Consider the following 56,204-nt stretch of genomic DNA (forward strand, 5'->3'; position numbering starts at 1 on the left):
CGCGGGCCCATGCGCCCCAAGGAAGGCCCGTATCGCCGTGTGGGCCGCGTTTTCGATTGGAGGCAGCCCCTTCCAGCCCGGAACGAACCGCTCAGGGGACGCGAACGTGACGCGCTGGCCTTGCGAGGGGCCGTAGCAGAGCACGCCCCACCAGGCGAGCGGCTTGAGCAGCGTCCCCCAGCCCGACCCCAGGACCTCGGCCAGATGCTCCGAGCCCGTCCTCTCCACGATCGCCGCGTTCAGCTCCTCGCGGGTGAGCGCCGCTCCCCCGGCCAGCGCCTCGCCGGCGGCCTCGGCGATCGCCTCCAGGTCGGCGGGGGTCGCGCCGAAGGTCTTGGTCCACGAAGGCTTCTCCCAGTGGCGGGCCGTGGCGCACAACGCGAGATAGGCCCCGGCCTCGTCGGCGGGCAGGAGGTGGAGCGTCCCCCGCATCGCCCAGGTCTTGATGAGCGACCGTTCGTCCCGGAGCGCCGTCCGCACCTCCCCGGGCGCGGGCGCCGCCTGCCGGACCGCGACCGCCAGCTCCGCGGACGACGCGACCTGGGCCTGCACGCCGGCCAGCCGCCGCGCGACCTCCGCCGCTGGAAGATCTCCGGCCGGTTCGAGCAGCTGCCGCCGCATCCGCCAGGCCAGGACCTGACTCCAAGTGACCGATGCCATGAACTGATTAGACCGCATCCCTCCGACAAAGCCGCGGCGTGTTCAGACGAGGCGGTGGGTCACTTCGGCGAACGCCGCGCGGACGTCGTCGGTGGTCAGGATGGTGAGGTCGGCGGCGGTCGCGGCCGGGCCGAGCTGGGCGGCGCGCAGGGCGCGCGAGGCGCAGGCCTTCTCGTACAGGGAACGCGCGAAGCGGCCGTTGCCCAGTTCGTCGATGCGTCCCGTGCCGCAGGCCCGCTGGAAGACCAGGGCGAGGTCGTCCAGGGCCTGTTCTTCCCAGCGGTCGCCTTCCTGCTCGGCGATCAGCTGGGCGATCTGGAGGAGCTCGTCCGGGCCGTACGAGGGGAAGTCCACCCGCACGTCGAAGCGCGAGCCCAGACCGGGGTTGGAGGCCAGGAACCGTTCCATGTCCTGGTCGTAACCCGCCAGGACGACGACGAGCCGGTCGCGGTCGTCCTCTGCCCGTTTGAGGAGGGTCTGGACGGCTTCGGCGCCGAACGCGTCGCCGCCGCTGTAGCCGGGATTGCTCAGCGCGTACGCCTCGTCCACGAACAGCACGCCGCCGAGCGCCGAATCGATGATCTTGTTGGTCTTGAGGGCGGTGGCGCCGAGGTGCTCGCCGACGAGATCGGCGCGCTGGGCCTCGACCACCGAGGGCCGCGCCAGGAGGCCGAGCGCGGCGAAGATCCGGCCGAGGACGCGGGCGACGGTCGTCTTGCCGGTGCCGGGCGGGCCGGTGAAGACGAAGTGGCGGGTCGGCGAGCGGGTGACCAGGCCCTGTTCGGCGCGCATCTGGGCGACCTGGAGCTGGGCGGCGATCTCCCGCACCTGGCGTTTGACCGCGGACAGCCCGATCATCGCGTCGAGGGAGCCGAGGGCCTCGTCGAGCGTCGGCGTCTCGGCGTACCCGCGGTACCGCTCGGTGAGCTCGGCGAACGCGGTCTCGACGTCCTCGGCGCGCAGCGTGACGAGGTCGTCGGCGGTCGGCCGGCCGGCGGCCTCGACGACGCGGACGTCGCGCGCGCGGGCGGCCGCCTCGGTGAGCGAGCGCACGAACCGCCCGTTGCCGAGCTCGTCGACGATGCCGCGCCGTTCGATCTCTTCGAAGCGGGCGCTCAGGCGGCGCCTGGCCTCGTCGTCGAGCCGGTCGTCGCGCAGGTCGGTGTGGTAGTCGGCGATGCAGAGGAGCTCGGCCGTGCGGTACGAGGGGAAGTGGACGCGCGTGCCGAAACGCGAGGCCAGCCCAGGGTTGGAGTCGAGGAACTCCGCCATCTGCGCCTCGTACCCGGCGAGGATGATGACCAGATTGTCGCGATCGTCCTCGGCGCGCTTGAGGAGCGTCTGCACGGCCTCGTTGCCGAAGCGGTCCGGCTGGCCCTCGCCGGAGTTCACCAGCGCGTACGCCTCGTCCACGAACAGCACGCCGCCGAGCGCGGAGTCGACGAGCTGGTTGGTCTTGATCGCCGTGGCGCCGAGGAACTCGCCGACGAGGTCGGCCCGGTGCGCCTCCACGAGGCTGGGTGTCGGCAGCAGCCCGAACGCGTAGAAGATCTTGGCGAGGACGCGCGCCACGGTGGTCTTGCCGGTGCCCGACGGCCCGACGAAGACGAAGTGCCGCATGGGCTTCTCGGTCGGCACCCCGGCGGCGGCCCGCAGATGCGCGGCCTCGATGGACGCGGCGATGGAACGGACCTGGCGTTTCACCGGCTCCAGCCCGATCATCTCGGTCAGCTCGGCGAGCGCCTCGGCGACCGAGATCTCCGGCTGGTCCTCCGGGCTTCCGTCCCGCATGCCGTCGTCCCGCCCCGCCTCACCGCCGCCGATCACCTGAGCCTGCGCCGCCGCGCGCGCCTCGTACGCCGCCTGCGTGGCGGCGGGCACCCCTGCGTCGTTCGGCGTTCCGTCATCCCCGCCCGAAGCCGATCCACTCCCTGAGCCCTTTCCAGACGCGTTCCCCGAGCCGCTTCCGGCCCCGCCGCCAACGCCGGATCCGCCCTTCCCTGCGCCGCCGCCACCCGAGCGCGGACCGCTGCCTGACTTCGGCCCCTTGCGTGACCCTGGGCCGGTCCCCGGCCACGACGCGCCTCCGGAACCTGACCCCGCCCCAGGTCCATTGCTTGGCCCGTTGCTCGATCCGTTGCCCGCGCCATCTCCTGACCCGTTGCCCGAACCTGCCGCTGCCCCGGGCCCGTTACCTGAGCCAGGGCCTGTGCGCCGGTCGGAACGAGATTTACCGGACGTCGCGGTGCCGTCGCCTCTCTGATTGGACTGCTCCTGGACCCAGCCCGTCTCGTACGCCTCGGCAGGTACCGAACGCCGCGCCTGATCCCATCGATAGACCAGCAAGGCGAGCGCCACCAGCCAGCCAGGCAAGACCTTCAGCTCGGCCAGTGGATGCGCTGTCGCAGCCGTGGCCACCCCGGCGGCGGCAAGGGCGAGCAGCGCCGTACGCCAGGGTGCGTACCCGCGCAGCCGCAACGCCACGAACGCGACAGGCAACGCAAGGAGCGCCAAGAGCAGGGACGGGCTCAGGTAGGGCCGCTGATCCTCGTGCCCCGGGTACATATGGCCGAGCGGAACCGACACCACGAGCCAGCCCACGATCACCGAAACCATGGCCATGCCCGCGGGCGACCGCAGCGTCAGGTGCACCACGATCAGCAGGATGAGGGTGAACGCGGCGGCGCTGAGCACCGGCCCGTTCACCACCACGGCCCCCGCCACCACCAGGCCGAGCAGCAGCAGCCCGCCCAGGAAACGCAGCCCGGCCTGGACCTGGAAATAACGCCATCGCAGGCGCTCGAATAGATCCCGCGCCGCGGTGCCCGCCGGGCGGGAGCGGGATCTCCCGAACAGTGCCATCACAGGCGAGTAAAGCGCAGGACAGGCTCGAACGGGACTCCTGGCGCCCGGTTCGTTGACACCTGCCGAGACAGAACCATGAAGGTTTCTTCCGCTTCACCATCGCCACGGACCCGGCGGACAGGACATTTGTACTGCGCAACAGTGGATTGGCGGCCCTGCCGACCGCACCCCACGCGCTCGTAGCGTCGACCGTGTGAGAAACAAGATCGACGAACCCTCATGACCGCTCGGCGCGCGCAGATGGCGGACATGGTCTGCCACATGGGCCTGTCAGTGCTGGGCGGGCCGTGCTGGCGACGTGGGCGACGGCGTTCGCGGTCTTGGCCGTCTTCGCGTACCACCGCGCAGACCGGGCCGCGTGAACTTCGCAGAAGGACCGGCATACTCTGACGTGCGTGAACGAGGTGAGCGCCAGGTGAGTGGCCAGGCCGCGGGCAGACGGCGACGGCGTCCGGACATCGACCTTGAGAAAATCGATCGAGGCGGCCCGAGCCCTGGGTCGTTGTGCATCTGGCAGCTTTTCCTGGCGTGGCCCATCAAGGATGTTCTGAGCGATGGAAACGGGCCACCGCTATGGCTGGCGTTGCCTGCGATCGTGGCGACCAGCGCGCTGTATGTGGCGGTCGTGTTCACCTCGTTCAGCGCACGTGTTTCCCTGCGCGCACCGTTCCTGCTGCTCGGCGCGCTCATGGCCGTCGTTGCGGCGTCCACGTTCGGGTTCGGGGACGACTGGTATCCGCTCTTCCCGATGCTGGGACTCGCCTCCGGAGCGCTGGCAGGTCATGTGCGAGCCCGGGAGAACGGGCCGGACCTGCCCCTCCTCGCAATCATCGGCACACCGACGGTGCTGTCGATCCTCGTCCCCTGGCTGGCCGGTGAGAGCGGACAGAGCATGCTCGGCTACGCGTACGGAACGGCGACCGCCGGGCTGGTGACCGCGATCGTGCTGCGCCTCTTCGTCGTCATCGGCATGCTGCGCGAGGCCCGCGAGGAGCTCGCGCACGCCGCCGTCGTCGAGGAGCGCCTCCGCTTCTCGCGTGACCTGCACGACCTCCTCGGGCACACCCTGTCGATCATGGTGGTGAAGGCGCAGGCCGTCCGGCGGATCGTCGAGCGCGATCCGAAGGTGGCGGCCGAGCAGGCCGCCGACATCGAGACCGTGGGCCGCCAAGCGCTCGGCGAGGTGCGCCAGGCGGTCTCCGGCTACCGGGGACGCGGTCTGACCGCCGAACTGGACGCCGCGTGCGCCGCCCTGGCCGACGCCGGGATCGAGCCGGCCGTCCGTCGCGACGGCGCGGCGCCGCCGCCCGAGCCCGACGCGTTGCTGGGCTGGGCGGTACGGGAGGGGATCACGAACGTGATCCGGCACAGCGGCGCCCGGCGCTGCGAGATCGTCCTCCGCACCGGCGGCGATCTCGCCGTGCTGGAGATCCACGACGACGGCCCCGGCGTGGACGGCGGTCAAACGCCCGCCACTCATCACGGGACGACGGTGGATGTCGGTGGCAATGCCGGCATGCCCGCTTGCGGCGGCTTTGGAGCCACGATCGGTCCCGGGCTCTCGATGGGGCCGGGCGGTCATGGGCTGAAGGGCCTCAGGGAACGCCTGGCCGCCGCGAACGGCACTGTGGAGGCCAGCCTGGCGCCTGGCGGCGGCTACACGCTGAGGGTCTCCGTACCGCTCACCGGGGCGCCGTGAAGGACAATGGCGATGTGATCAGAGTTCTGCTCGCCGAGGACCAGGGCATGATGCGCGGCGCGCTCGCCCTCCTGCTCGACCTCGAAGAGGACGTCGAGGTCGTCGCCCAGGTCGCGGACGGAGGCTCCGCGCTCGCGGCGGCGCTCGAGGCCCGGCCCGACGTCGCCCTGCTCGACATCGAGATGCCCGGCCGCAGCGGCCTGGACGTCGCCGCCGACCTGCGCCGCGAGCTGCCGTCCTGCAAGGTCCTGATCGTCACGACGTTCGGGCGTCCCGGCTACCTGCGCCGCGCGATGGAGGCCGGAGCGAGCGGCTTCCTGGTCAAGGACGGGCCGATCGAGGACCTCGTCGACGCGATCCGCCGCGTTCTCGCCGGCGAGCAGGTCGTGGACCCCGCCCTCGCCACCGCCGCCCTGTCGGTGGGCCCCAACCCGCTCACGGACCGCGAACGCGACGTGCTGACGGCCGCGGCCGACGGCTCCACGGTCGCCGACATCGCCACCCGCCTGCACCTGTCGGAGAGCACGGTCCGCAACTACCTCTCCTCTGCCATCGGCAAGACCGGCGCCCGCAATCGCATCGAGGCCGTAGGCACAGCCCGCCACAACGGCTGGCTCTAGAGCCGCGCGATTTCGTCCGGTCAGCCTGGAGTCGTGTTCTTGGCCCTTGCCTTGTCTTCCAGGGCGTAGGCAATGCCTTGGTCGACGTCGAACCGTTGGCCTTGGCGGAAGATGGTTTCGTAGGCGGCGGCACCGAGCATGTCCTGAACCTTGGGCTCGGCTTCGGTACGGATGGCGGTCAGCTCCCGGTAGCGAATGCCGTGCCGTCCTGCGATGTGGTGGGCGAGCCCGAAAAGACGCGCCGCACGCTGGAGCTGGCCGGTCGCGGCTGCCGTACCGGCCAAGGTGTCGATCGACAGGACCACACCGACCATGTCCCCCAGCCTCACCTTCGTGCGCAGAGCCGCTCGCGCGTGCTTCGCCGCGGCGCGAGTGTCGCCGATAGCCAACTCGGCCTGCGCCTGCAAATAGTCGACATGGGACCGCACATATTGCTCGCCGTTGTCGGCACAGATGGATCGCACCCGCTCGTAACCGGCCACGGCCGCGTCGAGCGCTCCGGCTCGCAGCGAAATGGTCGCCAAGGCGCACAACGTCGGAGGCACCCGGACGACCGGGTCGCCACAGCTCTGATATCGCTTCATCGCCTGCAGCAGGTGGGGTATGCCTTGCGGTGGATCGCCATAAAGCAGGTGATGATTTCCGAAGAAGAGATTGGCGTCGGCAAGGGACACCAGGTCACCGGTCTGTTCTGCGACTTCCTTGGAGGCGGTGCCCGCGGCCTTGGCCCCGGCCCCGTCACCCAGGAACATCGCGCACCAGGCCCGTACGTTCAGCGCCCCGGCGCGGTGAACATGGTCGGCAGGAGCGGCGGCGAGGGCACGGTCCAGGTAGTAGCCGCCTTCCTTCGGAGCGCACACGATCCAGTAGTGGTGAAGGTGACGAGCCAACTCCAGCGCGTTGTGCCGTTCGCCGGGTTCGGTGAGGGCGAATTCCAGGGCGACGCGCAGATTGGGCACCTTTTGCTTGATCCGATGCACCCAGGCGATCTGCTCCGGGCCGTTCCAGCTCTCGTGGAAACGCCGTGCCACGTCACCGTAATGGCCAAGGTGGCGACGCTGGATCTGCTTCTCCTCACCGAGTTCGCGAAGCCAGCCCAGGCCGTAGTCACGGACGGTGTCCAGCAACCGGAACTGCGAGCCGTGCGAAGTGGGCCGGACCAACACGATCGACTTGTCGACAAGCGCGGAAAGCAGCGCGTTCACGCGCTCGGACGACAGCCGGTCGTCCGCGCACACGGCCACGACCGCCTCCAGGTCGAACCAGGCGGGGAACACCGACAGCCTTGCCCACAACAACCGCTCGTACGGGCTGCACAGCTCATGGCTCCACCCGATCGCGGTCCGCAACGTCACGTGCCGATGCCCCTCGCCGGATTCGGCGATGTCGGGCAGCCTGCCATGGTCTGCCAGCAGGGCGTCCATCTGTTCCACCGACAGCAGCCGAGTCTGGCCCGCGGCCAGCTCGATCGCCAGCGGAAGCCCGTCCAAGCGGGCGCACAGCCTGGTCACCGCGGCACGGTTGTCATCGGTGAGCCTGAAGTCCGGATCACTGGCCGAGGCGCGATCCGCGAACAACGCCACCGCGTCCGGCACCGGCGCCGGCGTCGGCAACTCGGCGGCCGATGACTCAGCGGCCGACGGATCGGCGGCCGACGGATCGGCGGCCGACGGATCGGGAACCGGCAGCGGCGGCACGACGAACACCTGCTCACCGGACACTTCGAGCCGCTGCCGGCTGGTCACCAGGATCTGCACTCCTGGACCCGCGTTCAGGAGCACCTCGACGAGCAGCGCGCTCGCGTCGACCATGTGCTCGCAGGAGTCCAGGATCAGCAGCAGTTCCTTGTGCGCCACGAATTCGGCCAGCACATCCACCTGCCGGCGCATGCTCTGATCCACCACCGCCAGCGACTCGACCACCGTGTGCGGAACCACGACGGCATCACGGACCCCTGACAACTCCGCCAGCCAGACGCCGTCGTCGTACTCTCCCCTGCACAACGCCGCGACCTGCAGCGCCAACCGGGTCTTCCCCACTCCGCCCACACCGGTCAGCGTCACCAGCCTGGATCGCCCAAGCAACTGCTGGACCTGCGCCACCTCGTCCCGCCGCCCGACGAAAGTATTCGTGTCGCCAGGTAGATTGCCCGGCTGCGGGCGCCCCATCGGCACGTTCACGAATCTCCCCCACAGTGCATGAGCACATAAGGCGTCTCATATCACTCTAGGAAATCGATTGATCACTTACCGGCAAACTATCGAGGTCGTCGATCCGCGGCCGGCGCCGTAGCGCTCTGGACGTGCAAGTGTCCGCTGACATCATGGGCGACATGCGAATCCTACGTACGCCTGAGGAACGATTCGGCGCCCTGCCCGACTTCCCGTACGAGCCGTGCTACGCCGACGTCCCCACCCAGGACGGCGGAACGCTGCGGATGGCGTATGTCGAGGCCGGTCCCGCGGACGGGCCCGTGGTGCTGTGTCTGCACGGCGAACCGAGTTGGTCGTTCCTCTACCGGCGCATGATGCCGGTGCTGGCGGACGCGGGCCTGCGCGCGATCGCTCCCGACCTGGTCGGTTTCGGACGTTCCGACAAGCCCGCCGATATCGGCGACCACACGTACGCCCGGCACATCGAATGGACCCGCTGCCTCGCGTTCGACGTGCTCGACCTGCACGACGTCACCCTCGTCGGGCAGGACTGGGGCGGTTTGATCGGGCTGCGGCTGGCCGTGGCCCATCCTGAACGCTTCGCCCGTATCGTCGCGGCCAACACCGGCTTGCCGACGGGCGATTTTCCGATGCCGGAGACGTGGTTGCGGTTCCGCGAGTCCGTCCGTACGGCACCGGAGTTCGACGTGGCCCGGGGGATCCAGTCCGGCTGCCGTACGACACTCACGGACGACGTTCGCGCCGCGTACGACGCGCCCTTCCCGGACGAGTCGTACAAGGCGGGTCCCCGCGCCATGCCCGGTCTCGTCCCGGCCGGCCCAGACGATCCCGAGGCCCAGCCCAATCGCGATGCCTGGGACGTTCTACGCAAGTGGGAGAAGCCATTCCTGGTGGCCTTCAGCGACCAGGATCCCATCACGGGCCCCATGGCCCCGCTCTTCAGCCAGCTCGTCCCTGGCGCCGCGTCGTTGCCCCAAGCAGGCGTCAGCCATCCTACGATCGAGGGAGCGGGACACTTCCTGCAGGAGGACGATGGGGAACGTCTCGCCCACGAGATCGTCGCCTTCGTCCAAGCAACGTCGTAGCAGCGCAGACACCGCCACCGGAGCTCCCTCTTGACCAACCCGACCCCGGCCTCCGACCACTCCCCGGCGGCCGACCGGCCCGAGACCGCTGCCCTCCGGAGGTCGGGCGGCTCCCGCATCGCGCCTCAGGCGAATGCCGGCGATGGTGGGCCGCTGCCGGGTCTCGAAGGAGCAGGCGAAGGGTCAGCGCGGCTGCCACTGCCCCGCGTGGCCGGGTACGAGATCGAGAATCAGCTACGAGCAGGCGGCGCTCTGCGGATCGCCGGGGTGGACGAGGTCGGACGCGGCGCCTGGGCGGGCCCCGTCGTAGTGTGCGCGGCGGTCACCGATCTCAGCCCGCCGCCAGAACTACCTGGACGCGGCAAGCGCATCATCAAGCTCACCGACTCGAAACTTCTCACGCAGGCACACCGGGAAGCGTTCGCCGACGTGCTGCCCCAGTGGCTCACCTCGTACGCCATCGGTTCGTCCTCACCGGAAGAGATCGACGAGGCAGGAATGACGGAGGCCCTGCGCCGCGCCGCTCTGCGCGCCCTGGCGGCTCTTCCGGAGCCGCCCGACATGGTCATCCTCGACGGCAACAACGACTTCTTGAAACGGCCCTGGCGCGTGCGATGCGAGGTCAAGGCCGACCAGCGGTCGGTGACGGTCGCGGCAGCGTCCGTCCTGGCCAAGGTGCATCGCGATCGCCTGATGGCCGATCTGGATCCGGAGTTCCCTGCGTACGGTTTCGGCGCGTCCGCCGGTTACCCGTCGCCCGTTCACCAGAAGGCGCTCCAGGAGCACGGGCCCACGCCGCATCACCGGATGTCGTGGTCATACCTGGACGACCTTCCGCAATGGCGTCACCTTAAGAAGCACCGCGACCCGCTCGCAGGGGAAGGACAGCTCAGCCTGATCTGACGTCATCGCGTCCCTTCGGCGGAGTTGTTCCATCCAGCCGGGGTAAGCCGCTCGATGACGGGAGGACGATGCCATGGACGCTGTCGTACGAAAGCTGATGCGAGAGGCGGGCACGACCTATGCGGAGGAGGCCGGAGTCCCTCTGAAGGAGCAACCGGCCGCGCTCTTCAAGCTGCTGGTGCTGGCCAACCTGATGAGCACCCGCATCTCGTCGGACATCGCGATGGCGGCAGCCAAGGAGTTGTTCGAGGCGGGCGGCGGCACACCGCGCGGCATGAGCAGGCTGAGCTGGCAGGACCGCGTGGACGCACTGGGCCGGGGACACTACGTCCGCTACGACGAGAGCACCGCGACACGGCTCGGCGACATGGCGGAGATGATCCAGGACAAGTACCAGGGCGACCTGCGGCGGCTCGCGATCGAGTCGGGGCGGGACAGGGAACGCGCCGGCAAGCTGCTGCGCGAGTTCCCCGGGATCGGCCCGACGGGCGTCGACATCTTCTGCCGCGAGGCACAGGCCATGTGGCCTTGGCTGCGCCCCTACTTCGACAGTCAGGCGCTCAAGGGCGCCGAACGCCTGGGCCTGTCCACCGACCCTGAACGCCTGGCCGGCGAAGCTCCTGACAAGGAGCTGGCTCGCTTCGCAGCCGCTCTCGTACGGGTGAGCAGAGACAAGAAACTCGCCGAAGCCATCAAGCCCTAGGCACAGCCAATGGACAGCGCAGGGCACGCCGCCTCCAGTAGTGGAGACGCGTTGTGCCCCGCGCTGTCGTGGCGAACGTGCCTGGTGGAGCACCGCGAGAAGAAACCCGTTGTGCTCCCAACCGATTCCTTGACGTAGTAAGGATCAGTCCTTGCCTCGGGAGGCGACCCATTCGAGGTTCCAGGTGTACGCCTGGTCGACCGACATCTTGCCCCAGCGCGGGCGACCGGGCGGAGGCAGGACGAACCGGCCCTCGCGGCGTACGACGAGTTCACCGTTCATGTTCTCGATGAGGGCGAGGACGGCGTCCCGCGAAGCGTCGTGGCAGTCGTCCATGCGCATCTCGATCGGCGGTGAGCCCACCGGATAGAGCGTGGCGATCGCGTCCAGGCCCCGGAAGTCGTCGGCGCCGTCGTAGATCTCCGCGAACACCAGAATGCGCTTGAACTGCGCGGCGAAGTCGAGGTTGATCGTGAGGTTCTCGCCGGTCTCGACCGAGCCCGTACGGTCGTCCTTGTCGAGCAGGATGTACGGCGGACGGTCGAGCGCCCCGAAGTCGCCGACGGCGTGGATGATGCCCTTGCGGCCGTCCATCAGCTCCCAGAGACAGCACAGGTCGAGGTCGAGGTCATAGCCACGGCGGCGCTTGCCGAACCGCCCGGTCGCGACGCCCTCGCGCGCGGTCCAGTTGAGGTTGACCCGCATGTTCCCCGACGTGGCGCCGTGCTTGGTCAGCGACACCGACGGGGAGCTCTTCGTCAGCGAAATCTTCCCGCCGCCAGCCGGAGGCTGGGCCTGCTGCCCGTATCCCGCTGCGGGCGGCTGCCCATACTGCGGCGCTGGCGGAGCCTGCCCGTATTGCGGCGGAGGCGGCGGAGCCTGCCCATACTGCGGCGCTGGTGGCGGGGTCTGCCCGTATTGCGGCGGGGGCGGAGGCGTCTGGCCGTACTGCGGCGGGGGTGGAGGAGTCTGCCCATACTGTGGCTGCGGAGGCGACGGCGGGGTTTGCCCATACTGCGGTTGCGGCGGCGCAGGAGGAGGCGGCGGCACGGGCGGGGCAGCGCTCTGGCTCGGCTCGTCTACAGAGATGCCGAAGTCAGTGGCCAGCCCAGCGAGCCCCGAGTCGTACCCCTGCCCGATAGCGCGGAACTTCCAGGCCCCTTGGCGCCGGTAGAGCTCCCCTAGGACGAAGGCCGTCTCGGTAGTGGCCCCAGGGTTGTCGAAGCGCGCGACCTCGGTGCCGGCGGACGCGTCCAGCACGCGCACGTACAGCCCCTGGAACTGGCCGAACGTACCTCCATCAGCCGAGGCCGCGACCACGATCTTCTCGATGCCCGTCTCGACCGCCGCCAGGTCTACCGCGAGGACGTCCCGTACGGTCGGCCCCCGCTGCTTGCCTTCGTGCCGAACCGCACCAGAACCGTGCACCGGCTGGTTGTAGAAGACGAAATCGTCGTCCGAACGAACCTTCCCCGTTCCGGCGAGCAATAGCGCGGAAGCGTCGGCATCGGGCACGCCAGGGCCGCCCTGCCATCCCAGCTCGACCCGGACCGAGGCCACGGGCACCGCCGTGTTGGCGCCCTTCTGCATCGACATCTACGCACTCCCTCTCATCCGACGTTCACCAACCTATGACCAGGAACGGCTTGCGGGCGACAACACCCGCCGCATCCGCTCCGGCCTCTGGCCAGGGAGGTTCGCGAACTCGCCCTGGCAGGGGTCATACTCACGAGCGGCCCCACCGATACGGAAGGAGCGACGTCAATGCGCCCTCAATCGCTGTTCTACGACGTCGTGGCCCTGCTCGCACGGATCGCCGTAGGGGTCGTCTTCATCGCCCACGGCTGGGAGAAGCTCGAGGCAGGCATTACCGCGACCGGCCAGAGCTTCGACGACCTGGGCGTCCCCCTCCCCACGGCCTCCGCCGCATACGCGGCGTTCGTCGAACTGCTGGGCGGCGCCGCCCTCATCGCCGGCGCCGGCCTCCCTGTCGCGGGCGCGCTTCTCTTCGTCGACATGGCAGGCGCGTTCGTCTTCGTCCACGCCGACCAGGGCCTGATGGTCGTGGAGGGCGACAAGGTGGGGTACGGATACGAACTCGTCCTGGTCCTGGGCTTGGCGAGCCTTCTCTTCGCCGCGGGCGCCGGCGGTCGCCTCTCCGTCGACTCTCTGCTGTTCAAGCGAGGCGCCTGGCCTCAGGAGGGTTCAGACCCGGATTCGGAAGTCACCGAAGCCCTCAAGCACTTCGTAGAGGTCGGCGAATCCCAGGGCACGCCTCCTCCCCCTCCAGACAAACCACGCACGGCCGCCGCCATCATCGAGGGCACGGAAGACGACACCCTGGTAGCGGGCCGCCGCGGCCTCCGCCGTCGCCGCTCCTCCGAAACCCAACCGATCGAACGCCCCGAAGAAGGCCCTCCAACCACCTGACAGCAGACAAGCCGGTCCCAGCGCCAACCAGGCGCAGTTGGTCGGCATCGCGCCGGTGCAAGCAGCCGCCAGGGCTGAGCACCAACCTCCCCGCAGCCGCCAGAAACGAGCTCCACCGGCGTGCGCCGGTGTGATCACTCGAACCGTCCATCGGCGTCGCGTCCATGCCCCTTCGCGACGACGCCGAACTGTCAGACGCGCGGACTACCTTGGTCGCAGTACGAAGTCATCCAACTCCGGCACGTATCCGATCGAGGAGCTCCCGTGACCAAGAACCGCAATCCCCGCCACCGCAGGACACCGTCCGCAGTCCAGCGACCAGGGCCGGAGGTCACCGTCGCCCTGCTCTGCAGCGAAGCTGACTACAAGGCCATGCGCCAGGCACACCCGACGTCCGAGTTCGGCGATTACAGCAAATACCGCGAACGCACCCACTTAGTCCTTCGCGAACTGCGACGCCACGGAGGCCAGATCTGGGTCCGCCCCTTCGATCCCGAGGACTACCGCTCGTTCTGCGCAGCCGAAAGCCTCCAGACCGACCGGCTCCAGAGCCGAGCTCAGTACTCCGCGGACCCCCGTCTCCTCCCGCCGCGGCTCTACGCGGGCGAGCCGCTAGATGTGCTGCTCCGCAAACTGAGCCACCAACGCGATGACGAACGCACCGCGGCCGCCGCCCTGGAGCTCCTCGCGATCGCCACCGAGCCTCACGACCCGGCCCAGCAGGCGATCACATTCGCGAGCACGATCGTCCACGCTCTCCTACGTGACCTTGGCCCTGGAGCCCATCTGCTCACCTGCGTCATGGACGCAGGTCCGGACCAACTCTCGATCCAGGCCAAGGTCGAAAGAACAGCCCACCGAGTCTTGTCGCACAGCCCTCAGCTGGACATCTTCACCACGATCCTCGCCGCCGCGTACGCCCTGGGCGGGTCGGCGGCAGTCACCATCCGCTCCCACGACCACAACAGCGAGACCGTCCGCAGCTGGCAGCTGAACGGAGACCGTCTGGAGCCCCTGCCCGCGACAGAGATCCGCAACGCACACCCACCACCTCCCTAAAGCCACACCACTCCACCCACCGACCCGAAAGCCCTTAACGCCTCAAACCAGGAGGCCACTCCCCTTCTGTGGAAGGGCTATGTCACCGTCTGAATGCGCGCTGTCGCGGTCGCCACCGCGACCGTCTTGCCATCGGGCCCGAGGAGCTCACCAGCAAGAAAGCAGACGTCCTTGCCGCGTTTGACGATCCTGCCGTGCCCCAGAAGTCGTCCCGGACGAGCGGGACGCAGGAACTGGACATGCAGATCAAGAGTCGGCGCGAACTGGTTCTCCGGCAATGTCGCGACCAGCGCCGGCCCCAGCGTGTCGTCGAGCATCGCCGCCAGGAAGCCACCCTGAATCACGCCGACCGGGTTCACGAACTGCTCGCCTGCCTGAAAGGCCACCTGAATGGTGCCCTCGTCCGGATCGATCTCAACGAGTTCCCATCCCAGCGTCACCGCCGCCGGCGGTGGCGGAACCCGCCCTGCCTGCACATCCCAAAACAATCCCGGCCGTTGCTTGTCGATCTCCATGTACGCATTGAACACGCTGCCAGTGACACCCTCAGAAAGCCCGCCTAACGCCCCGGCGCCGCCTCGGCCAGTGTGGGTGGTGTCAGGGGACGCGGGTTGTCCAGGATGGGTTGGTGAACTTCTCGGCGGCCAGTTTCTCGGCCGCGCGAAGTTCGGTCTCTGTCAGGTGGTCGTCGGTAAGGCCGTATCGGGTGCGGAAGTGAGCGATCATTCGGTCGATGATCTGCTCGCGGGGCAGGCCGGTCTGGCTGCGGAGGGGGTCGACGCGCTTCTTGGCGCTCGCGATGCCCTTGTCGGAGATCTTCTCGCGTCCGATGCGGAGCACCTGGGTCATCTTGCCGGCGTCGATGTCGTACGCCATGGTCACGTGGTGCAGGACCGCTCCTGCCGCCAGGCGTTTCTGGGCGGCTCCGGCGATCTTTCCGTTGGCGGAGGCGATGTCGTTCAGCGGCTGGTACCAGGCCTTGATCCCGAGGTCGCCGAGCGCGCCCAGCACCCAGTCGTCCAGGAAGGCGTAGCTCTCGGCGAAGGACATTCCGGCCACGAGCGTCTCCGGCGCGTAGAGCGAGTAGGTGATCGTGTTTCCGGGCTCGACGAACATCGCCCCGCCACCGCTGATCCGGCGGACGACCGTGACCCCGTGGCGCTCGGCCTGCTCGGCGTCCACCTCGTTCCGCAACGACTGGAAACTACCGATGATCACCGAAGGCGACGCCCATTCCCACACGCGCAGCGTGGGCGGGCGGCGGCCGGCACCGACCTCCTCGGCCAGGACCTGGTCCAGCGCCATGTGCAGGGCCGGAGCCTGCGGTTCGGTATGGATCAGCCGCCAGTCGTGATCGCGCCAGTCGGACGCGTGCGCCAGCGCGCGGCGGACCGCGATGCCGATGGCCTCCGACGAGACGCCGAGCATGACGGTGCCGTGAGGCAAGCCTGCTTGCACTCGGCTGGCGAAGTCGCGGGCCTCCAGCCCGGCGGACATCCCCTCCAGGGCGGAATTGATGCTGTCCAGGGCCTCGTCCGGCTCCAGAAAGAAGTCCCCGCTGACCCTTACGTGCCGAAGGCGGCCGTCCTCGACCTCCAGGTCGACGGCCACGAGCTTCCCACCGGGCACCTTGTACTCACCGTGTGTCACGTACAAGGTCAACGGCCAGGCCCTCGTCCAGATTCCGCCTGGCCAAAGGCTTCGAGAAGACTGGCTACTCGGCCTCAAAGATCACTGGCACCGTTGCCGGGCTCGATCTCAGGTGGTGGGGAGTCGGGGTGGATCGCCGGGGAGGGTGCTCGGGTGATCGGTGCGCAGGCCGTCCAGGACGATCTGGAGGTTGCGTTCCCACTGCAGGGCGCCGGCGCGCAGCCCCAGGGTGTGGTCGCCGGTCGAGGTCGAGACCAGCAGGAACGCCACGTCCTGCCAGGTCACATCGGTGCGCATGGCGTCGGCGGCTTGGGCGCGCTCGGCCAGGAGGCGGATGCGGTCGCGAAGGACGGTGCGCTCGTGGTCGATGATGCCGCCGAGCGCCTCGTTGATGTCGCAGAGCTCGTTCCGCAGCCGGATGTACGAACCCGCGAAGCGGCAGAAGCCCGTCCAGGGGTCGGGGTCGGCGAGACCCTGGTCCGCCGCCGCCACGATCTCGTCGAGCACCTCGCCGAGCACGGCCTGCAGGAGCACCTCGAGGGAGCCGACGCGGCGATAGAACGTGCCGACGCCCACTCCCGCCCGCCGCGCGATCTCGTGGGCGGTGATCTCGCCGCCCTCGGCCGCGGCCTCGCGCGCGGCGACGACCAGGCGTTCGACATTGCGGCGGGCGTCGGCGCGTGGGCGGTGACCGGAACCGTCGTCGAGCAGCCGGTCCACCGCGGTCACTGTGCTCATGGTTCCCAGCCTAACAATAAGCGGACGCGAGCCGTCCGATTTAAGTGGACAGGCTACGTCCGCTTGCCCTAGTGTCACTCGAAGCGGACGGCGTCAGTCCGTTTAGAGTGAGGGGACGTGAGGTTGGGCCATGCCAGTCAACGAGGGACGTCCTGCCATGAAGATCACCGCGCTGGCCGCGGGGTTCGTGATGGCGGGACTGGACGCGACGGTGATGCAGGTCGCGGGCGCCACCATCCAGGAACGACTGAACGCGTCGTTGACCCAGCTCACCTGGGCCGTCGACGGATACGTGCTGACGTTCGCCGCCCTGCTCATGCTCGCCGGGGGCCTGGCGGACCGGGTCGGCGCCCGCACCGTCTACCTGTGGGGCATGGCGATCTTCGTTGCCGCCTCGCTGGCGAGCGCCCTCGCCCCCACGATCGAACTGCTGATCGCGGCGCGGCTCCTGCAGGGCGCGGGCGCGGCGTTGTTCATGCCGAGTTCGCTGGCCTTGCTTGTCCACGCGTTCCCGGACCCACGTGAGCGAACCAGGGTGCTCGGTCTCTGGTCGGCGATCGTGTCGTCGTCCGTGGCGCTCGGGCCGACGGTCGGCGGCATCATGGTCAGCGCGCTCGGATGGCAGAGCATCTTCCTGATCAATCTGCCCGTCGGACTCCTCGGAATGACCCTGACCAGGCGTTTCGTCGCCCGCGCCGACGCCGGCCAGAAGGCGTCGCTGGCCGTTCCGGGGCACGCCACGTTGATCGTCGCGCTGGCCGCGTTGAGCTTCGCGCTCATCGAGGGTCCGCAGCGCGGCTGGACCTCGGCCGCCGTCCTGGCGGCGGCCGCCACCACGGTGATCGCCACCGCGCTGCTGCTGGTGCGTGAACGTCGCGCCCGGACGACCGTCATGCCGTGGACGCTGTTCCGGGGACCGCGCTTCGCAGGGGCCAACGCCGTGGGCTTCCTCTTCAACGCGGCGTTCTACGGCGTGCTCTTTCTGGTCGGCCTGTACTTCCAGCACGCCCGCGGTGCGTCGCCTCTTCGCGCCGGGCTGGAAATCCTGCCGCTGACCGTGTTCCTGCCATTGAGCAACATCACGTTCGCGCGCATCTCCGCACGCTTCGCCAACGGCCCGCTGCTGAGCATCTCGCTCCTGGTCGCCGCCGCGGCCTCGCTCGCGATGGCCGCGATCTCCCCGGCCACCCCGTACTGGCAGGTCGCGCTGGCCCTGGCCGTCACCGGCATCGCCGGTGGGATCATCTCGCCCGCGATGACCGCCGCCATGGTGGACGCCGCCGGCCCGGAGAACGGGAACGTGGCGGGCGCCGTCCTCAACGCCAATCGCCAGGTCGGCACGCTGGTGGGGATCGCGGTCATCGGAGCCATGCTCGCCGCCGCCCCCGACTGGACGACCGGCACCGCCGAGGCGTTCCTGGCCATCGGCATCGCCTACCTCGTCGCGACCGTGGCCGCCTGGCGCCTCATCGCCAAGCCCGAACGCCGCGCCGCCCTCGTACCGGCAGGCCCGGCCACAGCTCAGCCCACCCCAGCCCTATCCCGCCACTGACCACGCCCCCGACCCTGTTGTCACCACTGATCACCTCGCTCCCAGCGCCGGGCGCCGGTCCTGCTCCTGGGTCAGCTTCGACTCATCACCAGTGAAGTCGGGCGCGGCGCCGGGATGTCGATCTGGAACTCCCGGACGCGCGTGTGCCAGCAAGGCGGAGCAGGTGGAATGCGTGCGGGTGCTAGCGTTTCGGAAAACGAAACGCGGGGGTTCGATGACGACGCCTACGCCCGGGCGGCCGGTCCGGGGATCCAGCACCGGACGTCCCTTGATGGCCGCGCTTGATCTGTTCGGTCGGCGTTGGACGTTGCGGATCGTCTGGGAACTGCAGGACGGGGCGCAGGGATTCCGGCCGCTCCAGCAGCGATGCGACAACATGTCGTCGAGCGTGCTGCGACAGCGTCTGGTCGAACTCACCCAAGCGGGCCTCGTCGAGCAGACGCCTGAAGGGCAGTACGCGCTCACAGCCCTTGGCCACGAGGCCCACGAGGCACTGCGTCCGCTCGCCGGCTGGTCTGAACGCTGGGCGTCGACGTTGTCCGAGGAGAGCTGAGGCCACCCGGCCGCGACCATCCCCTTGCGCTTCTGATTTCGAAGCGGGATAGTGATTCGGAAACAGAAGCACCCGAAGGGTTGATCCATGCCGCGCGTCGAACCGCTCACTCCCCCGTACACACCCGAGATCGGCGAAGCACTGCGCAAGTGGATGCCGCCCGGCGTCACGCACGAGCCGCTCCAGCTCTTCCGCGTGCTCCACCAGAACTCCGAACTGGCCTCGCGAATGCGCGTCCTGGGTGCCGGACTGCTGGCCCACGGCAAGCTGTCCGCACAAGACCGCGAGATCGTCATCGCACGATCCTGCGCACGGAGCGGCTGCGAGTACGAATGGGGCGTCCACGCCACGACCTTCGCGGAAGCGGTCGGCCTCACGAAGGAGCAGATCGACGCCACTGTGACCGGGGACCCCACCCCTTGGACGGCCAGACAACGCACCCTGATCCAAGCGGTCGACGAGCTGCACGACTCGGCGAACCTCTCGCAGAACGTCTGGGACGAACTCGCTGAGCACTACGACCAAGCCCAAATGCTGGAGTTCGTTGTGCTGACGGGCTGGTATCGCACCATCGGCCAACTGGCCAACTCTCTCCAGCTCGACCACGAGCCCTGGGCCGCCACGTTTCCCTCCGTCTGAACAGACATCGATGCGGTCTTCGTCGGTCGCCAACGGACACGGCCGCCGTCAACGTGCGGTAGGCCTTCTAAGGAACGCGGCGGTTCGGTCGTCGGCGGGGAAGAAGGCCTCTATGACGATCTCTTCGAGAGTGATGTCGAAGGCCGTTCCGAACATGGTGATCGTGCTGAACAGGCTGAGTTCGACACCGTGGTGACGAATCCGGATGGGCAGGGCGACGTCGGCCGGATCAGGCGCGGGCAGTTCGCCGTCCGTGCCGTACGAGACCAGCTCCTCGTGCAGCTCGCTCAGCGCCGGGTCGCCGGTCTGCGCGACCTGGCGAGCGAGGCGCGGCATCAAGAACGCGCGCACCTGGGCCAGATTGCTCACCCGCGACGCGAGGCCCTTCGGATGCAAGCCGAGCCGCATCATGTTGACCGGCGGCTCCAGCAACTCCGGATCAACGTCCGCCATGAACACGTCGATCGCCGAGTTGGCCAGGAGCAGGTTCCAGCGGCGATCCAGCGCGACGGCGGGGAACGGCTCGTGCCCGCGCAACACTCGTTGCACTGCCTCCAGGGCCTTGGCGAGATCCGGGTCGTCCAACGGACGCTGCCGATACACAGGAGCGTGACCTGCCGCGACGAGGAGCCGGTTGCGCTCGCGCAGCGGAACGCCGAGATGTTCGGCCAAATGCAGCACCATCGGGCGGCTGGGAATCGTCCGCCCGGTTTCCACGAAGCTGACATGCCGCGGCGACACGTCCGCCTGTATGGCCAGGTCAAGCTGGCTGAGCTTGCGCCGGTGCCGCCACTCTCGCAACAACTCCCCGACAGGACGATCCGTCATGCAGCGGTTCTACCGGACGCACGCCGGCCGACACCACTACACGGCATGTAATCGACAGCGGTCATGGGGCGTTGCGAGGGTCGCGGCATGAACGAGACCACGCAAGCCGTACGTAACAAGCAGCTCGTCGAGCGCACTTATGAGGAGTTCGTCAACGGGAACATCGAGTACCTCCGGACCGTCCTCAAGGAGGACTTCATCGAGCACAGCCCCGGAAATCCTTCGGGACGCGACGCGTTCATCGAGTTCATCGCCAAGTCACCGGTCGCCGACGCCCGGTTCGACCTCAAACGGGTCATCGCCGACGAGCAGTACGCGGTGGTGCACTATCTGATGACGCCTCCCGGGGACGAACGCGGCGTCGCCGTCGTCGACCTGTGGCGGGTCGAGGACGGGTTGATCGCCGAGCACTGGGACGTCCAGCAGCCGGTCCCTGGGCCCAAGGACGTTCCCCACGGAATGCTCTGACGCGCCGACGATTCCGCCTCGCTTCCCGCCGGGACGTGGCGGCCAGGAAGAAACCCTGGGCTGGCGTCTTCTTCTCAGCCGCGGCCAACGACCGAGGGGATCATGTCGCGTCCAGTGCGACATGATCCCCTCGGCGGTGACCACATTTCGATCTGACCTGGCTTTCAGGCCGTCACGAAGCTAGATCAGCTGCAGCCGCTGGTGGAGCCGCAGCCTTCGCAGACGTAGCAGCTGCCCGCCGGGCGCATCTTCGTGCCGCAGGTGAGGCAGAGGGGCGCGTCGGCGGTGCGGCCCTGGCGGCTCTCGATGACCTCCATCGACGAGTGCGCCTTGGCCGCCGGGGCCGGGGCCGGCTTGGCGGCGGTCACCGGCTTGGTGATCTCGGCGGACTGGGCCAGCGTCTCGTGCTCGAGTTCGGCGTCGGTGTGAAGGGACGCCGGGTCCTCGCCGTTGGCCTGCATGGCACGCTCACCGGCGGTGAAGATGCCGAGCTCGGCGCGCTCCTCGTACGGCAGGTGGTCGAGCGCGAGGCGGCGGAAGATGTAGTCCATCACCGAGGTCGCCATGCGGATGTCCGGGTCGTCCGTCATGCCCGCGGGCTCGAAGCGCAGGTTGGTGAACTTCTCCACCCAGGTCTCCAGCGGCACCCCGTACTGGAGGCTGATGGAGATGGCCATGGAGAACGCGTCCATGACTCCGGCGAGGGTGGAACCCTGCTTGCCGAGCTTGAGGAACACCTCGCCGAGACCGTCGTCCGGGTAGGACGAGGCGGTCATGTAACCCTCGGCACCGGCGACCGAGAAGCGGGTCACGGTCGCGGGGCGCTGCTTGGGCAGGCGCTTGCGGACGGGGCGTGCCGCGGCCGGGGCCTCGGCGACGGGCTCTTCCTTGGTCTTGCTGCCCGCGGCGGAGAGAGGCTGGCCGACCTTGCAGTTGTCGCGGTAGATCGCCAGGGCCTTCAGGCCGAGCTTCCAGCCCTCGTAGTAGACCTTCTCGATGTCCTCGATGGTGGCCTGCTCGGGCATGTTGACGGTCTTGGAGATCGCGCCGGACAGGAACGGCTGGACGGCGGCCATCATGCGCACGTGGCCCATCGGGCTGATCGCGCGCTCGCCCATGGCGCAGTCGAACACCTCGTAGTGCTCGGGGCGCAGCCCGGGCGCGTCGACGACGTGGCCGTGCTCGGAGATGTACTCGACGATGGCCTCGATCTGCTCCTGCTGGTAGCCGAGCTTCTCGAGCGCCCGCGGCACGGTGAGGTTGACGATCTGCATGGAGCCGCCGCCGACGAGCTTCTTGAACTTCATCAGCGCGAGGTCCGGCTCGATGCCGGTGGTGTCGCAGTCCATCATCAGGCCGATGGTGCCGGTCGGCGCGAGCAGGGACGCCTGGGCGTTGCGGTAGCCGTACTTCTCGCCGGCCTTGAGGCACTCCTGCCACTGCTTGGTCGCGGCGGCGTGGATGGCCTTGTCGATCTCGTCGAGCGTGCGGACCTCGTCGTTGGCGGCGGCGTGCTTGCGCATGACGCGCTTGTGCGCCTCGGCGTTGCGCGCGTACCCCTCGTACGGGCCGACCACGCCGGCGAGCTCGGCGGAGCGGCGGTAGGCGACGCCCGTCATCAGCGAGGTGATCGTGGCGGCGAGCGAGCGGCCGCCCTCGGAGTCGTACGCGTGGCCGGTCGCCATGAGCAGCGCGCCGAGGTTGGCGTAGCCGATGCCCAGCTGGCGGTAGTCGCGCGTCGTCTGGCCGATCTTCTCGGTCGGGAAGTCGGCGAACGTGATGGACGCGTCCATCGCGGTGATGATCAGCTCGGTCAGCTTGACGAACCGCTCGACGTCGAACGTGCCGTCCGCGCCGAGGAACTTCAGCAGGTTGATGCTGGCGAGGTTGCAGGACGAGTTGTCGAGCGACATGTACTCCGAGCAGGGGTTGGACGCGGTGATGCGGCCCGACTCGGGGTTGGTGTGCCAGTCGTTGATCGTGTCGTCGTACTGGATGCCCGGGTCGGCGCACTCCCACGCCGCCTTGGCCATCAGCCGGAAGAGATCCTTGGCGCGGACCGTCTCGATGACCTCGCCGGTCAGCCGCCCGCGCAGCGCGAAGTCGCCGTCGGCCTCCATCGCCCGCATGAACTCGTCCGACACCCGGACCGAGTTGTTGGCGTTCTGGTACTGGACGCTGACGATGTCCTTGCCGCCGAGGTCCATGTCGAACCCGGCGTCGCGCAGCGCCCGGATCTTGTCCTCTTCACGCGCCTTGGTCTGGATGAACTCGGCCACGTCCGGGTGGTCGACGTCCAGGACGACCATCTTGGCCGCGCGCCGGGTGGCGCCGCCCGACTTGATCGTTCCGGCCGACGCGTCCGCGCCGCGCATGAACGAGACCGGGCCGCTGGCGGTGCCGCCGGACGACAGCAGTTCCTTGCTGGAACGGATGCGGGACAGGTTGACCCCGGAGCCGGAGCCGCCCTTGAAGATCGTTCCCTCTTCCTTGTACCACTCCAGGATCGACTCCATGGAGTCGTCGACGGAGAGGATGAAACACGCGGACACCTGCTGGGGGGACTTGGTGCCGACGTTGAACCACACCGGGGAGTTGAAGCTGAAAAGCTGGTGGACCAGCGCGTACTTCAGTTCGTGATCGAAGATCTCCGCGTCCTGGTCGGAGGCGAAATAGCCGTTCTGGAGCCCGGTGTCGACGTACATCTTCACGACGCGGTCGACCAGTTGCTTGAGGCTCCATTCCCGTTCCGGTGTGCCCACGGCGCCACGGAAGTACTTGGACGTCACGATGTTGGCCGCGTTCAGCGACCAGAAATCGGGGAACTCGACCCCGCGCTGCTCGAAATTGACCGAGCCGTCGCGCCAGTTGGTCATGACCACGTCACGACGTTCCCAGCGGATCTCGTCGTACGGATGCACGCCGGGCTTGGTGAAGATGCGGTCTACCTTCAACCCCTTGCGGCCCCCCTTGCCGCGCCGAGCCGAGCCGCTCACCGTCTCCGTCATGACTCCCCCTCTCGGGCCTCCCGCTGGGCCCTATCCAGGAACAACACCGCCCTGACGGCCGCTCATCCCGGCCGCGGGCGCTTTCAACCGTCTGCTGTATCGGCCTCTACCGAGGCTGGTCGGGTTCCCCCGAGGAACCCGTTCTGCGCAGTGCATCGATCTCTTTGGCGAAGTCGTCCAGCGACTCGAAGCCCCGGTAGACCGAGGCGAATCGCAAGTAGGCGACCTCGTCCAATTCGCCGAGGGGCCCCAGGATCGCCAGGCCGATCTCGTGCGAGGGGATTTCCGCAACCCCGGTCGCCCTGATCGCCTCTTCGACCCGCTGCCCCAGCTTGGCGAGCGCATCCTCGTCGACCGGGCGGCCCTGGCAGGCCCTGCGCACCCCGGCGATGATCTTTTCTCTCGAGAACGGCTCGGTGACCCCGCTTCGCTTGGCCACCATCTGAAGCACGTTCTCCTGTGTCGTGAATCGTTTGCCGCATTCGGGGCATGACCGCCGCCGCCGAATTGCGGCGCCGTCATCCGTCGAACGGCTGTCGATCACTCGGCTGTCGGGGTTACGGCAGAACGGGCAGTGCACGCGTTCCCTCCTCCCCTGACAGTTCAAAATCAACCACCACAAGACACAACTTGTGGTTAATGACATCCGTGTAACTACTAGATGTTGTGGTCAACCGTAGGGCGCCCGGAGGGCCTTCGCAACCTCAACGGGGGCCTCTCGCGTCGACCCTGGTCACATCGAGCCTCCCGCGTTCCGCCCCGGCGTGTCGCACTCTGACCTGCGCCATCGAACATCCGTAGCACCGGCCGCGCCCCACCCGCCGCCAACCGCGAGATCACCGCCCGCACGCCCCGCAGCCCCCAGAAACCAGGCCCTCCCGCCGCCAGGTCACGATAAGGTCACGATCACCTGTCTCGCTCGCCACCCGAGCACCCCTTCAGCCGCCCCGGTCAGACCGGAACGGTCCATCCCCAGCCACCCGACGCGATCACGACCGTCCGACGTGAGCCGACGCCTTTGCCGCAGCCGCGGGCATCAATCCGACGATGAACCAGGCCGCCTTCTGCAACGAGGACACCGGCCCGCGCGATTTCGACTCCGCCTGGGCGGCATATCAGAAACGCCTGAAGCGCTATCCGGTCACCGGTCAGGCGAGCAACTTCGTCAACGCAGCCCCGTTAGCGAGTGGGGAGGCGGAGGTGCTGGCCTGGCTGGACGACCGGGCCGGGCAGGCCGTTGAGGTCGATGATGCGGTCGACGGTGCGGCGGGGGTCGGACTCGGGGGTGTGGCGGGAGGCGATGTCCCAGAGCGTGTCGCCGGGCTCGACGACGACGGTCCGCAGGCGGGCGGAGGCGGGCGCGGCCTCGTCGTCGCCGGCTCGGGCGCCGTGGCCCGCGGTGAGCCAGAACGCCACGAGCAGCGTGCTCGCGGCGAACGTGGTCAGCACGACGCGGCCCCTGCGGGTCAGCCTGACGCCCGGCCGGAGCTCGGAATCGCCCGGACGGGGCCCCGGGCCGCCCGTCCTCGCGTACGCCACCATCACGACCCCCCAGCCGTTGATCTTCGAAAGCATTTTCGATCGAACGCGTGTACGATGTTCTATCGCAGGCACCGGCAAAACGCGAGGACTTTCTTCGAACAATTGTTTGATCATCCCGCTCTGACGCGATAACGTTCCATGACGAGGAGTGACGGATCGAAGCGCCGGGAGGCGACCAGCGATGAGCAAGGTCCGGGAGTTGCCCGATGGGCCGATGGACGAGAGCGGCCTCACCCAGCGGCAACGCATGGTGCTCGAGGTGATCCGCGACTCGGTCCAGCGCCGCGGTTACCCTCCGTCGATGCGGGAGATCGGCGAAGCGGTGGGGCTCACGAGCACCTCCAGCGTGTCGCACCAGCTCCGCGCGCTGCAGCGCAAGGGGTTCCTCCGGCGCGACCCCAACCGCCCGCGGGCGGTCGAGGTGCGCGTGCCGGGCGCCACGCCGGTGCTGACCGAGGCCGACTCCTACGAGGCGGTGGGCGGCCAGGAGACCTCGTCCCGTCCCGCACCCGCCTACGTCCCGCTGGTCGGACGGATCGCCGCGGGTGGCCCGATCCTGGCCGAGGAGGCCGTCGAGGACGTGTTCACCCTGCCCAAGCAGCTGGTCGGTGAGGGCACGCACTTCCTGCTGAAGGTCTCCGGTGACTCGATGATCGAGGTCGCGATCGCCGACGGTGACTGGGTGGTCGTGCGGCAGCAGCCCGTGGCCGAGCAGGGCGACATCGTCGCCGCCATGATCGACGGCGAGGCGACGGTCAAGACGTTCAAGCGCAAGGACGGCCACATCTGGCTCATGCCGGCCAACCCCGCGTACGAGCCGATCCCCGGCGACGAGGCGTCGGTCCTCGGCCGCGTGGTGGCGGTCCTGCGCAAGATGTGAGTCACCCGAAGGCGTTGACCCCGTCGGCGGTGTGCGGTCCGGTGGACCGCCACTGCCGCTCGTCCAGCAGCCGGGTCCGCTCGGCGACGCGGCGGAGCCCGGCGATGGCGTGGTCGTTCATGAGCGCGCCGCCCTAGCCGACGAAGGCCATGCCTTGGAGGGATACCGTGCTTCGCGGATGATGCGCGGCCGGCGATCCGTCCTTCCGGCGGGCGACGACGGACCACCGACTGCTCGCGCCCTGCCGGTCGACACGTTCGAGAGTGCCTCCGAGAGCGGCATTCCCGATGGCGATTCCGGGCAGTTCCCCCGGCGCCGGGCGCGCGTCCGGCCCCACGGGCACGACGATCCCGCGCGGCATGGCCGCCGCCGGGCTCGCCGACCCGGCGGCGGTCAGGGATTCTGACGGTCTGCGCGAGTGTGATGGGCGCTTTGGTCAGGCCCCGGGGACGATGTTGACGATCTTGGGGGCGCGGACGATGACGCGGCGGGGTGGCGTGCCGCCCAGGACGTCCTGGATCTTCGGCGCGGCCAGGGCCAGCGCCTCCAGGTCGGCCTCGGAGATGTCCGGGGAGATCTCCAGGCGGTCCTTGACCTTGCCCGCGACCTGGACCACGCAGGTGACCGTCTCCTGCACCAGCAGGGCCGGGTCGGCGGTGGGCCAGCCGGCCTTGGCGGCGGGCGCGGGACGGCCCAGCAGCGCCCACGACTCCTCCGCGGTGTACGGGGCGAACAGCGACAGCAGGATCGCGATCGTCTCGGCGGCCTCGCGCACGGCCGGGTCGGCGGCGCCGGGGCCCGAGTCGATGGCCTTGCGGGTCGCGTTGACCAGTTCCATGATCCGGGAGATCGCCACGTTGAAGCGGTGCGACTCGACCAGGGTCGTGGCCTCGGAGATCGTGTGGTGGGTGACGCGCCGCAGGGCCTCGTCGCCGGTCGTGGTGTCGGCGCCGGGGGCGGAGGCGACCTCGGAGGCGATGCGGTGGACGCGCGACAGGAACTTCGACATGGCGCGGGGCGACACGTCCGCCCAGTCGATGTCGTCCTCCGGCGGCCCGGAGAACAGCATCGCCAGCCGTACGACGTCGACGCCGTACTCACCGATCTGCTCGCCCAGGTCGACCAGGTTGCCGGTGGACTTCGACATCGCCTTGGCGTTCAGGATCACCTGGCCCTGGTTCAGCAGGCGCGTGAACGGCTCGGTGAAGTCGATCATGCCCATGTCGTACAGCACCTTGGTGAAGAAGCGGCTGTACAGCAGGTGCAGGATGGCGTGCTCGACGCCGCCCGTGTACTGGTCGACCGGCATCCACTTGCGGACCTGCTCGACGTCGAACGGGCCCTCGGTGTAGCCCGGCGAGCAGTACCGGAAGTAGTACCAGGACGAGTCGACGAAGGTGTCCATGGTGTCGGTGTCGCGCTTGGCGGCGCCGCCGCACTTGGGGCACTCGACGTTCACCCAGTCGGCGGCCGCGGCCAGCGGCGACGTGCCCTTGGGCGCCAGGTCGGCGCCGCGCAGGTTGTCGGGCAGGCGCACGGGCAGTTGCTCGTCCGGCACCGGCACCTCGCCACAGGCCTCGCAGTGCACGATCGGGATCGGGCAGCCCCAGAAGCGCTGCCGCGAGACCAGCCAGTCGCGCAGGCGGAAGTTGACCGAGGCCTTGCCCGTGCCGCGCTCGGCCAGGACCTCGATGATCCGCGCGATGCCCTCGGCCTTGGCCAGGCCGTCGATCGCCGGGGAGTTGACGAGGCGGCCGTCGCCGGCGGTGGCCACGCCGGTCTCGACCGGGTCGGGCTCGCCGGTGTCGACGACGACGCGCACGTCCAGCCCGAACTTCAGCGCGAAGTCGAGGTCGCGCTGGTCGTGCGCGGGCACCGCCATGATCGCGCCGTGGCCGTATTCGGCCAGCACGTAGTCGGAGGCCCAGACCGGGATGCGCTCGCCGTTGACCGGGTTGATCGCGTACCGGCCCAGGAAGACGCCGGTCTTGTCGCGCTCGGTGGACAGCCGCTCGATCTCGCTCTCGCGGGAGACCTCCTCGCGGTAGGCCTCGAACGCGGTGCGCTGCTCGGGCGCGACGATCTCCTCGGCCAGGTCGGCGTCGGCGGCCACGACCATGAACGTCGCGCCGTACAGGGTGTCGGGCCGGGTGGTGTAGACGGTGACCGGCTCGTCCCGGCCCTCGATCACGAAGTCGACGTCGGCGCCGGTGGAACGGCCGATCCAGTTGCGCTGCATCAGCAGCACGCGCTCGGGCCACTTGCCCTCCAGCTGCTTCATGTCCGCCAGCAGCCGGTCGGCGTATTCGGTGATCTTGAAGTACCACTGGGTCAGCACGCGCTTCTCGACCAGTGCGCCACACCGTTCGCAGTGGCCGCCCACGACCTGCTCGTTCGCCAGGACGGTCTGGTCGTTCGGGCACCAGTTGACCTGACCGCCCTTGCGGTACGCCAGGCCGCGCTCGTAGAAGCGCAGGAACAGCCACTGCGTCCACTTGTAGTACTCGGGATCGGACGTGTGCAGCCGCCGCGACCAGTCGAACGAGGGCGCGTAGCGCTTGAACGACGACGCCTGGGTGTCGATGTTGGCGTACGTCCACTCCGCCGGATGCGAGTCGCGCTTGATCGCCGCGTTCTCGGCGGGCAGGCCGAACGAGTCCCAGCCGATCGGGTGCAGGACGTTGTAGCCCCGCTGGAACCAGTAGCGGGCCGGCACGTCACCGATGGCGAACGCCTCGGCGTGGCCCATGTGCAGGTCACCGGAGGGGTAGGGGAACATGTCCAACGCGTACTGCCGCTCCCGGCCGTCGTCGTCCTCGACGGCCTTGAACGGGTCGAGCTCCGCCCACCGGGCCTGCCACTTGTCCTGAACCGCCCGGGGGTCGTACTGCTCGTCGCTGCTCACGGTCGCTACTCCGGTCCTTATGTACGGGATTCGTCCGGCTGCCCTGCCCATTGCCGTCCGGCTCGTGTTCGTGCCGACAGGCGCTGCACATGAAGAGACCCCTCGCGCAGGAGGGGTCGCCGCGTCAACGTCGGTGCGTCAACGCGGCGGGCTAAGGAGCAGCCTGGGTCGCATACCTCAAGACTAGCGCAGCAGCAAGGCCCGGGGCCTCCGCATTGATCCTCCGGCAGCGCACGGCGCTCGTTCGTGACCGTGCACAAGATCACGCGGACCGGGCGGGGACTGATCACAAAGACGCACGTCATCGCGGGCGGAAGGGAGGGCGCATTGTCAGATTCGTGAGCCGATATGAGGCGAATCGCTCGTAGACTCGCCGGTAATAACCGCCTGGCGACAATGCCCCGTGCGCGAGGAGTGCCATGCTCAATCTCTCCGTTCTGCTGGAAGACGCGGCCAGGGAGACGCCCGATCGCGAAGCCCTGGTCTTCGGAGATCTGCGGCTCTCCTACTCGTTCGTGGACCAGGTCGCCAACCAGGTCGCCAACCTCCTCGTCTCGCGGGGCGTCAAGCCGGGCGACAAGGTCGCGCTCTCGAGCCCGAACCTGCCCTACTTCCCGATGATCTACTTCGGGGCGCTCAAGGCCGGCGCGGTCGTCGTCCCGCTGAACGTGCTGCTCAAGCCGCGCGAGATCGCCTACCACCTCGGCGACTCGGACGCCAAGGCGTTCTTCTGCTTCGAGGGCACGCCGGAGCTGCCGCTGGGCGAGGCCGGGCACGCCGGCTTCGAGCGGGCCGACGAGTGCGAGCACTTCTTCCTGCTGCCCGCCAGCCTGGCCACCACCGAGTCGCCGATCGAGGGCGCCGAGCTGTTCTGGGCCGCGCTGAACGGCCAGCCGTCGACGTTCGAGTCGGTGCAGACCGCCCCGACCGACACCGCCGTGATCATCTACACCAGCGGGACGACGGGCCAGCCGAAGGGCGCCGAGCTGTCGCACAGCAACCTGCTGACCAACGCGATGATCGACGACACGCTGTTCAAGAAGTCGCTGCACGACACGTCGCTGGTGACGCTGCCGCTGTTCCACATCTTCGGCCAGACCTGCGTGATGAACGTGGGCATGTACCGGCGGGCCACCCAGGTCCTCCTCCCTCGCTTCGACGCCAAGCAGGCGATCGAGCTGATGGTCAAGGAGAAGGTCAACATCTTCGCGGGCGTGCCGACCATGTACTGGGGGCTCCTCACCGACGACACCTCGGCTGACGACATCGCGGTCATCCGCGACAACCTGCGCGTGGCCGTCTCCGGCGGCGCCGCGCTGCCGCTCGAGGTGCTCAAGGGCATCAAGGAGAAGTTCGGAGCGGACATCCTGGAGGGCTACGGCCTGTCCGAGACGTCCCCGGTCGCCTCGTTCAACCGGCCCGACCGGCCCACCAAGCCCGGCTCGGTCGGCCTTCCCATCTGGGGCGTCGAGATGAAGCTCATCGACGACGACTGGAAGGAGATCGAGGGCGAGGGCCCCGGCGAGATCGCCGTCCGCGGCCACAACATCATGAAGGGCTACTACAAGCGGCCCGAGGCGACCGCGGAGGCCGTCCACGACGGCTGGTTCCGCACGGGTGACGTGGCCCGGCGGGACGAGGACGGCTACTACTTCATCATCGACCGCTCCAAGGACATGATCATCCGGGGTGGTTTCAACGTCTACCCGCGGGAGCTCGAAGAGGTCCTGATGACCCACCCGGAGGTCTCCCTCGCCGCCGTCGTCGGCATCCCGCACGAGTCGCACGGCGAAGAGGTCAAGGCGTACATCATTCGCACGCCGGGCGCCACGGTCACCGAGGACGAGCTGATCGCCTGGGGCAAGGAGAACTTCGCCAACTACAAGTACCCGCGCATCGTCGAGTTCCGCGACGAGCTCCCGATGACCGCGACCGGCAAGATCCTCAAGCGCGAGCTCCGCTAGGGCTCACCCGGAAGCCGCGGCGGCGCCACCCGGCCCGCCGCGGCTTCCAGTATGGTGAGCGGATTCCCGCGTGGTGAGCCGCTTCCCGCGAGCTGAGGCGGCAGGTCAGGGCGTTGACAGGGACTGGACGCCCACGACGCGCAGCAGCTTGAGCGCCTCGTACGAGGCGGTGCCGGGAGCGGCGGTGTAGAACACCACCTTCTGGTCCTTCTCCGGGACGAGCAGCACGTCGCAGTGCAGGTCCACCGGACCGACGACCGGGTGGACGATCCGCTTGGTGGTGCTCCGCCGCACCTCCACCCGGCGCTCCTCCCACAGCCTCCGGAAGAGCCCGCTCCTGGCGCTCAGCTCGGCGACCAGTTCCTTGATCCCCGGGTCTTCCGGATACCGGCCCGCCGCGGCCCGCAGATCGGCGACGCTGTCACGGGCGAACCCGAGATACTCCTCGTCCCGTTCCAGGATCTCGTCGGTGTCGGGATTGAAGAACCACCGGATCATGTTGCGTTCCCTGGGCTCCATCGCCGAGAAGTCGGCGATCAGCGCCGCGGCCATCGCGTTCCAGGCGAGGATCTCGTACTCGGCGCTCAGCACGAACGCCGGAGTGTCGTCCAGCCGGTCCAGCAGATGCAGGATGCCCGCGGGCACCTCGTGCGGCGGGCCGGCCGGCGGCCCCATCGGCTCGCCGGCGACGTTGTAGAGGTAGGCGCGCTCGTCATCGGTCAGCCGGAGCGCCCGTGCCAGAGCCGCGAGGATCTGCCGGGACGGCCGCGGCCCCCGGCCCTGTTCCAGCCGGATGTAGTAGTCGACCGACATCCCCGCCAGCCGAGCGACCTCCTCGCGCCGCAGCCCCGGCGTCCGGCGCCGCGTCCCGGCCTCCAGCCCCACGTCCCGCGGCTGGATCCCGTTGCGCCTCGACCGCAGGAACTCGGCCAGCTCGTTCCTGTCCACGTTCACCAGCATCCCCCATCAGGGCGTATGCCGACCACGCGCAGGGTGGTACCGCCGATCCCAGCCTCGGGCGGTCTCTCCTCCCGCGCCGCCCGCCGTCCCAGCCTGGACGGCATGACGAACTCCATCGCCCTCATCACCGGCGCCAACAAGGGCATCGGCTTCGAGACCGCCCGCGCCCTGGGCGCCGCCGGGATCACCGTCCTCCTTGGTTCCCGTTCCCCCGAACGAGGCGAGAAGGCCGCGGCCGAGCTCGCCGCCGACGGCGGCATCGACGCCCGCTTCGTCCACTTGGACGTGACCGACGATGCCTCCGTCCAGGACGCGGCGTCCCAGCTGGACCGGCTCGACATCCTCATCAACAACGCCGGAATCGCACCTGCCGAAGCCTCCGTCCTCCCTAGCGCGACCCCCGTTTCGGCCCTCCGCAACACCTACGAGACCAACGTCTTCGGCGTGGTGGCGGTGACCAACGCGATGCTGCCGCTCCTCCGCCGTTCACCCGCGGGCCGCATCGTCAACGTCTCCAGCGAACTCGGCTCCATGACGCTTCTCACCGACCCAGAGAGCCCGTTCTTCCCGTTCAATCTGCTGGCCTACAACTCGTCGAAGACCGCGCTCAACGCCGTCACCATCGCCTACGCCAAGGAGCTGGCCGACACCCCGATCAAGGTGAACGCGGCGAATCCCGGCTACTGCGCCACCGACCTCAACGCCCACACGGGCCCCCGTTCCGCCGCCCAGGGAGCCGCCGAGATCGTCCGCCTCGCCACCCTCGCGCCGGACGGCCCGACCGGTACCTTCACCGGCGACGCGGACGGCCGGTCAGGCGCGCCGCTCCCCTGGTGAGACCCGGCCAGGCGGCCCGCTCCTCTGCCGCGGCTCAGTCCTCGGGCTGCCGGCCTGCCTCGCTGAGCAGCCGGTCGCCGAGTTCGGTCCGCGAATAGAGCACCTGCCGTCCCGCCCGGCGCGAGGTGAGGAGCCCGGCCGCGCGCAGGGCCTGGAGGTGCACGCTGAGCGTCGGTGCGGAGAACGCCATCTGGGTGGCGGCCTGGCTGGTCGACATCGGCAGGTCGAGCTGGGCGAGGAGGGCAGCCCGGGTGGGCCCGAGGACTCCGGCGAGCGCGGCGCCGGGCTGCCTGGGCTGCTCTTCCCAGAGCCGGCCGAGACCGCGAGGGGAGTAGGAGACGCTGGGCGACTCCGGTTGCGCGGTGCGCACGATGACGTCCGGCCAGGCGAAGGCGCACGGCACGAGGAGCAGGCCGCGCCCGCCGCAGTCGGCGTGCCCTTCGTAGTACTTGACGATCTTCAGCGTCTGGTCGGCGAAGGTGACCGACGGGTGCAGGTTGTTCATCATCCGGTCGACGCCGCCGTCGGCGAGGGCGTCGAGCCGGTAGGCGATGTCGTCGTTGAGCAACGCGTCGATGCGCGGCCAGTCCGGGGCGATCGTGACGCCGTGGTACGCCTCGAGTGCCTCGACGATGGGGTCGATTCCCGCGTCGGGCCGGTCTACCAGCGCTTGGAGCAGAGCCAGCCGGCCTTCGCGTCCAGGCACGGCGGCTACCGGACTGGGCCGCCTACTTCCAGCACGAGCTGACCGAACGCCCGTGGCAGGAAGTCCTCACCGAATGGTGGCCGCGCCTCCTGCCTGGGATCGTGGGCGGCTCGACCCACGGCGTGATCCGGGTCGGCCACGCGGTGCGAACCCTGCGCGGCACCCCGTCACGCCAGGCCCTCGACGAGCTGGCCCACGGGCTGGCGTTCTGGGCGGCGCGCTACCGCGAGCTCGCCGGGGCGACCGCCCCGGCGGGCTCCCTCTCACCCCACCAAGCCCTACCAGCCGTGACCCGGCTCAAAGAGCAGAGCGGCTTCATCGCCCACCGGCTCGACAGGCTCGAACGCAGCCCCGACTGGCCCGCGAGCCTCCACGCACTGCAATCCCCCGCATCTACCGAGGAGATCCCGGCCCAACTGGAGTCGCTCATCAACAGCGCCGCCAAGGCGTACCTAGGGCTCGGCCACGGCTCACCAGTCCTTCTAGTCCACACGGCCACCGCACCCAACGCCGTGCGCCATGTGCTTCCAGTCCTGCCACCCGAACAATGGTGGCCAAGTTTCACAGCGGCCTGGGCAGCGGTAGCAGCGATCATCGCGACGTACGCCCCGGCCCGCCCGGCCCCCCGCACCGAGATCGTCCAGCGCCACCCCACCCTCACCCGCGACGACGCCCTCCAACGCGCAGCCGAGCACGGCGACGAACACGTCCTGAAATTCACCGACACCGCCGTCGAGTCCTACGACAGAACCGGCGACCCCGACCTCCTCACCGCAACCCTCCACACCGCATCCCTAATACCCCGCCCCTAACCCCAAAGGGGCACCAAAGCAGCCTCGGCCTACTCCGTCATTTCGGCGCAGCCAGGGAGGGCTGTTTTGGGGGTTAGGAGAGCCAGGTTAGGATTTGGCGGTTTACTTCTTTGGGGTTTTCTAGTTGGAGGAAGTGGCCTGCGTTGGGGATTAGGTCGGCGCGGGAATTTGGGGGGAGATGGGTCAGGACGGTGTTCGGGTCGGCCATTTCGGGGCTCAGGCAGCCGTCTTGGACGCCGTGCAGGTAGAGGGTCGGGCGTTCGCCAGTTTTGACGGCGGATTCCTGTTCGGCGGCGTACTTCTCAAGGAGGCGGGACGGGTCGAGCATCGCTCTGTAGTAGCCGATGGCGGCGGCTATGTTGGCGGGGGTGGAGAGGCATTCCATGACGTTGTCTACGTCGGCGGTCGGGTGGTAGCCGGGTGACCAGTCTCGCCAGAGGGCCTCGACGAATGCGCGGTCGAGGGCCATTTCCGCCAAGGGGGTTTGGAAGAGGAATATGTAGAAGGAGCGCTTCAGCTGGTCGTAGCTGAAGAATCCGCTCATCATCGCGTTCATCGGCGGGACCGAGAGGGTGACCGCTTTGCGCCAGCGGTCGGGGGCGTGGGCGGTGGCGCCGTAGGTGGCGAACGCGCCCCAGTCGTGGCCGATGATCACGGCGTCGGAGTCGCCGCCGAGGGCCTCGTGGAGGGCGTTGGCGTCGGCGGCCAGGGCGCCGCTCTGGTAGGCGCCGTCGGGCGGGACGGTGGTGGGGGCGTAGCCGCGCATGAACGGGGCGACGGCTCGATAGCCTGCGGCGGCCAGTTCGGGCATGAGGTGCCGCCAGGTGTGCGCGGAGTCGGGGAAGCCGTGCAGGCACAGGGCCAGCGGGCCGTCCCCGGTCGACAGGTAGCCGAACTCCAGCCCGTTCGCCTTGATCGTTTCCACTGCCGGATCCTCCTCGTGTGGCCGCTCGGCGTGACGTTACCCCGGGCGACGGACGGGGTGATGTGGAGTTTCGGACTTTCCGCTTCGGATCTCGGTGGTTGTGCACGTGTTTACAGCTGATTCCGTAGTCATCTAGCATCAGGACAACTGGATCGCTCGTGACAGGGAAGTGTGCAATGACGACGCAGGAGCCCCTACAGAGAGCAGCCCGCGACCACCTCTGGATGCACTTCGCCCGCCACTCGTCCTACGAGGGCGGCGAGATTCCCATGATCGTCCGCGGCGACGGCGCGTACATCTACGACACGCAGGGCCGCCGCTACCTCGACGGGCTCGCCGGCCTCTTCGTGGTCCAGGCCGGGCACGGCCGTGAGGAGCTCGCGCAGGCCGCCGCCAAGCAGGCCGCCGAGCTGGCGTTCTTCCCGCTCTGGTCGTACGCCCACCCCAAGGCCGCCGAGCTCGCCGAACGGCTGGCGGGCCTGGCTCCCGGCGACCTCAACCGCGTGTTCTTCACCACGGGCGGCGGCGAGGCGGTCGAGAGCGCCTGGAAGCTCGCCAAGCACTTCTTCAAGCTCACCGGCAAGCCCACCAAGCACAAGGTGCTCAGCCGGTCGGTGGCCTACCACGGCACGCCGCACGGAGCGCTGTCGCTGACGGGCCTGCCGGGCATCAAGGCTCCCTACGAGCCGCTGGTGCCCAGCGCGTTCCGTGTGCCCAACACGAACATCTACCGCGCAAACGAGCATCGCGACGATCCCGAAGCGTTCGGACGGTGGGCCGCCGACCGGGTCGAGGAGGCCATTCTCTTCGAGGGGCCTGAAACGGTCGCCGCGGTCTTCCTGGAGCCGGTGCAGAATTCGGGAGGCTGTTTCCCGCCGCCGCCCGGCTATTTCCAGCGGGTGCGCGAGATCTGCGACCGGCACGACGTGCTGCTGGTCTCCGATGAGGTGATCTGCGCGTACGGGCGGCTCGGGGCGATGTTCGGCTCGGAGAAGTTCGGCTACCAGCCCGACATCATCACCTTCGCCAAGGGGGTGACCTCGGGCTACTCGCCGCTGGGCGGGATGCTCGTGAGCGACCGGCTGTTCGAGCCGTTCAAGCGCGACAAGGCGATGTTCGCGCACGGCTACACGTTCGGCGGACATCCCGTCTCGGCGGCCGTCGCGCTCGCCAATCTGGATTTGTTCGAACGCGAGGACCTGCTCGGGCACGTGCGGCGGAACGAGGGAGCCTTCCGGGCGACCCTGGAGAAGCTGCATGATCTGCCGATCGTCGGCGACGTGCGCGGCGACGGGTTCTTCTACGGGATCGAGATGGTCAAGGACAAGGCGACGCGGGAGACGTTCGACGACGACGAGAGCGAGCGCCTGCTGCGCGGGTTCCTCGACAAGGCGCTGTACGAGGCGGGGCTCTACTGCCGCGCCGACGACCGCGGCGACCCCGTCGTCCAGCTCGCGCCGCCGCTGATCTGCGACCAGTCGCACTTCGACGAGATCGAGCAGATCCTGCGGTCGGTCCTGAGCGAGGCCTGGTCCCGCATCTGACCCTTGCCTCGCGGGTTCGGGTCAGCGGGCGTGCGCGCAGGCCCCCAACGCCGCGCACGCGCAACTCGGCGTCGACCACGGCCTCGTCGTCGGTGCCCATCCGGCACGTGCCGGCCGGATGGTAGAGCGTCTCAAAGGTGGCGCGGATGTGACGGGCCAGGGCCTCGTCGTCGTCCGCGCCGCCCCGGTACGGCGCCATCGGCTCGCCCGCGTACGCCGTCAGCGGCTCGGTGGCCAGCAGCCGCTCGGCGAGGCGGATGCCGTGGATCATCACCCGCAGATCGCCTTCCCCGGTGAGGTAGCCGGGGTCGATGGCCGGCTCGGCGAGGGGGTCGGCCGCCGCCGGCGTGATCCGGCCCGCCCGCCTCCAGCAGCGCCACCCGGACCGAGGTGTCCTCAGAGAGCCTGGCGGCGAGGGCGCATCCGGTCGACCCGGCCCCGACGACGTGGTCGAATTCCATGCCGGGCTCCTGGAGGGAGGCGTCCCGCCGGTTCGTTCCCAGCTTCGGCATACCATCGCAACTCGCGCGCGTAAACGGTGTACATAGGTAGTCGTCAGGCCGGGTGAGGGGGTGGAGGGAGCCGTGTACCTGTCGACGGCGCGCGCTGCGGACGCCGCCGAGGGGGTCGAGCGCGATCGGGTGCGGGACTCGGCGGCCGTGCGGGCCGTTCCGGCGAACGTCCTCGCGCTCGGCGCGGTCAGCCTGCTCACCGACGTGTCGGCGGAGATGGTCACCGCCGTCCTGCCGCTCTACGTGGTCGTCCAGCTCGGGCTGAGCCCGCTCGCGTTCGGCCTGCTGGACGGGGTGTACGGCGGTGTCACGGCACTGGTGCGGCTCGTCGGCGGGCACGCGGCCGACCGGGGGCGCCGCCACAAGCTCGTCGCGGGCCTCGGGTACGGGCTGTCGGCCGCCGCCAAGCCGGTGCTGCTGCTGGCGTCGACCGTTCCGGCGATCGCGGCCGTGCTCGCGGTGGACCGTGCGGGCAAGGGCCTGCGGACCGCGCCCCGGGACGCGCTGATCTCCCTGTCCACCAGCCCCGGCGATCAGGGCCGCGCGTTCGGGGTCCACCGCGCCATGGACACCGCCGGGGCGCTCCTAGGGCCCCTGGTCGCGTTCGGGCTGCTCTGGGCGACCGTGGACGCGTACGACGCGGTGTTCGTGGTCAGCGGCTGTATAGCCGTGGCGGGCGTGCTCGTGCTGCTCCTCTTCGTCCAGCGCCCCCCGGACGGCGGGACGGCGTCGCACGCGCGGCCGGACGGCGGGGCGGCGGCGCAGGCGTGGGCGGACGGTGGGGCGGCGGCGCGCGTGCGGCCGTCGGTGCGGGGGGCGCTCGGGCTCCTTCGGATCGGCGCCATGCGGCGGATCTGCGGGTGTGCCGCGCTGCTCGGGCTCGTGACGATCAGCGACGCGTTCATCTTCCTGCTCATCCAGAAGAAGCTCGACCTGGCGCCGCAGTGGTTCCCGCTGCTGCCGCTCGGCACGGCGGCGGGCTTCCTCGCGCTCGCCATGCCGCTCGGCCTCCTCGCGGACCGGATCGGGCGGTGGCCGGTGTTCGTGGGCGGGCACGCCGCGCTGCTCGGCGCCTACGTACTGCTGCTCGTCCCGTCCGGGGGGACGGCGATGATCGTCGGCGTGCTGGCCCTGCACGGGATCTTCTACGCGGCGACCGACGGGGTGCTGATGGCGGCTGCCGGGCCGCACCTGCCCGCCGGCCTGCGGGCCAGCGGTCTCGCGCTCGTCCAGACCGGGCAGGCCGTGACCCGCTTCGTCGCGTCGCTGGCGTTCGGGGCCGCCTGGACGATGTGGGGCGTGCCTCCGGCGATCATGGTGGCGTCCGTCGCGCTGGCCCTCTCCGCCACCGTCGCCCTCGTCCTGCGCCCCGGATCCGTTCTCGCCGAGGAGCCGTCCGCTTGAGCGCCGCCGCCCGCCTGCGCGTCCTGGTCGCCGCGTGCGCCGCCCTCGCCGCCGTCGCGGTCACCTACACGCTGTACGCGGCGGGCCGTACGGACGCGCGTGACAAGGTCCGTCCCGGCGGACCGGCCGTGGTGAAGGGCACGTTCGACCTGACCGGGCACCAGCGGATCCTCTTCCGCAACATGGCCTGGGGGCCGCAGCGCGACCATCTCTCCTCCGTGCCGCTGAACGGCACCGGCGGCACGCGCACGGCCGCACCGCTCACCTGCGTCAAGTTCCACGCCGCGGGCGGCACGGGCGTCTGCGTGCAGGCCAAGCGCGGGCCGGTGACCACGTTCTCCGTGCTGATCCTCGACTCCCGCCTGCGCGAGCTTCGCCGGTACGCGGCGGGCGGCGGGCCGAGCCGGACGCGGGTCTCGCCCAGCGGCCGCATGGTGGCGTGGACGGTGTTCGTGAGCGGCGACTCGTACGCCGGGGTGAACTTCTCCACGCGGACGGCGATCGTGGACACCCGTACGTGGACGCTGCACCCCAACATGGAGAAGTTCACGGTCATTAAGGACGGCAGGCCCTACCGGTCCGTGGACGTCAATTTCTGGGGGGTCACCTTCGCGAGCGACGATCTCTTTTACGCGACGATGGCCACGAAGGGGAAGACGTATCTCGTCCGCGGAAACGTTTCCACCCGCACCGTGCGGACGCTCAAGGAGAACGCCGAATGCCCCTCGGTGTCCCCCGACGGCACGCGTGTCGCGTTCAAGCACCGCGTCAAAGGCGATATGTCGTCCCTCCCCTGGCGGCTGCACGTCCTGGACCTGCGCACGATGAAGGAGACCGCGACCGCCGAGAAGCGGCCGCTGGACGACCAGGTCGGCTGGCTGGACGACAAGACGCTCCTGTACGCGATCCCGGCCGAGTACGAGTCGGACCAGTACCGCGTGCCCGCCGACGGGACGGGAGCACCGGCCCTCGTCATGAAGGCCGCCCAGGTTCCCGCCGTTCTGCCCTAAGTTGTGCTCTATCGGCGGAGGAGGCCACATGACCAGCGGGCAGGACCCGAAGATCGACACCACCCGACCGCACTCGGCGCGGATGTGGAACTACTGGGTCGGCGGCAAGGACAACTATCCGATCGACCGCGAGGTCGGCGACAAGGTGATGGAGATCTTCCCCAACATCATCGAGGTCGCCCGGCACTCCCGGGCCTTCCTCGGCCGCGCCACGCGGTACCTCACGCAGGAGGCGGGGATCCGCCAGTTCCTCGACATCGGGACGGGCCTCCCCACGCACGACAACACCCACGAGGTGGCGCAGCGGGTCGCGCCCGAGAGCCGCATCGTGTACGTCGACAACGATCCGCTGGTGCTCGTCCACGCCCGCGCGTTGCTGACCAGCACCCCGGGCGGCGCGACCGACTACATCGACGCCGACGTGAACGATCCGCAGAAGATCCTCGACGGCGCGGCGCGGATCCTGGACTTCGACCGCCCGATCGCGCTGATGATGCTGGGGATCATGGGCAACGTGATCGACGACGACGAGGCGTACGCGATCGTCCGGCACTTCCTCGACGCCCTGCCCCCGGGCAGCTACATGGCGCTCAACGACGGCACGAGCGTGGTGCACGGCTCGCAGCGCGACGAGGCGATCAAGGCCGCCAAGGAGCGCGGCATGCCCCCGTACGTCTCGCGCACCCCCGAGCAGATCGGCCGCTTCTTCGACGGGCTGGAGATGGTGGAGCCCGGCGTGGTGACGGTGTCGCGGTGGCGGCCCGAGGCGACCCCGTTCGGGGAACCGCCCGAGGTCGACGCGTTCTGCGGCCTCGGGCGGAAACCCTGAGTCTGCGGGAACCTTGAGTCTCGGACCCGTCAGGGCTCGATGAACTGCATGTCGAGGGAGATCTTGACGACCTCGCCGAGCAGGCCGGGCGCGAACGTCAGGCCGAACTCGCTCCGGCGGATCTCGCCGGTGGCCTCGAACCCGGCGTGCCGGCGGCCGTCCACGACGTTGTCCACGACGCCGCCGAACTCGACCGCGAGCGTCACGGGCCGGGTGACGTCGCCGATGGTCAGGTCGCCGGTCATCGTCCAGTCGTCGCCCTGACCGCCGATCTCGGTCGACCGGAACGCCATCGTCGGCCGGTTCTCGACGTCGAGCATGTCCGGGGAGCTGACGTGCGCGTCCCGGTCGGCGTTGCCGGTGTCGATCGAGGCGAGCGAGATCGTGGCGGTGACGGCGCACTCCGCCACGGTCTCGCCGACGACGAGCCCGGCCTCGAACTCGGTGAAGGCCCCGCGCACCTTGGAGATCCCGAGGTGCCGGATCGAGAACCCGACCGCCGAGTGGAACGGGTCCAGCGGCCACTCCCCGGCCACAAGGGGAAGTTCGGTCGTCGTCGTGTTGGTCATGTTGGAAGTCATGTCTCCAACCTGCCGAGGTCGGCGAGATCTAGGGAGACCGTGTCGAGACTGGCCCCGGCAGGGCCACGCTGAGCCCAGGCCCCGGGTCTGCGCCGGGGCCTGGCTTTTGGGTCAGCCGGTCTGCCCGCTACGGCCTCGGGACGCTGTCGGTGAAGGCCGACTTGTTGATCACCGTGTACTCCATCACCGTGCCCTGCTTCGCCTTCAGGTGGGGCTCGGCGGACGCCGGTCCGCGCGGCTTGCCGCCGGGCGGGTCGAACGACTGGTCATGGTCGACGCTCCAGCGCTCTCCGATCAGCTGGTAGGTCGTGGGCTCGAAGACGAGTTCGTACCTGATCCCGCGCCAGCTCTGCCCGATCGCGATTCCCTTGCGCGCTCCAAGGGTGACCTGGCCGCGGGTAAGGGTCACGCCTGGCAGAGTCTTCGTGGCCTGGAAAATGGCGGCCATGGCCGCCGGAGAGGCCCGATGGTGGCCGAGGGTCTCTCCGACCGTGTGGAAGACCTGCACGTCGGGCGGGTTACCGCCCTGGCTGTGCTGGTAGAGCCAGGCACGCATCGCCTTGGCGTCGGTCGGGAGATCCTTGCGGAACGCGGGATCGTTGCGGCAGTCGCCCGGCACCTTGTCCGGGTCGACCTCGAAGAGCTTCTTGGGCTCCTTGGTCACCTTCGGCATCGCGGCTTCGCAGATCCAACGAGTCACCTTGTCGTCGCCCGAGGCGATGAAGAGCCCGGGCCTCTTGCCGCTGACCGACTGCCAGGACCTCGTGTGGAAGGTGAACTCCACCCGCACCGGACCGCTGCCGTTCGCGGGAAGCCGGTGCCGCCGCTGGGTGGCGTCGGTGTAGACGTACTGGTCGGGACGGGGGCCCGCACCTGGCTTGGCAGCCGCACCCGCCGCGCGATCGAGAATCTCTGCCGCGCTGGCAGGCGCCACCGGCGGATTGCCCCCGATCTCGGCGGTCGGGGTGAGGATGAGCGCGGCGGCCAGGCCGCCGGACAGACCGGCGGTGACGAGACCGCCGACCGCCCAGCGGAGGACGGGCCGGTGGCGGCGGGTGGCGGCCAGTTCGGACATGAGGTGGACGCGCCGGGCGGCCTGGTGGCCGGCGGGCAGGTCCTGCCGGTCCGGCGGCATCGGGGGTCGCTGGTCGATCATGAGGTTTCCTCCGTGAAGAGCGCGGTGTGCCGATCGCCCCTTGTATGTCCGTCCGCCCGATGAGGTTCCGTGGTCCGCCGGAGTCGCTTACGCGCCCTGGCCAGGCGCGATCGCACGGTCCCGACCGGGACGCCCAGCGCGGCGGCGGCCTCGGCGTACCCGAGCCCCTCCCAGACGCAGAGCGCGAGGATCTCCTGGTCGCCCCGGGACAGCTTCTTGATCGAGTCGAGGACCGCGCGCATCTCGCTCTCGGCCTCCAGCCGCGCGGCGGCCGCCGCCGCGTCGTTGGGGGCGGCGGGGAAGGCGCGGACGCGGTCCAGCGCGGCGCGGTGGCGGCGCAGGCTGCGGCGATGGTTGTGCAGGACGTTGGTGGCGACGCCGTACAGCCAGGGCAGGAGGGAGTCGGAGCTCAGCCGTACCTGGCCGCGCCGCCGCCACGTCTCCAGGAAGACGACGGAGGTGAGGTCCTCGGCCGTCGACCAGTCCGCCGTTCGCCGGAAGCAGTAGTTGTAGACGGTGCGCGAATGCCGGTCGAAGAGCTCGCCGAAGGCCTGCTCGTCGCCGTCCCGCGCACGCTCCCACAACTCCGCGTCCGTTGGGGGTTCGAGGGTCATGGCCTGCTTGTGTCCGTTCCAGCCGATCGGTTCCCTGGTTCATCCGATCATTTCCGGCGCCGATTTGTGGGCGCCGGGGAGGGCCGACACACTGGTCAGCCTGTGTGTGCGCGGAAGGGCTGGGTGTGGGCGCGAATCATTCGCACGACGGGACGGTGCCGGAGTCGCCGCGATCGGTACGGATCGCGGTGCTGGCCGTCATCGTGCCGGTGGCGGTCGCGACGCTGGCCGCGGTGCTGTTCCTGTGGCCGGACCAGCCGGAGATCGCGGGTTCCGAGGCGCCGAAGGAGATCGCCGGGACGGTCGCCGCGGTCGAGCTCAAGCCGTGCCCGCAGCCCGAGCCCGGGACGTACGGCACCGGGACGGACGGGCGGCGCGCGGCGGCGCCCGACCCGCGGCGCTGCGGCGACGCCAAGGTGAAGCTGACCGCCGGCGACAAGGCGGGCCAGGTCGTCGTCGCGCCGCTGCCCAGCGACCCGGGCTCGCAGCGCTACTCGGCCGGTGACGACGTCCAGGTGGTGCACATGGCCGACGCTCCCGACGGCATCGCCTACCAGCTGTCCGACCACCAGCGGGCGGGTCCGCTGTGGCTGATCGGGGCGGCGTTCGCGCTGGCGGTCATCGCGTTCGGCCGGTGGCGCGGGCTGACCGCCCTCGCCGGGCTGGCGATCACGTTCGTGCTGCTGCTCCAGTTCCTGATTCCGGCGATCCTGGAGGGGCGGCCGCCGCTGCTGGCCGCCATCGTCTGCGCGGCCGCGATCATGCTGGCGGTGCTGTACCTGACGCACGGCTTCTCGATGCCCACCTCGATCGCGGTGATCGGGACCATCGCCAGCCTCAGCCTGACCGGGCTGCTCGCCACCGTCGCGATCAACCTGACGCATCTGGGCGGCCTCACCGACGAGGACGCCCTCAACCTCGACATGGCGTACCAGATCAACGGCCAGGGCCTGCTGCTCGCCAGCATCATCATCGGCTCGCTCGGCGTGCTGGACGACGTCACCGTCACCCAGGCCGTCACCGTGAACGAGCTCGCCCACGCCAACCCCGCCTACCGGTTCGGCCAGCTCTACCGCGCCGCCGCCCGGATCGGCAGGGCCCACATCGCCTCAGTGATCAACACCATCATCCTGGCGTACGCGGGCGCCTCCCTGCCCCTGCTCATCCTGCTCAGCGTCGCCCAGCAGCCCCTCGGCGACACCCTCACCGCGCCCGCCGTCGCCCAGGAGATCGTCCGCAGCGTCGCGGGCACGCTCGGCCTGATCGCGGCGGTTCCGATCACGACCGCCCTGGCCGCCCTGGCCCGCACCCGCGCCCATGCGGACGCCGACAAATCCGCCCCCGCCGACACCGACGCCCACACGCACGCGGACGAGCACGGCCATGGCCACGCCGACGAGCCTGGTCCTGCGGGCAAGCCTGACCATACGCGCAAGCTCGACCACACGGGCGAGCCAGGCCAGGCGGACGAGCCTGGCCACGGCGACGTCCCTGCCACTGACGCGGACCCGGACGCCGTCAGCGCGGACGCGCGCTAGTCGCAGCCCTCGAACTGCGGGACCGCGATGATCGGCGGGTTGAGGCCCGTCCCGCCGAACCACTTGCCCACCAGTTGCGCCGCGGTGCCGTCCTGGTACATCTCGGTGATGGCCTTGTTCACGGCCTCGCAGCCGTCCGGGTCGCCCTTGCGCAGCCCGATGCCGGTGCGCTGCTCGGCGTACCGGGCGCTGACGAGCCGCACGCCCTTGCCCTCCCGCTTGACCAGGCCGGCGAGGATCACGTCGTTGGTGGTGAGGGCGTCGACCGCGCGGTCGCGGAGCAGGGCCATGCAGCGGTCGTAGTCGGTGGCGGAGGTGATCTGGACGGAGACGCCGCGCATCGCGGCCACCTTCTGGGCGGCGTCGGTGCCGCTCACCGCACAGATCTTCCGGCCGTTGAGATCGCGCACGTCCTTGATCGCGGTGTCGTCCGAGCGCACGAGGATGTCCTGGTACGAGACGTAGTACGGCCCGGCGAACGCCACGTCGTTCTTGCGGTCCGGGGTGACGGAGAACGCGGCCACCATCAGGTCGACCTCCCCCGAGACCAGCTTGGGGATGCGGTCGGCCGCCAGGGCCTGGACGAACGTGACGTTTCTCCCCAGCTTCCCGCCGATGTACCGTGCCACGTCCACGTCGAAGCCCTCGAACGTGCCGTCGGGCCGCTTCAGGCCCAGGCCCGGCAGGTCCGGCCGGACGCCCACCGCCCACGTCCGCTTGCCGAGGATCGACTCGTCCTCAGCCGAACCGCAGCCTCCCGCGATCAGCCCGCCCAGCAAGATGGCAACCGCCAGCAGCCGCATGTCACCCCCAGCTCCCCGGACACGATCACCCTGATCATCCGGTTTCCCCGGCGGGAGTCAATCATTTCATGGTCGGCCTTACCGCGTCTTCTGCCGCATCAGGCTCTGCGCCCGACCTCGAACTCGATCCGGAACGGGCCGAGCGTGCGCGGCAACGGACGGTCCGGCGACAGGCGGCGTCCGGCGGTCTGCCGGTAAGTGTGCCCGGCCAGCAGGTGGGCGAGGAACTGGGACGTGGTCAGCAGGACGAGGTCGCGGCCCGGGCACTCCCCCGGACCGCCGCTGAACGGGATCGCCGCCCAGTTCCGCCCCGCGGTGCCGTCGAGCCAGACGTCGGGGGCGAACGTGTCCGCGTACGGCAGCGTCTCCTCGTCGCGCTGGACGAAGGCGGTCGGGATCAGGAGCGCCGTGCCTTCGGGCAGCGTCCCGCCGTCCCAGCCGGTCTCGGTCGTGGTGTCGCGGAGGATCGCGAGCGTCGTCGGCCAGAGCCGCACGGACTCCTGGACGCAGGCGCGCAGGAACGGCAGGTCCTGAGGCTTGGACAGATCCCGGCCCTCGATCTCCTCGTACGCCCGCCGGGCCTGCTCGGGGTGGGCCGCAAGGAGTGCCAGGGCGCGGTAGGCGGCCATGCCCGCCGGTTCGAAGGCGAACAACCACTGCGGCATCTGGTCCTGCGGCTTGGTGCGTTCAGTGGCGGGCGTCGTGGCGACGAGTTCGGCGAGGCTGCCGGGCTCCGCGGCGCGGACGTACTCGTCGAGGCACCGCCGGAACTCGCGGTAGATCTGCGGGCGGCGCGGCACGAAGGCCCAGTTGGCCTCCATGCGCAGCCTGGTCAGCAGGTCGCTGACGCGGTCGTCGTCGCGCGCGGCGTCGCCGAGCACCACTCTGCGGATCACCCGCCACCATGCGACGCGGAAGTCGTCCCAGGTCAGCGTGCCGGTTCCGGCCATCAGCCCGGTCGCCTCGTCCGCCACCTTGCTCGCGATGAGGTCTCCGTGCCGGTGGACGGGCCTGGCGGTGTCCAGCACGGCCTCGTTGAACCGCCGCCGGTCGGCGCGTTCGGCGCCCCTCGCCGTCAGCAGGCCGTGCGGCTGGAAGTGCCAGAGCGCCGCCCGCTTCTCCCGGCTGGCCACGGCGAAGGGTTCCGGTGCCCCCTCCAGGACGCGTCGTACGTCCTCCTCGGACCAGATCAGCGCGATCGACCGCAACGGCGACCACAGGCGGAGCGGGCCGGGCCCGTACTTGGCCCGCAGACGGCGCAGCAGCCGTCCCGCTCTCCGGTCGGCGTCGATCTTCTCGGCGGCGGCCGCGACCCTGGGCCGCCTGGCGAGAATGCCTCTCGCGAGGGTGGGCGCCAGCACCTCCAACGCGATACGGAGGCTGTCCCCTGCCGAAGCCCGCGACACGTCGTGCCTGGCCTTTCTGCTGGCCTGCCGCGTATGTTCCGCCGTCTCCGTCATCACGTCCCCCTTGGATTCCTTCATCCCCGGAGGGCTTTCCCGGCCCTCGACCCCCAAACGTGGCCGTGGACACGGACGAGGCCGCCTCCCTCGCGGGGAGACGGCCTCGTCACGGTTCGGCGTCGGCGCGGGTGCGCTGTCGGCGCGCCAGCCGCCGGCCGGGCGGTGTTCGTCAGACGCCCCAGTCCGGCCGCAGCGGCATGTGCGCGTTGTTGCTCGCGTCCAGCTTCACGCCCAGGGTCTGGTGGAGCTGGATCCAGTTCTGCTCGAAACCGACGATGCAACCGGCCATGTAGACCTTCCACACGCGGGCGGTGCCCTCGCCGACCTCGGCGACGGCCTCGTCCCAGTGGTCGTCGAGGTTGTCGCACCAGCCCTTGAGCGTGCGGGCGTAGTGCTCGCGCAGGTTCTCCTGGTGCCGGATCTCGAAGCCCGCGTCGTTCATCTGCATCTGGATGTAGCCGGGGCCCTCCAGTTCGCCGTCGGGGAACACATAGCGGTTGATGAACCCGGCCTGCTTCATCGCGGGCGCGAGGTTGTCGGGCCTGGTGATGGTGTGGTTGAGCAGCCGGCCGCCCGGCTTGAGCTTGCCGTAGAGGAACGCGAAGTAGGCGGGCAGGTTGGCCTTGCCGATGTGCTCGGTCAGCCCGATCGAGCTCACCGCGTCGAAGTCGGTCTCGGCGACGTCGCGGTAGTCCATGTGCCGGACCTCGGCGAGGTCGGACAGGCCCCGGTCGGCGATGGCCTTCTGCGCCCACTCGGCCTGCTGCTTGGAGAGGGTGACGCCCAGCGCCTTCACCCCGTACTCCTTGGCGGCGTGCATGACCATGCCGCCCCAGCCGCAGCCCACGTCCAGCAGCCGCATGCCCGGCCTGAGGCCGATCTTCTTGGCCACCAGGTCGTGCTTGTGGAACTGCGCCTCCTCGAGGGTGGAGTGCTCCTCGGGGTAACAGGCGCAGGTGTAGGCCATCGACGGGCCGAGCACCCACTCGTAGAAGGTGTTGGAGACGTCGTAGTGGTGGGAGATCGCCTTGGCGTCGCGCTTCTTGGAGTGCCGGAGCCAGTCGGGTACCCGGCTGAACGGCGCCTCCTGCGGCGGCGGGTCGAGCCGCCGGCTGACGGCGGCGCGCAGCAGCGGGTCCCGCGCGACGGCGGCAACAATCTTGACCTTGTCGCGCGGCGTGATGTCGCCGAGCACCTGCTGCATCGTGGACAGCGCCGTGTACATGTCGCCGTCGACGTCGATCATTCCGGTGACGTACGCGCGGGCGAGCCCCAGCGCGCCCGGCGAGTGCACCAGGTAGGACACCGCGTGCGGGGAACGGACGTCGAACCGGATGGCGGCACCGGGAACCCCCGCCCGCGACCCGTCGTACGCGGTGAACTCCACTGGCGCCTGAGCCCCGACGAGCCGCTCGAAGACCTTGGCCAGCGTCATCTTTGTCCCTCCCTTTCTCTTCGCCCCGGCAAGGGCGATGGGGTCACCATCAGGCCCGCCGGGACCGTCCTCGGCCCCGTTCCGGGGCCTTTCCCCCGATGCGGCGGACGCCCGTCAGCGCCCGCCCACGCACTTGTCATAGAGGTCCAGCAACCGCTTGGCGGGGTCGTACGACTCTTTGAGCCGCCGGTAGGTCTCCCCGTCGTAGTGGCGCCAGAACTCTTCCCGGCTGTAAAAAGCAGTCGAATAGAGGGACTTGTGCCCGTCAAGGGCAGCGACCTTACGTTCGATCAAACGGTTGTGGTATTCGGGGATCTGCCCCGGTGGGAGCCTGACCGTGCCCCAGAATCCGACGTTGACGTAGGGCCTGCCCGGCTCCAGCGGATAGAGCGGCCAGCGTTCCGTGGCCGAAAGCGGGCACAGCCAGATGGGGCTCATCCCCACCTTGTCGTGGAAGAACTCCAGGAATTCCGGCAGCCGTTCGACCGGCACCTCGATGTCCTGGATGACGTCCTCGCGCGGCCGCAGCCCGCGCCAGCGCTCGACCCGCGCGACGACCTGGAAGCGCCGGTCGTACGCGACGAGCTTGCGGTAGACGTCCGACCTCTTGGCCTTGTCCGGCCAGATCCGGCGGATGGCCGGATTCTGGACGCCGAACGCGCCGGAACACCAGAACCAGTCGGTGTCCCAGCGCCAGATGTAGTCGCGCACGGTGAGGAAGTCGACCGACCGCTCCCGGATCGAGCGGTAGTAGATCCCCTGGCCGGTGTAGTCGGAGGTGTAGGGCGCCTCGTCGGTGAAGACTCCCAGGGTGATGTACTGCTCGCGGGCGCTGAAGACGGTGCCGTCCATGAAGTCGACCGGCTCGCCCTCGTAGGACTTCGACTCGGTGATCTCACCGAGCACCCGCGCGCACTCGGCCGCGTCCTCGAACCGCAGGTGCCGGACGCGCACATACGGCTTGACCGGAATGAGCTGGATCTTCAGTCGCAGCGAGTAACCGAGCGTGCCGTAGGAGTTGGGAAAGCCGTAGAAGAGATCTCGGTGCTCGTTGTCGCGGGTCGCGGTGACGATCTGGCCGTTACCGGTCAGTACGTCCATCTCCAGGACCGCCTCGTGCGGCAGCCCGAGGCGGAACGAGGTGGACTCGATGCCGAGCCCGGTGACCGCGCCGCCCAGCGTGATCGTCTTGAGCTGCGGCACGACCGTCGGCATCAGGCCGTGCGGCAGGGTCGCGTCGACGAGGTCCTCGTAGGTGGTCATGCCCTGGACCTCGGCGGTCCTCGACTCGGGGTCGACGATCAGGACCTGGTCGAACCCGGACACGTCCAGGCCGGGAGCCTCGGACGGGTCACGCCACCGGAACAGGTTCGAGGTCTTCTTCGCCAGCCGCACGGACGTGCCGGCCGGGATCGCCTCGTACGACCTGCGCAGTGCCTCGACCGCCCGCTGGTGATCGTCCTTGATCAAGAGCTCCGTCATGTACCCCTCCCGCACTCAGTAAACCGATCATCCCATGTATGGTCCACATAAGCGGGACGAGAGCGTCGTCACAGGTCGGGAAGGGAATAAGCGCGCCGTCGAAAGCCCATTCCCGGACATCGGGCCAGATGTCACTTCACCAGGCGCAGGATCCAGGGGTAGCGGAACGACTGGCCGGTCAGCGCGATCACGGCGGCGATCCCGGCCACGATCCAGGTGAGCGCGTACAGCATCCCGCCGATCCCGAACGTGACGATCGTGATCAGCAGCACGGTGAGCTGGAAGTTGAGCGCCTCCACCGCGTGCCGGCGGACGTAGGCCGACCGCTTGCCGCTCAGCAGCATCATGATCAGCGGCCCGACGAACAGGGTCGGGTAGCCGATCGCGTGCGCGACCGCCGCGAGCATCCGGTCCTCGCCGGTGGGCGGCGGGCCGTCCCAGGGGCTGTCCCCCGGCCGGGCCGGTCTGGTGAAGCGGGGCGGCACGGGCGCCGGCGCGAGGTCATAGAGCACCCCGGCCAGCTCGCCCCTCGTCTTGGCCGTCATGGCGAGGTGCATGCGCATGTCGAACTCGGCGTGTTCGAGCCTGCCCTCGGCGTAGGCCTCCTGGAGCCGTTCGATGACGGGCTCGCGTTCGGTGTCCGAGACCCGCAGGTCCGTGGCGTGACTACTGTCCATGACCTCATCCTCGGTCGCCGGACCGCCGCCTTCCATCGGGGAAGTCCCTGAGACGCCCCTGACTTCCCCTCGTCCCTGCGGACGTCAGCGCTTGGAGTACTTCTTGCCCGGGGTGAGCGGCTTGCCGAAGAGCTCGGAGACCGTCACGAACACGTACCCCTTGGCCGCCAGCCGCTTGATGATGTTGGGGACGGCCGCGACGGTGGTCGGGTGGATGTCGTGCATGAGCACGATGTAGCCCGGCCGGGTGGCCGACACGACCCTGCGCTCGACCGTCTTGCTGTTGCGGTCGCGCCAGTCGTTCGGGTCGACGGCCCAGATGATCTGCGCGAGCTTCATCTTCCGGGTGACCGAGGCGACCGTCGAGTCCGTGGCCCCGTACGGCGGGCGCATCAGCTTGGGCGTGACCCCGGTGGCCTTCTTGATCGCCGACTGGGTCTTGCTGAGCTCGGACTTCACCCTGCTCGCCGACGCGCGGCTCAGATCGGTGTGGGTGTAGCTGTGGTTGCCGAGCTCATGCCCGCCCGCCAGCTCCGCCCGCGCGATCTGCGGCTTCTTCTTCACGTTCTGGCCGATGAGGAAGAACGTCGCGCGCACCTTCTTCTGCGCGAGGGTCTTGAGCAGCTTGGTCGTGCTGGGCATCGGCCCGTCGTCGAAGGTCAGCGCGACGCACTTGCGCTTCCGGCAGTCGATCTTCCGCGGCGGCGCGGGGACGGGCGCCACCGGCCGGGCGGCGGCCGGCACGGCTCTCAGCTCGGACCGCGCGGGGGCGGCGGCGACCGGCATGATCCCCGGATCGAGCGCGCTCAGCGCCCCCGACATCGCCAGGGCGGCCGCGACTCCGGCCCATCGTCTGGTCATCGCCGTCACGCGCATGCAGGTCCCTTCGGATGCCGCCCAGAGGATGATCCTTACGGTACGTCAGTGTATGAGCGGGTCCGATCCCAGGACATCCTGAACATGACGGTGTGGGCTGGATCGTGACCGGTATGGAACCTTGTCCGCCCAGGCGATCGTTATCCTCGTACCCGCCCAGTGCTCCGGAACCGTTCCGGGGCGGCACCAGAGGACGGACAGGCGATGAGGTTCCGGGACCGGTTCGGGATCCGCAAGCACCGTGGCTCGACCGTCACCAGGCTCGACCGCGAGGCCACCGACTCCGACATCGAGGCGCTGATCGCGTTCGCGCGCGGCAAGCAGGGCGTCGAGTTCTTCGTCGAGCCCGAGACGTTCGCGACCGACACCACCGCCGTGGCCGTCGCCCACGACGGCGAATGGACGCGCCGCCGCGTCGGCTCCCCCAAGGTCATCGGCAAGGTCGCCCGCGACCTGGGCCTGCCCATCTACGACGTCCAGATCGTCGGCTACCCGCCGCGCATGCGCGCCTGGAACGAGCGCAACCGCGACCGCCGCATCGACCCAGGCTCCCCGGGCGAAGCCGTCTCCTCCTGAACCCCCGGTCACCCCGCCACGCACGCGATCTGGCACGCCCACGCACGTGATCTCCACCTCCCACATACAAGCGATCTGGCGCGGCCGCCCGCCGCTTTGGGCGCACGCCGCGGCGGCTCGATGGCGCACGCCGTTTCTCAGCGCCCCGCCGTTCATCGGCGCACGCCGCGTCGTTTGTCAGCGCCGCAGCGTTCGTCAGCGCTGCGCCGTTCCTCAGCGCCACGCCGTTCCTCAGCGCTGCGCCGCTTGTCAGCGCTGCGGCGTTCGTCAGCGCCGTGGCGTTCGTCAGCACCGCGGCACTTGGGTCGCGCGGCGGCATGTCCACTCGCCGTCGTGGGCGACGGCTACGGCGGCGTTCTCGACCTTCAGGGCTCGGGGGTGGCGGGGGTTTCGGCGGGGATGAACTCGATCAGGCGGTCGGCGGTCTCGCGGGCGGGGGCGTCGTAGCGTTCGCGCAGCTCGTGGAGCACTCGCTGGGCGCGCACCGCGGGCCAGCCGTCCGGCAGGTGCTGGACGGGCAGCCGCGGATCGATCCGGATCAGCTGCAGCCACTCGGTCATCATCCACAGGTAGCGCGCCAGGTCGTGGGGGGCCTTGGGGATCGGGTCCGGGCGGTCCCAGCGGTCGAGGAACTCCTGGTAGCCGGCGGCCAGCTCGTCGAGGTCGAACGCGTCGCGGATCATCTGCGTCACGTCCGTGGGCTCGCCGGCGGTGCCGTGGAAGACCTTCACTCGCCTGCTCATGTCGAGGCCGTCGAGGGTGGCGAGCACGGGCCCGAGGTCGACCTGGGACGGTGCGATCCAGGTTCCGTTGCCGAGGGGCCCGAACCCTGCCCACGTCAGGCGTGAGCGCAGGTCGTGGCGCTGGCGCTGCCACGACTCGGGCATGGAGAACGAGAGCACGGTCCAGCGTCCGTCCCAGTCCTCGTTGACGGCTCCGCGGCGCCAGACCCGGGCCTCGCCGTCCCGCAGTATGCGCTCCGACCGCTGGGTCAGCCCGAAGTGCATGCGCCGGCCCTGCCGGTGCCGGGCGAGGAGCCCGCGTCCGGCCATGCGCGTGAGCGTGGACCGGATGGCGTGCTCGCCCACGCCGAGCCCGGCGAAGACCTCGATGTAGCTGCCCGAGAACACCGCGATGTCGCGCCGCAGCACGTAGTTGCCCAGGAAGGTCAGCATGAGCGACTGGGGCCGCAGCCGCGATGACGGGTCCTCGTACATGGCGTCAGCGTAGGGCCAAACGCGGATGTTGTGCACATTGTTGACGACAGTAATTCCCGCGCCTATCTTCGCATTACCCCGTTGCTCAGGAGGCCCTCATGTCCGTAGATCTGGCCGGCAAGGTCGCCGTCGTCACCGGAGCCGGGCAGGGCCTGGGCCTGGCGTACGCCCTCGCCCTCGCCCGCTCCGGCGCCGCGGTGGTCGTCAACGACGTCGACGAGGCCGCCGCCGAGCAGGCCGTGCGGTCGATCACCGAGGAGGGCGGCAACGCGGTGTCCGAGGTCGCCGCGGTCGGCACGGCGGAGACCGCCGAACGGCTGGTCACGCGTGCCGTGGAGGCCTTCGGCAAGCTGGACGTGCTCGTGACCAACGCGGGGATCCTGCGCGACCGGGTGCTCTGGAAGATGTCCGACGAGGATTTCGACGCGGTCGTGGGCGTCCATCTGCGCGGCACGTTCACCTGCGCGCGGGCGGCGGCGATCCGCATGCGCGAGCAGGGCGAGGGCGGCACGCTCATCCTCGTCGGCTCCCCGGCGGGGCAGCGCGGCAACTTCGGCCAGACCAACTACGCGGCGGCCAAGGCGGGCATCGCCGCGATGGCCCGGACGTGGTCGATGGAGCTGGCCAAGGCGCGCATCACCGTCAACGCCATCGTGCCGGTCGCGGCCACCGCGATGACCGAGACGATCCCCGCGTTCGCCCCCTACGTCGAGGCGCAGCGGCGCGGCGAGCCGTTCCCGGACTTCCTGCGCAAGGCCGAGGGCTTCGGCACCGCCGGCGACTGCGCGGCGCTCGTCCCGTTCCTGGCCTCCGAGGCCGCGCGCGAGATCACCGGCCAGTGCATCGGCATCGGCGGCGACAAGCTGGCGCTGTGGTCGCACCCGCACGAGGCGTCGGTGGCCTACGCCGACGGTGGCTGGACGCCGGACACGATCGCGGCGGCCTGGCCCACCTCGGTCGGACGCGAGCCGCAGACGGTCGGCATCCCCGCCCCCGTCATCCCCGCCTCGGCAGTGCCCGCCACCCCCGACCCCGGCGCCTCCGTTCCCGGGCCCGACACCCCTGGTCCGGCCGCCTCCGTTCCCGGGCCCGTCGCCCCCGGCCCCGCCGTTTCCGGAGCGTGAGCGGGATGAACGTCGACGATCTCGTCGCCATCGACGTCCACACGCACGCCGAGGTCTCCTCGCGCGGGGACGCCTCGTCTCTCGCCGAGGATCTGCACGAGGCGTCCAGCGCCTACTTCAAGGTGGACGGCGCGAAGCGGAAGCCGACGCTGGAAGAGATCGCCGCCTTCTACCGCGAGCGCAAGATGGCGGCGGTGGTCTTCACCGTGGACGCCGAGCACGCCACCGGCGTCCCGCCCGTGCCGAACGAGGAGGTCGCCGAGGCGGCCGCGGCCAATCCGGACGTGCTGATCCCGTTCGCCTCGATCGACCCGTTCAAGGGAAAGGCGGGAATCCGGCAGGCGCGGCGGCTCGTCGAGGAGCACGGGGTCAAGGGCTTCAAGTTCCACCCCAACATCCAGGCGTTCTTTCCCGATGACCGGCTCGCCTACGGGCTGTACGAGGCGATCGAGGAACTCGGGTGCATCGCGCTCTTCCACACCGGCCAGACCGGGATCGGCGCGGGGGTGCCGGGCGGCGGCGGCATCCGGCTCAAGTACTCCAACCCGCTGCACGTGGACGACGTGGCGACCGACTTCCCGCACCTGAAGATCATCCTGGCGCATCCCTCGTTCCCCTGGCAGGACGAGGCCCTCAGCGTCGCCACGCACAAGCCGACCGTCCACATCGACCTGTCCGGCTGGTCACCCAAGTATTTCCCGCCGCAGCTCGTGCAGTACGCCAACAGCCTTCTCCAGGACAAGGTGCTCTTCGGCTCGGACTATCCGGTCATCAGCCCCGATCGATGGATGGCCGATTTCGCGAAGCTGCCCTTGAAGGACGAGGTCCGGCCGAAGATTCTCAAGGACAACGCGGCCCGCCTGCTGGGCCTGTGCAAGGACTCCTGAGCCGCCTCCGGAACGAAGGAGCACGCCGTGCGCAACGAGGGACTCGGGTCCTGGCCGGCGCGCCGGGCCCGCAAGACCCCGGACCGTCCCGCCCTCATCCATGACGACCGGCCGTTCACCTACGCCGAGCTCCATGACCGCGTGACGCGCCTCGCGCACGCCCTGCGCTCCCTCGGCGTGCGGCGCGGGGATCGGGTCGCCTATCTCGGCCCGAACCATCCGGCGTTCCTGGAGACGCTCTTCGCCACCGGGAGCCTCGGCGGCGTCTTCGTCCCGCTCAACACCCGGCTGACCGGCCCGGAGATCGCCTACCAGCTCGCCGACTCGGGCGCCTCGACACTGATCTACGGCTGGACGCACGCCGACCTGGTCGACGGGATCCGGCCGGACCTCCAGGTGCGGACGTACGTGTCGAGCGGCTATGAGGAGCTCATCGGCGCCGCCCAGAACGACCCGATCGACGAACCGGTGGGGCTCGACGACCCCTGCATGATCATGTACACGTCGGGGACGACGGGACGGCCCAAGGGCGCCGTCCTCACCCACGGCAACATCACCTGGAACGCGATCAACGTCCTGGTCGACACCGACCTCATCACGGACGAGGTGGCGCTGGTGTCGGCTCCGCTGTTCCACACGGCGGGGCTGAACATGCTGACCCTGCCCGTCCTGCTGAAGGGCGGCACGTGCGTCATCGTCGGCGGCTTCGACCCGGACGCCACGTTCGACCTGATCGAACGTCACCGGGTGACGTTCATGTTCGGCGTGCCGGCGATGTTCCAGCAGGTCGCCCGCTCGGCGCGGTGGGCCGGCGCCGACCTGTCGTCGCTGCGGATCCTGACCTGCGGCGGCTCTCCGGTGGCGCCGACGCTGATCGCCGCCTACCAGGAACGGGGGCTGACGTTCCTCCAGGGCTACGGCATGACCGAGGCGTCGCCCGGCACGCTCTTCCTGGACGCGGCGCACGCCGTCTCGAAGGCGGGCTCCGCGGGCGTGCCGCACTTCTTCAGCGACGTGCGGATCGACGGCCTGCAAGACGATGTCGGGGAGATCGTCGTGAAGGGCCCGCACGTCATGTCGGGGTACTGGGGGCTGCCGGACGAGACGGCGCGGGCCTTCACCGACGGCTGGTTCCGCAGCGGCGACGCCGCCCGGATCGACGCGGACGGCTACGCCTACATCGTCGACCGCATCAAGGACCTGATCATCTCGGGCGGCGAGAACATCTACCCCGCCGAGGTGGAACACGCCCTCATGGCGGTTCCCGGGGTCCAGGAGTGCGCCGTCATCGGCGTGCCGGACGACACGTGG

49 protein-coding genes and 1 pseudogene (2 of these 50 only partly in view) are annotated in these 56,204 nt (G+C 69.5%); 24 read left to right on the forward strand and 26 right to left on the reverse strand.

The window, feature by feature from the left end; all coding sequences use genetic code 11:
* A protein-coding gene (locus tag ACGFNU_RS29100) for a winged helix DNA-binding domain-containing protein (RefSeq protein WP_392598622.1) crosses the window boundary here: on the reverse strand, positions 1-660 show its 5' portion. 438 nt of this gene lie to the left of the window's left edge; 660 of the gene's 1,098 nt are visible here — the first part of the coding sequence; it begins with the start codon at positions 658-660; the stop codon falls past the left edge of the window.
* 42 nt (positions 661-702) lie between these two features.
* The gene (locus tag ACGFNU_RS29105) at positions 703-3,522 is read right to left on the reverse strand and encodes an AAA family ATPase (RefSeq protein WP_392598624.1); all 2,820 of its coding nucleotides are present in this window, start codon (positions 3,520-3,522) and stop codon (positions 703-705) included.
* A gap of 598 nt (positions 3,523-4,120) precedes the next feature.
* On the opposite strand from ACGFNU_RS29105, the gene ACGFNU_RS29110 reads away from it, so the two are divergent.
* Positions 4,121-5,224: a sensor histidine kinase gene (locus ACGFNU_RS29110; RefSeq protein ID WP_392598626.1), complete on the forward strand. Its 1,104-nt coding sequence runs from the start codon at positions 4,121-4,123 to the stop codon at positions 5,222-5,224.
* A gap of 14 nt (positions 5,225-5,238) precedes the next feature.
* Positions 5,239-5,844 carry a response regulator gene (locus ACGFNU_RS29115; protein ID WP_392598628.1) on the forward strand — a complete coding sequence of 202 codons (606 nt, stop codon included), beginning with the start codon at positions 5,239-5,241 and terminating at the stop codon, positions 5,842-5,844.
* Positions 5,845-5,864: 20 nt separating this feature from the next.
* Here the strand turns inward: ACGFNU_RS29115 and ACGFNU_RS29120 are convergent, their stop codons facing one another.
* A complete protein-coding gene (locus tag ACGFNU_RS29120) occupies positions 5,865-8,024 on the reverse strand; it encodes an ATP-binding protein (protein WP_392598629.1) in 2,160 nt (719 codons plus the stop codon).
* A gap of 152 nt (positions 8,025-8,176) precedes the next feature.
* Here ACGFNU_RS29120 and ACGFNU_RS29125 point away from each other — a divergent pair, with 152 nt between their 5' ends.
* The 3 genes from ACGFNU_RS29125 to ACGFNU_RS29135 all read left to right on the forward strand — a co-directional run bounded on the left by ACGFNU_RS29125 (position 8,177) and on the right by ACGFNU_RS29135 (position 10,709).
* Positions 8,177-9,103, forward strand: coding sequence for a haloalkane dehalogenase (locus ACGFNU_RS29125; protein ID WP_392598630.1), 927 nt, complete (start codon positions 8,177-8,179; stop codon positions 9,101-9,103).
* Between the two features lie 153 nt (positions 9,104-9,256).
* A complete protein-coding gene (locus ACGFNU_RS29130) occupies positions 9,257-10,006 on the forward strand; it encodes a ribonuclease HII (protein WP_392598820.1) in 750 nt (249 codons plus the stop codon).
* A gap of 73 nt (positions 10,007-10,079) precedes the next feature.
* Positions 10,080-10,709: an endonuclease gene (locus ACGFNU_RS29135; RefSeq protein ID WP_392598632.1), complete on the forward strand. Its 630-nt coding sequence runs from the start codon at positions 10,080-10,082 to the stop codon at positions 10,707-10,709.
* 144 nt (positions 10,710-10,853) lie between these two features.
* Here the strand turns inward: ACGFNU_RS29135 and ACGFNU_RS29140 are convergent, their stop codons facing one another.
* Positions 10,854-12,305, reverse strand: coding sequence for a TerD family protein (locus ACGFNU_RS29140; protein ID WP_392598634.1), 1,452 nt, complete (start codon positions 12,303-12,305; stop codon positions 10,854-10,856).
* Positions 12,306-12,473: 168 nt separating this feature from the next.
* On the opposite strand from ACGFNU_RS29140, the gene ACGFNU_RS29145 reads away from it, so the two are divergent.
* Together ACGFNU_RS29145 and ACGFNU_RS29150 are read left to right on the forward strand one after the other, a co-directional pair.
* Positions 12,474-13,139, forward strand: a complete 666-nt coding sequence (locus tag ACGFNU_RS29145; RefSeq protein ID WP_392598636.1) for a DoxX family protein — start codon at positions 12,474-12,476, stop codon at positions 13,137-13,139.
* Positions 13,140-13,403: 264 nt separating this feature from the next.
* Entirely contained in the window at positions 13,404-14,198 is a 795-nt protein-coding gene (locus tag ACGFNU_RS29150; protein WP_392598637.1) for a hypothetical protein, read from the forward strand.
* A 77-nt stretch (positions 14,199-14,275) separates the two neighbouring features.
* Here the strand turns inward: ACGFNU_RS29150 and ACGFNU_RS29155 are convergent, their stop codons facing one another.
* The 3 genes from ACGFNU_RS29155 to ACGFNU_RS29165 form a co-directional block, all read right to left on the reverse strand.
* Positions 14,276-14,713, reverse strand: a complete 438-nt coding sequence (locus ACGFNU_RS29155; protein ID WP_392598639.1) for a PaaI family thioesterase — start codon at positions 14,711-14,713, stop codon at positions 14,276-14,278.
* Positions 14,714-14,795: 82 nt separating this feature from the next.
* Positions 14,796-15,848, reverse strand: coding sequence for a biotin/lipoate A/B protein ligase family protein (locus ACGFNU_RS29160; protein ID WP_392598640.1), 1,053 nt, complete (start codon positions 15,846-15,848; stop codon positions 14,796-14,798).
* A gap of 108 nt (positions 15,849-15,956) precedes the next feature.
* Complete coding sequence (locus tag ACGFNU_RS29165; protein ID WP_392598642.1) at positions 15,957-16,586, reverse strand: TetR/AcrR family transcriptional regulator; 630 nt, start codon at positions 16,584-16,586, stop codon at positions 15,957-15,959.
* 130 nt (positions 16,587-16,716) lie between these two features.
* Between ACGFNU_RS29165 and ACGFNU_RS29170 the strand changes: the two genes are divergently transcribed.
* The 3 genes from ACGFNU_RS29170 to ACGFNU_RS29180 all read left to right on the forward strand — a co-directional run bounded on the left by ACGFNU_RS29170 (position 16,717) and on the right by ACGFNU_RS29180 (position 19,330).
* Complete coding sequence (locus ACGFNU_RS29170) at positions 16,717-18,138, forward strand: MFS transporter (protein WP_392598644.1); 1,422 nt, start codon at positions 16,717-16,719, stop codon at positions 18,136-18,138.
* A 271-nt stretch (positions 18,139-18,409) separates the two neighbouring features.
* Positions 18,410-18,691, forward strand: coding sequence for a winged helix-turn-helix transcriptional regulator (locus ACGFNU_RS29175; protein WP_392598646.1), 282 nt, complete (start codon positions 18,410-18,412; stop codon positions 18,689-18,691).
* Between the two features lie 87 nt (positions 18,692-18,778).
* Entirely contained in the window at positions 18,779-19,330 is a 552-nt protein-coding gene (locus tag ACGFNU_RS29180; protein WP_392598647.1) for a carboxymuconolactone decarboxylase family protein, read from the forward strand.
* A gap of 48 nt (positions 19,331-19,378) precedes the next feature.
* On the opposite strand, the gene ACGFNU_RS29185 is transcribed toward ACGFNU_RS29180, so the two are convergent.
* The gene (locus tag ACGFNU_RS29185) at positions 19,379-20,158 is read right to left on the reverse strand and encodes a helix-turn-helix domain-containing protein (protein WP_392598648.1); all 780 of its coding nucleotides are present in this window, start codon (positions 20,156-20,158) and stop codon (positions 19,379-19,381) included.
* 87 nt (positions 20,159-20,245) lie between these two features.
* Here ACGFNU_RS29185 and ACGFNU_RS29190 point away from each other — a divergent pair, with 87 nt between their 5' ends.
* On the forward strand, positions 20,246-20,626 hold the full coding sequence (locus ACGFNU_RS29190) for a nuclear transport factor 2 family protein (RefSeq protein ID WP_392598650.1): 381 nt from the start codon (positions 20,246-20,248) through the stop codon (positions 20,624-20,626).
* A gap of 185 nt (positions 20,627-20,811) precedes the next feature.
* Here ACGFNU_RS29190 and ACGFNU_RS29195 read toward each other — a convergent pair whose 3' ends face one another.
* The 3 genes from ACGFNU_RS29195 to ACGFNU_RS29205 form a co-directional block, all read right to left on the reverse strand.
* Positions 20,812-23,634 (reverse strand): vitamin B12-dependent ribonucleotide reductase, encoded by a 2,823-nt coding sequence (locus ACGFNU_RS29195; RefSeq protein WP_392598651.1) that lies wholly within the window; start codon positions 23,632-23,634, stop codon positions 20,812-20,814.
* A 106-nt stretch (positions 23,635-23,740) separates the two neighbouring features.
* Entirely contained in the window at positions 23,741-24,214 is a 474-nt protein-coding gene (gene nrdR, locus ACGFNU_RS29200; protein WP_392598653.1) for a transcriptional regulator NrdR, read from the reverse strand.
* 599 nt (positions 24,215-24,813) lie between these two features.
* Complete coding sequence (locus ACGFNU_RS29205; RefSeq protein WP_392598655.1) at positions 24,814-25,209, reverse strand: LysM peptidoglycan-binding domain-containing protein; 396 nt, start codon at positions 25,207-25,209, stop codon at positions 24,814-24,816.
* Between the two features lie 148 nt (positions 25,210-25,357).
* Here ACGFNU_RS29205 and lexA point away from each other — a divergent pair, with 148 nt between their 5' ends.
* Positions 25,358-26,056 carry a transcriptional repressor LexA gene (gene lexA / locus ACGFNU_RS29210; RefSeq protein ID WP_392598656.1) on the forward strand — a complete coding sequence of 233 codons (699 nt, stop codon included), beginning with the start codon at positions 25,358-25,360 and terminating at the stop codon, positions 26,054-26,056.
* Positions 26,057-26,492: 436 nt separating this feature from the next.
* Here lexA and leuS read toward each other — a convergent pair whose 3' ends face one another.
* On the reverse strand, positions 26,493-29,012 hold the full coding sequence (gene leuS, locus ACGFNU_RS29215; protein WP_392598657.1) for a leucine--tRNA ligase: 2,520 nt from the start codon (positions 29,010-29,012) through the stop codon (positions 26,493-26,495).
* 368 nt (positions 29,013-29,380) lie between these two features.
* Between leuS and ACGFNU_RS29220 the strand changes: the two genes are divergently transcribed.
* Positions 29,381-30,925 carry a long-chain fatty acid--CoA ligase gene (locus ACGFNU_RS29220; RefSeq protein ID WP_392598658.1) on the forward strand — a complete coding sequence of 515 codons (1,545 nt, stop codon included), beginning with the start codon at positions 29,381-29,383 and terminating at the stop codon, positions 30,923-30,925.
* A gap of 105 nt (positions 30,926-31,030) precedes the next feature.
* On the opposite strand, the gene ACGFNU_RS29225 is transcribed toward ACGFNU_RS29220, so the two are convergent.
* Positions 31,031-31,873, reverse strand: a complete 843-nt coding sequence (locus ACGFNU_RS29225) for a helix-turn-helix transcriptional regulator (RefSeq protein WP_392598660.1) — start codon at positions 31,871-31,873, stop codon at positions 31,031-31,033.
* A gap of 114 nt (positions 31,874-31,987) precedes the next feature.
* Here ACGFNU_RS29225 and ACGFNU_RS29230 point away from each other — a divergent pair, with 114 nt between their 5' ends.
* Positions 31,988-32,722: an SDR family oxidoreductase gene (locus ACGFNU_RS29230; RefSeq protein ID WP_392598662.1), complete on the forward strand. Its 735-nt coding sequence runs from the start codon at positions 31,988-31,990 to the stop codon at positions 32,720-32,722.
* Between the two features lie 34 nt (positions 32,723-32,756).
* On the opposite strand, the gene ACGFNU_RS29235 is transcribed toward ACGFNU_RS29230, so the two are convergent.
* Entirely contained in the window at positions 32,757-33,428 is a 672-nt protein-coding gene (locus ACGFNU_RS29235) for a DUF5937 family protein (protein WP_392598664.1), read from the reverse strand.
* Here ACGFNU_RS29235 and ACGFNU_RS29240 point away from each other — a divergent pair.
* A complete protein-coding gene (locus ACGFNU_RS29240) occupies positions 33,344-34,240 on the forward strand; it encodes a questin oxidase family protein (protein ID WP_392598666.1) in 897 nt (298 codons plus the stop codon). The genes ACGFNU_RS29235 and ACGFNU_RS29240 overlap by 85 nt on opposite strands.
* 73 nt (positions 34,241-34,313) lie before the next feature.
* Here ACGFNU_RS29240 and ACGFNU_RS29245 read toward each other — a convergent pair whose 3' ends face one another.
* On the reverse strand, positions 34,314-35,165 hold the full coding sequence (locus ACGFNU_RS29245; protein WP_392598668.1) for an alpha/beta fold hydrolase: 852 nt from the start codon (positions 35,163-35,165) through the stop codon (positions 34,314-34,316).
* Between the two features lie 176 nt (positions 35,166-35,341).
* On the opposite strand from ACGFNU_RS29245, the gene ACGFNU_RS29250 reads away from it, so the two are divergent.
* Positions 35,342-36,709 (forward strand): aspartate aminotransferase family protein, encoded by a 1,368-nt coding sequence (locus ACGFNU_RS29250; RefSeq protein ID WP_392598670.1) that lies wholly within the window; start codon positions 35,342-35,344, stop codon positions 36,707-36,709.
* A 94-nt stretch (positions 36,710-36,803) separates the two neighbouring features.
* Here ACGFNU_RS29250 and ACGFNU_RS29255 read toward each other — a convergent pair.
* A pseudogene (locus tag ACGFNU_RS29255) lies at positions 36,804-37,226 on the reverse strand (GMC oxidoreductase); the annotation flags it as partial.
* Between the two features lie 55 nt (positions 37,227-37,281).
* On the opposite strand from ACGFNU_RS29255, the gene ACGFNU_RS29260 reads away from it, so the two are divergent.
* Genes ACGFNU_RS29260 through ACGFNU_RS29270 form a run of 3 tightly spaced genes read left to right on the forward strand, consistent with a single transcriptional unit; the run spans position 37,282 to position 40,464 of the window.
* A complete protein-coding gene (locus ACGFNU_RS29260; protein ID WP_392598672.1) occupies positions 37,282-38,625 on the forward strand; it encodes an MFS transporter in 1,344 nt (447 codons plus the stop codon).
* Complete coding sequence (locus ACGFNU_RS29265; protein WP_392598674.1) at positions 38,622-39,635, forward strand: hypothetical protein; 1,014 nt, start codon at positions 38,622-38,624, stop codon at positions 39,633-39,635. The genes ACGFNU_RS29260 and ACGFNU_RS29265 overlap by 4 nt, the downstream gene beginning before the upstream one ends.
* A 28-nt stretch (positions 39,636-39,663) precedes the next feature.
* Positions 39,664-40,464 carry an SAM-dependent methyltransferase gene (locus tag ACGFNU_RS29270; RefSeq protein WP_392598676.1) on the forward strand — a complete coding sequence of 267 codons (801 nt, stop codon included), beginning with the start codon at positions 39,664-39,666 and terminating at the stop codon, positions 40,462-40,464.
* Positions 40,465-40,493: 29 nt separating this feature from the next.
* Here the strand turns inward: ACGFNU_RS29270 and ACGFNU_RS29275 are convergent, their stop codons facing one another.
* From ACGFNU_RS29275 to ACGFNU_RS29285, 3 genes are all read right to left on the reverse strand, one after another.
* Positions 40,494-41,045 carry a YceI family protein gene (locus ACGFNU_RS29275; RefSeq protein WP_392598678.1) on the reverse strand — a complete coding sequence of 184 codons (552 nt, stop codon included), beginning with the start codon at positions 41,043-41,045 and terminating at the stop codon, positions 40,494-40,496.
* Positions 41,046-41,172: 127 nt separating this feature from the next.
* Entirely contained in the window at positions 41,173-42,201 is a 1,029-nt protein-coding gene (locus ACGFNU_RS29280; protein ID WP_392598680.1) for a CU044_5270 family protein, read from the reverse strand.
* Positions 42,198-42,815, reverse strand: a complete 618-nt coding sequence (locus ACGFNU_RS29285; protein ID WP_392598682.1) for an RNA polymerase sigma factor — start codon at positions 42,813-42,815, stop codon at positions 42,198-42,200. Before ACGFNU_RS29285 ends, ACGFNU_RS29280 begins: the two co-directional genes overlap by 4 nt.
* A gap of 125 nt (positions 42,816-42,940) precedes the next feature.
* Here ACGFNU_RS29285 and ACGFNU_RS29290 point away from each other — a divergent pair, with 125 nt between their 5' ends.
* Complete coding sequence (locus ACGFNU_RS29290) at positions 42,941-44,353, forward strand: YibE/F family protein (RefSeq protein ID WP_392598684.1); 1,413 nt, start codon at positions 42,941-42,943, stop codon at positions 44,351-44,353.
* On the opposite strand, the gene ACGFNU_RS29295 is transcribed toward ACGFNU_RS29290, so the two are convergent.
* The 6 genes from ACGFNU_RS29295 to ACGFNU_RS29320 all read right to left on the reverse strand — a co-directional run bounded on the left by ACGFNU_RS29295 (position 44,350) and on the right by ACGFNU_RS29320 (position 51,074).
* On the reverse strand, positions 44,350-45,156 hold the full coding sequence (locus ACGFNU_RS29295) for a transporter substrate-binding domain-containing protein (protein ID WP_392598686.1): 807 nt from the start codon (positions 45,154-45,156) through the stop codon (positions 44,350-44,352). The two genes, ACGFNU_RS29290 and ACGFNU_RS29295, sit on opposite strands and share 4 nt — an antisense overlap.
* A gap of 98 nt (positions 45,157-45,254) precedes the next feature.
* Positions 45,255-46,616, reverse strand: coding sequence for a cytochrome P450 (locus ACGFNU_RS29300; protein ID WP_392598688.1), 1,362 nt, complete (start codon positions 46,614-46,616; stop codon positions 45,255-45,257).
* 172 nt (positions 46,617-46,788) lie between these two features.
* Entirely contained in the window at positions 46,789-48,054 is a 1,266-nt protein-coding gene (locus ACGFNU_RS29305; RefSeq protein WP_392598690.1) for a class I SAM-dependent methyltransferase, read from the reverse strand.
* Between the two features lie 114 nt (positions 48,055-48,168).
* Positions 48,169-49,536 carry an FAD-binding oxidoreductase gene (locus ACGFNU_RS29310; protein ID WP_392598692.1) on the reverse strand — a complete coding sequence of 456 codons (1,368 nt, stop codon included), beginning with the start codon at positions 49,534-49,536 and terminating at the stop codon, positions 48,169-48,171.
* A gap of 131 nt (positions 49,537-49,667) precedes the next feature.
* Positions 49,668-50,213, reverse strand: coding sequence for a DUF1707 and DUF4870 domain-containing protein (locus ACGFNU_RS29315; RefSeq protein WP_392598694.1), 546 nt, complete (start codon positions 50,211-50,213; stop codon positions 49,668-49,670).
* An 84-nt stretch (positions 50,214-50,297) separates the two neighbouring features.
* Positions 50,298-51,074 carry a polysaccharide deacetylase family protein gene (locus ACGFNU_RS29320; RefSeq protein ID WP_392598696.1) on the reverse strand — a complete coding sequence of 259 codons (777 nt, stop codon included), beginning with the start codon at positions 51,072-51,074 and terminating at the stop codon, positions 50,298-50,300.
* A gap of 219 nt (positions 51,075-51,293) precedes the next feature.
* Between ACGFNU_RS29320 and ACGFNU_RS29325 the strand changes: the two genes are divergently transcribed.
* Entirely contained in the window at positions 51,294-51,665 is a 372-nt protein-coding gene (locus ACGFNU_RS29325; protein WP_392598698.1) for a hypothetical protein, read from the forward strand.
* 365 nt (positions 51,666-52,030) lie between these two features.
* Here the strand turns inward: ACGFNU_RS29325 and ACGFNU_RS29330 are convergent, their stop codons facing one another.
* A complete protein-coding gene (locus ACGFNU_RS29330) occupies positions 52,031-52,882 on the reverse strand; it encodes a PaaX family transcriptional regulator C-terminal domain-containing protein (RefSeq protein WP_392598700.1) in 852 nt (283 codons plus the stop codon).
* A 98-nt stretch (positions 52,883-52,980) separates the two neighbouring features.
* Between ACGFNU_RS29330 and ACGFNU_RS29335 the strand changes: the two genes are divergently transcribed.
* The 3 genes in view from ACGFNU_RS29335 to ACGFNU_RS29345 are tightly spaced (at most 27 nt apart) and all read left to right on the forward strand, a layout consistent with a single transcriptional unit that may run on beyond the window.
* Positions 52,981-54,006, forward strand: a complete 1,026-nt coding sequence (locus ACGFNU_RS29335; protein WP_392598702.1) for an SDR family NAD(P)-dependent oxidoreductase — start codon at positions 52,981-52,983, stop codon at positions 54,004-54,006.
* Positions 54,007-54,011: 5 nt separating this feature from the next.
* Positions 54,012-54,893: an amidohydrolase family protein gene (locus tag ACGFNU_RS29340; RefSeq protein WP_392598704.1), complete on the forward strand. Its 882-nt coding sequence runs from the start codon at positions 54,012-54,014 to the stop codon at positions 54,891-54,893.
* Between the two features lie 27 nt (positions 54,894-54,920).
* Positions 54,921-56,204, forward strand: the 5' portion of a protein-coding gene (locus ACGFNU_RS29345) for a long-chain fatty acid--CoA ligase (RefSeq protein WP_392598706.1). It continues 186 nt past the right edge of the window; the window shows 1,284 of its 1,470 coding nt (coding positions 1-1,284); its start codon is at positions 54,921-54,923; its stop codon lies beyond the right edge, outside the window.

Source organism: Spirillospora sp. NPDC048911 (assembly GCF_043198015.1).
Classification (GTDB): Bacteria; Actinomycetota; Actinomycetes; order Streptosporangiales; family Streptosporangiaceae; genus Spirillospora.

Coding starts and splice junctions, on each gene's coding strand:
- ACGFNU_RS29310 (WP_392598692.1), bottom strand. CDS start 49,536: ATGACGGAGCTCTTGATCAAGGACGATCACCAGCGGGCGGTCGAGGCA.
- ACGFNU_RS29275 (WP_392598678.1), bottom strand. CDS start 41,045: ATGACTTCCAACATGACCAACACGACGACGACCGAACTTCCCCTTGTG.
- ACGFNU_RS29175 (WP_392598646.1), top strand. CDS start 18,410: ATGGCCGCGCTTGATCTGTTCGGTCGGCGTTGGACGTTGCGGATCGTC.
- ACGFNU_RS29230 (WP_392598662.1), top strand. CDS start 31,988: ATGACGAACTCCATCGCCCTCATCACCGGCGCCAACAAGGGCATCGGC.
- ACGFNU_RS29165 (WP_392598642.1), bottom strand. CDS start 16,586: ATGAGCACAGTGACCGCGGTGGACCGGCTGCTCGACGACGGTTCCGGT.
- ACGFNU_RS29140 (WP_392598634.1), bottom strand. CDS start 12,305: ATGTCGATGCAGAAGGGCGCCAACACGGCGGTGCCCGTGGCCTCGGTC.
- ACGFNU_RS29170 (WP_392598644.1), top strand. CDS start 16,717: ATGCCAGTCAACGAGGGACGTCCTGCCATGAAGATCACCGCGCTGGCC.
- ACGFNU_RS29155 (WP_392598639.1), bottom strand. CDS start 14,713: ATGGAGATCGACAAGCAACGGCCGGGATTGTTTTGGGATGTGCAGGCA.
- ACGFNU_RS29305 (WP_392598690.1), bottom strand. CDS start 48,054: ATGACGCTGGCCAAGGTCTTCGAGCGGCTCGTCGGGGCTCAGGCGCCA.
- ACGFNU_RS29250 (WP_392598670.1), top strand. CDS start 35,342: ATGACGACGCAGGAGCCCCTACAGAGAGCAGCCCGCGACCACCTCTGG.
- ACGFNU_RS29190 (WP_392598650.1), top strand. CDS start 20,246: ATGAACGAGACCACGCAAGCCGTACGTAACAAGCAGCTCGTCGAGCGC.
- ACGFNU_RS29220 (WP_392598658.1), top strand. CDS start 29,381: ATGCTCAATCTCTCCGTTCTGCTGGAAGACGCGGCCAGGGAGACGCCC.
- ACGFNU_RS29330 (WP_392598700.1), bottom strand. CDS start 52,882: ATGTACGAGGACCCGTCATCGCGGCTGCGGCCCCAGTCGCTCATGCTG.
- ACGFNU_RS29105 (WP_392598624.1), bottom strand. CDS start 3,522: ATGGCACTGTTCGGGAGATCCCGCTCCCGCCCGGCGGGCACCGCGGCG.
- ACGFNU_RS29315 (WP_392598694.1), bottom strand. CDS start 50,213: ATGGACAGTAGTCACGCCACGGACCTGCGGGTCTCGGACACCGAACGC.
- ACGFNU_RS29270 (WP_392598676.1), top strand. CDS start 39,664: ATGACCAGCGGGCAGGACCCGAAGATCGACACCACCCGACCGCACTCG.
- ACGFNU_RS29335 (WP_392598702.1), top strand. CDS start 52,981: ATGTCCGTAGATCTGGCCGGCAAGGTCGCCGTCGTCACCGGAGCCGGG.
- ACGFNU_RS29195 (WP_392598651.1), bottom strand. CDS start 23,634: ATGACGGAGACGGTGAGCGGCTCGGCTCGGCGCGGCAAGGGGGGCCGC.
- ACGFNU_RS29340 (WP_392598704.1), top strand. CDS start 54,012: ATGAACGTCGACGATCTCGTCGCCATCGACGTCCACACGCACGCCGAG.
- ACGFNU_RS29325 (WP_392598698.1), top strand. CDS start 51,294: ATGAGGTTCCGGGACCGGTTCGGGATCCGCAAGCACCGTGGCTCGACC.
- lexA (WP_392598656.1), top strand. CDS start 25,358: ATGAGCAAGGTCCGGGAGTTGCCCGATGGGCCGATGGACGAGAGCGGC.
- ACGFNU_RS29295 (WP_392598686.1), bottom strand. CDS start 45,156: ATGCGGCTGCTGGCGGTTGCCATCTTGCTGGGCGGGCTGATCGCGGGA.
- ACGFNU_RS29125 (WP_392598630.1), top strand. CDS start 8,177: ATGCGAATCCTACGTACGCCTGAGGAACGATTCGGCGCCCTGCCCGAC.
- ACGFNU_RS29300 (WP_392598688.1), bottom strand. CDS start 46,616: ATGACGGAGACGGCGGAACATACGCGGCAGGCCAGCAGAAAGGCCAGG.
- ACGFNU_RS29135 (WP_392598632.1), top strand. CDS start 10,080: ATGGACGCTGTCGTACGAAAGCTGATGCGAGAGGCGGGCACGACCTAT.
- ACGFNU_RS29180 (WP_392598647.1), top strand. CDS start 18,779: ATGCCGCGCGTCGAACCGCTCACTCCCCCGTACACACCCGAGATCGGC.
- ACGFNU_RS29185 (WP_392598648.1), bottom strand. CDS start 20,158: ATGACGGATCGTCCTGTCGGGGAGTTGTTGCGAGAGTGGCGGCACCGG.
- leuS (WP_392598657.1), bottom strand. CDS start 29,012: ATGGGCAGGGCAGCCGGACGAATCCCGTACATAAGGACCGGAGTAGCG.
- ACGFNU_RS29205 (WP_392598655.1), bottom strand. CDS start 25,209: ATGCTTTCGAAGATCAACGGCTGGGGGGTCGTGATGGTGGCGTACGCG.
- ACGFNU_RS29285 (WP_392598682.1), bottom strand. CDS start 42,815: ATGACCCTCGAACCCCCAACGGACGCGGAGTTGTGGGAGCGTGCGCGG.
- ACGFNU_RS29145 (WP_392598636.1), top strand. CDS start 12,474: ATGCGCCCTCAATCGCTGTTCTACGACGTCGTGGCCCTGCTCGCACGG.
- ACGFNU_RS29280 (WP_392598680.1), bottom strand. CDS start 42,201: ATGATCGACCAGCGACCCCCGATGCCGCCGGACCGGCAGGACCTGCCC.
- ACGFNU_RS29320 (WP_392598696.1), bottom strand. CDS start 51,074: ATGACCAGACGATGGGCCGGAGTCGCGGCCGCCCTGGCGATGTCGGGG.